Source organism: Novosphingobium sp. SG720 (assembly GCF_012275365.1).
GTDB classification, from domain to species: Bacteria; Pseudomonadota; Alphaproteobacteria; order Sphingomonadales; family Sphingomonadaceae; genus Novosphingobium; species Novosphingobium rhizosphaerae.
This window is the reverse complement of the sequence record NZ_JAAZQN010000002.1, coordinates 456284-513954: the sequence shown is the minus strand read 5'-3', so window position 1 is coordinate 513954 and position 57671 is coordinate 456284. Positions and strand designations below refer to the sequence as shown.

Annotated in this window: 48 protein-coding genes (2 of these 48 running past the window's edge); 30 read left to right on the top strand and 18 right to left on the bottom strand. The window is 66.9% G+C overall.

Annotation, left to right across the window (positions count from 1 at the left end):
* The 3 genes in view from FHW94_RS11710 to thiD are tightly spaced (at most 10 nt apart) and all read left to right on the top strand, a layout consistent with a single transcriptional unit that may run on beyond the window.
* Positions 1–509: the 3' portion of a lysophospholipid acyltransferase family protein gene (locus tag FHW94_RS11710; RefSeq protein ID WP_349237506.1), read on the top strand. 196 nt of this gene lie to the left of the window's left edge; 509 of the gene's 705 nt are visible here — the last part of the coding sequence; the start codon falls outside the window, past its left edge; the stop codon is at positions 507–509.
* Complete coding sequence (locus FHW94_RS11705) at positions 506–1777, top strand: divalent metal cation transporter (protein ID WP_168555979.1); 1272 nt, start codon at positions 506–508, stop codon at positions 1775–1777. The genes FHW94_RS11710 and FHW94_RS11705 overlap by 4 nt, the downstream gene beginning before the upstream one ends.
* A 10-nt stretch (positions 1778–1787) precedes the next feature.
* Complete coding sequence (thiD, locus tag FHW94_RS11700; protein WP_168555978.1) at positions 1788–2540, top strand: bifunctional hydroxymethylpyrimidine kinase/phosphomethylpyrimidine kinase; 753 nt, start codon at positions 1788–1790, stop codon at positions 2538–2540.
* Between the two features lie 124 nt (positions 2541–2664).
* Here thiD and FHW94_RS11695 read toward each other — a convergent pair whose 3' ends face one another.
* The 8 genes from FHW94_RS11695 to FHW94_RS11660 all read right to left on the bottom strand — a co-directional run bounded on the left by FHW94_RS11695 (position 2665) and on the right by FHW94_RS11660 (position 16013).
* Positions 2665–3552, bottom strand: a complete 888-nt coding sequence (locus tag FHW94_RS11695; RefSeq protein ID WP_168555977.1) for an LOG family protein — start codon at positions 3550–3552, stop codon at positions 2665–2667.
* A gap of 108 nt (positions 3553–3660) precedes the next feature.
* Entirely contained in the window at positions 3661–4584 is a 924-nt protein-coding gene (locus FHW94_RS11690) for a glycosyl hydrolase family 8 (protein ID WP_246866077.1), read from the bottom strand.
* 121 nt (positions 4585–4705) lie between these two features.
* On the bottom strand, positions 4706–5173 hold the full coding sequence (locus FHW94_RS11685; protein ID WP_168555975.1) for a hypothetical protein: 468 nt from the start codon (positions 5171–5173) through the stop codon (positions 4706–4708).
* A complete protein-coding gene (locus tag FHW94_RS11680; RefSeq protein WP_246866076.1) occupies positions 5170–8796 on the bottom strand; it encodes a cellulose biosynthesis protein BcsC in 3627 nt (1208 codons plus the stop codon). Before FHW94_RS11680 ends, FHW94_RS11685 begins: the two co-directional genes overlap by 4 nt.
* Position 8797: 1 nt before the next feature.
* Positions 8798–13261: a UDP-forming cellulose synthase catalytic subunit gene (gene bcsA, locus FHW94_RS11675; RefSeq protein WP_168555973.1), complete on the bottom strand. Its 4464-nt coding sequence runs from the start codon at positions 13259–13261 to the stop codon at positions 8798–8800.
* Complete coding sequence (locus FHW94_RS11670) at positions 13258–14028, bottom strand: cellulose synthase operon protein YhjQ/BcsQ (protein ID WP_168555972.1); 771 nt, start codon at positions 14026–14028, stop codon at positions 13258–13260. Before FHW94_RS11670 ends, bcsA begins: the two co-directional genes overlap by 4 nt.
* A complete protein-coding gene (locus tag FHW94_RS11665; protein WP_168555971.1) occupies positions 14028–14396 on the bottom strand; it encodes a hypothetical protein in 369 nt (122 codons plus the stop codon). Before FHW94_RS11665 ends, FHW94_RS11670 begins: the two co-directional genes overlap by 1 nt.
* A gap of 207 nt (positions 14397–14603) precedes the next feature.
* Positions 14604–16013: an XRE family transcriptional regulator gene (locus FHW94_RS11660; protein WP_210425611.1), complete on the bottom strand. Its 1410-nt coding sequence runs from the start codon at positions 16011–16013 to the stop codon at positions 14604–14606.
* Positions 16014–16149: 136 nt separating this feature from the next.
* Here FHW94_RS11660 and FHW94_RS11655 point away from each other — a divergent pair, with 136 nt between their 5' ends.
* From FHW94_RS11655 to FHW94_RS11630, 6 genes are all read left to right on the top strand, one after another.
* The gene (locus tag FHW94_RS11655; RefSeq protein WP_168555970.1) at positions 16150–17676 is read left to right on the top strand and encodes an acyl-CoA carboxylase subunit beta; all 1527 of its coding nucleotides are present in this window, start codon (positions 16150–16152) and stop codon (positions 17674–17676) included.
* 17 nt (positions 17677–17693) lie between these two features.
* The gene (gene mce / locus FHW94_RS11650) at positions 17694–18131 is read left to right on the top strand and encodes a methylmalonyl-CoA epimerase (protein ID WP_168555969.1); all 438 of its coding nucleotides are present in this window, start codon (positions 17694–17696) and stop codon (positions 18129–18131) included.
* The gene (gene scpA, locus FHW94_RS11645; protein ID WP_168555968.1) at positions 18118–20256 is read left to right on the top strand and encodes a methylmalonyl-CoA mutase; all 2139 of its coding nucleotides are present in this window, start codon (positions 18118–18120) and stop codon (positions 20254–20256) included. Before mce ends, scpA begins: the two co-directional genes overlap by 14 nt.
* A gap of 17 nt (positions 20257–20273) precedes the next feature.
* A complete protein-coding gene (locus FHW94_RS11640) occupies positions 20274–22295 on the top strand; it encodes an acetyl/propionyl/methylcrotonyl-CoA carboxylase subunit alpha (protein ID WP_168555967.1) in 2022 nt (673 codons plus the stop codon).
* 84 nt (positions 22296–22379) lie between these two features.
* A complete protein-coding gene (locus FHW94_RS11635) occupies positions 22380–23126 on the top strand; it encodes an electron transfer flavoprotein subunit beta/FixA family protein (RefSeq protein WP_168556115.1) in 747 nt (248 codons plus the stop codon).
* Positions 23126–24058: an FAD-binding protein gene (locus FHW94_RS11630; protein ID WP_168555966.1), complete on the top strand. Its 933-nt coding sequence runs from the start codon at positions 23126–23128 to the stop codon at positions 24056–24058. The genes FHW94_RS11635 and FHW94_RS11630 overlap by 1 nt, the downstream gene beginning before the upstream one ends.
* Before the next feature lie 128 nt (positions 24059–24186).
* On the opposite strand, the gene FHW94_RS11625 is transcribed toward FHW94_RS11630, so the two are convergent.
* A complete protein-coding gene (locus FHW94_RS11625) occupies positions 24187–24651 on the bottom strand; it encodes a GNAT family N-acetyltransferase (RefSeq protein ID WP_210425610.1) in 465 nt (154 codons plus the stop codon).
* 48 nt (positions 24652–24699) lie between these two features.
* On the opposite strand from FHW94_RS11625, the gene FHW94_RS11620 reads away from it, so the two are divergent.
* Positions 24700–25641 carry an isoaspartyl peptidase/L-asparaginase gene (locus tag FHW94_RS11620; protein WP_168555964.1) on the top strand — a complete coding sequence of 314 codons (942 nt, stop codon included), beginning with the start codon at positions 24700–24702 and terminating at the stop codon, positions 25639–25641.
* Here the strand turns inward: FHW94_RS11620 and FHW94_RS11615 are convergent.
* Both FHW94_RS11615 and FHW94_RS23575 read right to left on the bottom strand, forming a co-directional pair.
* A complete protein-coding gene (locus tag FHW94_RS11615; protein ID WP_168555963.1) occupies positions 25638–26963 on the bottom strand; it encodes an Nramp family divalent metal transporter in 1326 nt (441 codons plus the stop codon). The genes FHW94_RS11620 and FHW94_RS11615 overlap by 4 nt on opposite strands.
* Before the next feature lie 68 nt (positions 26964–27031).
* Positions 27032–27991 (bottom strand): cytochrome c family protein, encoded by a 960-nt coding sequence (locus FHW94_RS23575; protein WP_168555962.1) that lies wholly within the window; start codon positions 27989–27991, stop codon positions 27032–27034.
* A 214-nt stretch (positions 27992–28205) separates the two neighbouring features.
* On the opposite strand from FHW94_RS23575, the gene FHW94_RS11605 reads away from it, so the two are divergent.
* The 7 genes from FHW94_RS11605 (at position 28206) to FHW94_RS11575 (ending at position 35566) form a co-directional block, all read left to right on the top strand.
* On the top strand, positions 28206–29099 hold the full coding sequence (locus FHW94_RS11605) for a prephenate dehydratase (protein WP_168555961.1): 894 nt from the start codon (positions 28206–28208) through the stop codon (positions 29097–29099).
* A gap of 70 nt (positions 29100–29169) precedes the next feature.
* On the top strand, positions 29170–29901 hold the full coding sequence (locus FHW94_RS11600; protein WP_349237504.1) for a hypothetical protein: 732 nt from the start codon (positions 29170–29172) through the stop codon (positions 29899–29901).
* Positions 29898–31247 (top strand): DUF4350 domain-containing protein, encoded by a 1350-nt coding sequence (locus tag FHW94_RS11595; protein ID WP_168555960.1) that lies wholly within the window; start codon positions 29898–29900, stop codon positions 31245–31247. The genes FHW94_RS11600 and FHW94_RS11595 overlap by 4 nt, the downstream gene beginning before the upstream one ends.
* Positions 31244–32230: a MoxR family ATPase gene (locus tag FHW94_RS11590; RefSeq protein ID WP_168555959.1), complete on the top strand. Its 987-nt coding sequence runs from the start codon at positions 31244–31246 to the stop codon at positions 32228–32230. The genes FHW94_RS11595 and FHW94_RS11590 overlap by 4 nt, the downstream gene beginning before the upstream one ends.
* 20 nt (positions 32231–32250) lie before the next feature.
* Positions 32251–33606, top strand: coding sequence for a DUF58 domain-containing protein (locus FHW94_RS11585; protein ID WP_210425609.1), 1356 nt, complete (start codon positions 32251–32253; stop codon positions 33604–33606).
* The gene (locus FHW94_RS11580) at positions 33603–34646 is read left to right on the top strand and encodes a stage II sporulation protein M (protein WP_168555958.1); all 1044 of its coding nucleotides are present in this window, start codon (positions 33603–33605) and stop codon (positions 34644–34646) included. The genes FHW94_RS11585 and FHW94_RS11580 overlap by 4 nt, the downstream gene beginning before the upstream one ends.
* Positions 34646–35566 carry an RDD family protein gene (locus FHW94_RS11575; protein WP_168555957.1) on the top strand — a complete coding sequence of 307 codons (921 nt, stop codon included), beginning with the start codon at positions 34646–34648 and terminating at the stop codon, positions 35564–35566. Before FHW94_RS11580 ends, FHW94_RS11575 begins: the two co-directional genes overlap by 1 nt.
* Positions 35567–35731: 165 nt before the next feature.
* Here the strand turns inward: FHW94_RS11575 and FHW94_RS11570 are convergent, their stop codons facing one another.
* Positions 35732–36931, bottom strand: coding sequence for an LL-diaminopimelate aminotransferase (locus FHW94_RS11570; RefSeq protein ID WP_168556112.1), 1200 nt, complete (start codon positions 36929–36931; stop codon positions 35732–35734).
* 211 nt (positions 36932–37142) lie between these two features.
* On the opposite strand from FHW94_RS11570, the gene phaC reads away from it, so the two are divergent.
* The 3 genes from phaC to clpS all read left to right on the top strand — a co-directional run bounded on the left by phaC (position 37143) and on the right by clpS (position 40990).
* Entirely contained in the window at positions 37143–39041 is a 1899-nt protein-coding gene (gene phaC / locus FHW94_RS11565) for a class I poly(R)-hydroxyalkanoic acid synthase (RefSeq protein WP_246866075.1), read from the top strand.
* 217 nt (positions 39042–39258) lie between these two features.
* Positions 39259–40263 (top strand): phasin family protein, encoded by a 1005-nt coding sequence (gene phaP, locus FHW94_RS11560; RefSeq protein WP_168555955.1) that lies wholly within the window; start codon positions 39259–39261, stop codon positions 40261–40263.
* Between the two features lie 400 nt (positions 40264–40663).
* Positions 40664–40990, top strand: coding sequence for an ATP-dependent Clp protease adapter ClpS (clpS, locus tag FHW94_RS11555; RefSeq protein ID WP_168555954.1), 327 nt, complete (start codon positions 40664–40666; stop codon positions 40988–40990).
* A 76-nt stretch (positions 40991–41066) separates the two neighbouring features.
* Here the strand turns inward: clpS and FHW94_RS11550 are convergent, their stop codons facing one another.
* The gene (locus tag FHW94_RS11550) at positions 41067–41507 is read right to left on the bottom strand and encodes a hypothetical protein (protein WP_168555953.1); all 441 of its coding nucleotides are present in this window, start codon (positions 41505–41507) and stop codon (positions 41067–41069) included.
* A gap of 455 nt (positions 41508–41962) precedes the next feature.
* Here FHW94_RS11550 and lptF point away from each other — a divergent pair, with 455 nt between their 5' ends.
* Together lptF and lptG are read left to right on the top strand one after the other, a co-directional pair.
* The gene (gene lptF, locus FHW94_RS11545) at positions 41963–43204 is read left to right on the top strand and encodes an LPS export ABC transporter permease LptF (protein WP_168555952.1); all 1242 of its coding nucleotides are present in this window, start codon (positions 41963–41965) and stop codon (positions 43202–43204) included.
* Complete coding sequence (gene lptG, locus FHW94_RS11540) at positions 43194–44294, top strand: LPS export ABC transporter permease LptG (RefSeq protein WP_168555951.1); 1101 nt, start codon at positions 43194–43196, stop codon at positions 44292–44294. Before lptF ends, lptG begins: the two co-directional genes overlap by 11 nt.
* Positions 44295–44347: 53 nt before the next feature.
* Here lptG and FHW94_RS11535 read toward each other — a convergent pair whose 3' ends face one another.
* On the bottom strand, positions 44348–45472 hold the full coding sequence (locus FHW94_RS11535; RefSeq protein ID WP_168555950.1) for a fatty acid desaturase: 1125 nt from the start codon (positions 45470–45472) through the stop codon (positions 44348–44350).
* A 158-nt stretch (positions 45473–45630) separates the two neighbouring features.
* Here FHW94_RS11535 and FHW94_RS11530 point away from each other — a divergent pair, with 158 nt between their 5' ends.
* Both FHW94_RS11530 and FHW94_RS11525 read left to right on the top strand, forming a co-directional pair.
* Positions 45631–46788, top strand: a complete 1158-nt coding sequence (locus FHW94_RS11530) for a GNAT family N-acetyltransferase (RefSeq protein WP_168556111.1) — start codon at positions 45631–45633, stop codon at positions 46786–46788.
* A gap of 179 nt (positions 46789–46967) precedes the next feature.
* A complete protein-coding gene (locus tag FHW94_RS11525; RefSeq protein WP_168555949.1) occupies positions 46968–47414 on the top strand; it encodes a response regulator in 447 nt (148 codons plus the stop codon).
* A 247-nt stretch (positions 47415–47661) separates the two neighbouring features.
* On the opposite strand, the gene FHW94_RS11520 is transcribed toward FHW94_RS11525, so the two are convergent.
* Positions 47662–48462 carry a Crp/Fnr family transcriptional regulator gene (locus FHW94_RS11520; RefSeq protein WP_168555948.1) on the bottom strand — a complete coding sequence of 267 codons (801 nt, stop codon included), beginning with the start codon at positions 48460–48462 and terminating at the stop codon, positions 47662–47664.
* 166 nt (positions 48463–48628) lie between these two features.
* Between FHW94_RS11520 and FHW94_RS11515 the strand changes: the two genes are divergently transcribed.
* Both FHW94_RS11515 and FHW94_RS11510 read left to right on the top strand, forming a co-directional pair.
* Positions 48629–48982 carry a response regulator gene (locus FHW94_RS11515; protein ID WP_168555947.1) on the top strand — a complete coding sequence of 118 codons (354 nt, stop codon included), beginning with the start codon at positions 48629–48631 and terminating at the stop codon, positions 48980–48982.
* A 90-nt stretch (positions 48983–49072) separates the two neighbouring features.
* On the top strand, positions 49073–49873 hold the full coding sequence (locus FHW94_RS11510) for a response regulator (RefSeq protein WP_168555946.1): 801 nt from the start codon (positions 49073–49075) through the stop codon (positions 49871–49873).
* 113 nt (positions 49874–49986) lie between these two features.
* Here the strand turns inward: FHW94_RS11510 and FHW94_RS11505 are convergent, their stop codons facing one another.
* On the bottom strand, positions 49987–51618 hold the full coding sequence (locus tag FHW94_RS11505) for a CHASE domain-containing protein (protein WP_349237503.1): 1632 nt from the start codon (positions 51616–51618) through the stop codon (positions 49987–49989).
* Between the two features lie 468 nt (positions 51619–52086).
* On the opposite strand from FHW94_RS11505, the gene FHW94_RS11500 reads away from it, so the two are divergent.
* The 3 genes from FHW94_RS11500 to FHW94_RS11490 all read left to right on the top strand — a co-directional run bounded on the left by FHW94_RS11500 (position 52087) and on the right by FHW94_RS11490 (position 54291).
* Complete coding sequence (locus FHW94_RS11500; RefSeq protein WP_246866074.1) at positions 52087–52245, top strand: NepR family anti-sigma factor; 159 nt, start codon at positions 52087–52089, stop codon at positions 52243–52245.
* Positions 52238–52879 carry a sigma-70 family RNA polymerase sigma factor gene (locus tag FHW94_RS11495; RefSeq protein WP_246866073.1) on the top strand — a complete coding sequence of 214 codons (642 nt, stop codon included), beginning with the start codon at positions 52238–52240 and terminating at the stop codon, positions 52877–52879. The genes FHW94_RS11500 and FHW94_RS11495 overlap by 8 nt, the downstream gene beginning before the upstream one ends.
* Before the next feature lie 164 nt (positions 52880–53043).
* Positions 53044–54291 carry an AI-2E family transporter gene (locus FHW94_RS11490; RefSeq protein ID WP_348981796.1) on the top strand — a complete coding sequence of 416 codons (1248 nt, stop codon included), beginning with the start codon at positions 53044–53046 and terminating at the stop codon, positions 54289–54291.
* A gap of 63 nt (positions 54292–54354) precedes the next feature.
* Here FHW94_RS11490 and FHW94_RS11485 read toward each other — a convergent pair whose 3' ends face one another.
* Both FHW94_RS11485 and FHW94_RS11480 read right to left on the bottom strand, forming a co-directional pair.
* Entirely contained in the window at positions 54355–54969 is a 615-nt protein-coding gene (locus FHW94_RS11485; protein WP_168555944.1) for a superoxide dismutase, read from the bottom strand.
* Positions 54970–55104: 135 nt separating this feature from the next.
* Positions 55105–56394 (bottom strand): cation:dicarboxylase symporter family transporter, encoded by a 1290-nt coding sequence (locus tag FHW94_RS11480; RefSeq protein WP_168555943.1) that lies wholly within the window; start codon positions 56392–56394, stop codon positions 55105–55107.
* Positions 56395–56473: 79 nt separating this feature from the next.
* On the opposite strand from FHW94_RS11480, the gene glmM reads away from it, so the two are divergent.
* On the top strand, positions 56474–57671 hold the 5' portion of the coding sequence (gene glmM / locus FHW94_RS11475; RefSeq protein ID WP_168555942.1) for a phosphoglucosamine mutase. 143 nt of this gene lie beyond the right edge of the window; the window shows 1198 of its 1341 coding nt (coding positions 1–1198); the start codon lies at positions 56474–56476; the stop codon falls past the right edge of the window.

Below are 57671 nucleotides of genomic sequence, written 5' to 3'. Positions count from 1 at the left end.
TGGAAGTGGTGGGCACGCCGCCCCAGGAAGGGGTGTTCTATGCCCTGCGCCATGAAAGCTTTTTCGAGGCGATCGATTTGCCCCAGGTGCTGCACCGCCCCTGCATCTTTGCCAAGATCGAGTTGATGCGCATTCCCGTGTGGGGCCGCGCCGGCTGGGCCTATGGCCTGATCGGGGTGGAGCGCGAGGCTGGCGCCAAGACGCTGCGCACCATGCTCAGCCACGCTCGCGCGCGCCTGGCCGAAGGACGCCCGCTGGTGATCTTTCCCGAAGGCACCCGCGTGCCGGTGGGCCAGCGCGTGCCGCTGCAATCGGGCTTTGCCGGGCTGTACAAGCTCCTGTCATTGCCGGTGGTGCCCGTCGCGGTCCACAGCGGGGCGCTCTACCACCGGGTGTGGAAGCGGCGCGGCACGATCCGCTATGTCATTGGCGAGACGATCCCTGCCGGCCTGCCGCGTGACGAGATCGAGGCCCGCGTGCTCGACGCGATCACCGCACCCACGCCATGACCGAACCGCCCGCCCAGGAAACGCGGAAAGGCGGCTCGATCTTTTCCGCGCTGGGACCGGGCCTTGTCACCGGTGCGGCCGACGACGATCCCAGCGGCATCGGCACTTACAGCCAGGTCGGCGCGCAGTTCGGCTTTTCGCTGTCGTGGGCGATGGTCTTTGCCTTTCCGCTGCTCGCCGCGATCCAGGCGATCTGTGCCCGCATCGGCGCCACCACCGGGCGGGGCATCGCCACCAACCTGCGCCGCCACTATTCGCCGTGGCTGCTGCGCGGCATGGTCGCCTTGCTGCTGGTGGCCAACGTGATCAACCTGGGGGCAGACCTGGGCGCGATGGCGGCGGCCGTGCACCTGCTGCTGCCCGGCCCGCTCTTGCTCTATACCCTGGGCTTTGCCGTGGTCAGCGTCGCGCTCGAAGTGCTGGTGCCCTATGCGCGCTATGCCGGCGTGCTCAAGTGGACCACGCTTTCGCTGTTTGCCTATATCGCCGTGCTCTGCGCCACGCCGGTGGATTGGCCTGCCGTGTTGCGCGGCATGGCCGTGCCCGCCTTTGCGCTGGACCACGATCACGCCATGGGCCTGGTGGCGCTGCTGGGCACCACGATCAGCCCCTACCTGTTCTTCTGGCAGGCCGGGCAGGAAGTGGAAGAGCAGCGCCGCCGCCACGTCCGCCCGCTTTATCTCGCGCCGCGCCAGGCCGGGCCGGAACTGCGCCGCATCCGCACCGATACGCTGGTGGGCATGGGCTTTTCCAACCTGACCGCGCAGGCCATCGTCATCGCCACCGCCGTGACGCTGCACGCGCATGGCATTCTCGATATCACGTCGGCCGATCAAGCGGCCATGGCGCTGCGCCCCTTTGCCGGCGATCTGGCCTTTGCCCTGTTTGCGCTGGGCATCGTGGGCACGGGGCTGCTGGCGGTGCCGGTGCTGGCCGGCTCGGCTGCCTATGCGCTGAGCGAGGCGCTGCGCTGGAACGAAGGGCTGGACCGGGCGCCGCGCGATGCGCGCGCATTCTATGTGGCCATCGCGCTGGCGACGTTTGCCGGCCTGGGCATGAATTTCCTTGGCATCAACCCGATGCGCGCGCTCTATTGGACCGCGGTGATCAACGGGTTGCTGGCCCCGCCGCTGATGGTCGTCACCATGCTGATCGCGCGCAATCCGCGCGCCATGGGCCACCTGGTCATCTCCCCTGCCCTGGCCGCGCTGGGCTGGGTGGCCACGGCGGCGATGACGGCGGTGGCCCTGCTGTTCCTGTGGGCCTGAAAGACATACGATGACCATGCCACCACGCATCCTCTCCATCGCCGGTTCGGATTCGGGTGGCGGTGCCGGCATCCAGGCCGATATCAAGACCATCACGATGCTGGGCGGCTTTGCCATGACGGCGATCTGCGCGCTGACCGCGCAGAACACCCTGGGGGTCAGCGCGGTGGTGGCGGTGGCGCCCGAAATGGTCGCGGCGCAGATCGATGCCTGCGTGGCCGATATCGGCGTCGATGCCGTCAAGATCGGCATGCTCGGCTCGCCCGCCATTGCCGCCGTGGTGGCCGATCGCCTGGAAGCCTTGCGCGTGCCGATCGTGTTCGATCCAGTGATGATCGCCACCAGCGGCGCAGCGCTCGCCGACGCGCCCACCATCGCCGGGTTCGAACGGCTGATGGCGCTGGCCACGCTGACCACGCCCAACGTGCCCGAGCTTGCCGCCCTGGGCGGAGACGCCGCGATGGCCGCGCGCGGCATTGCCTATCTGGCCAAGGGCGGCGATGCCACCGGGCCGGTGGTGGAAGACCGGCTGGTGGTGCCGGGCGGCCAGCCGCGCCTGTGGCACGCCCCGCGTATCGCCACGCGCCACAGCCATGGCACCGGCTGCACGCTATCGAGCGCGATTGCCACCGAACTGGGGCGCGGCGCATCGCTGGAACAGGCGGTGGAGCGCGCCCGCGCCTTCGTGCGCGCCGCCCTCCTGGCCGCGCCTGGCCTGGGCGGCGGGCATGGGCCGATGGGGCATTACGCGGTGCGTCTGTAAAGGCGGCCCCTCCACCAGCCTGCCGGCGGCCGCCTCCCCGCCAAGCGAGGAAGACCTTCCCGATCCTCCCCATGCAATGGGGAGGGAGGCCGCCGGCGCACCGGGTGGTGGAGGGGCTCAGGCCTTACTCCCCGCCGCAATCCAGTTCATAGAACTTGACGATCTCGGCCCAGGCTTCCTCGGCGGTTTCCACCGGCTTGAACAGGTCGAGATCCTCGAAATTGATCACCCCTTCCTCGGCAATGGCGCGGAAGTTGATCACCTTGTTCCAATAGTCCGCCCCGAACAGCAGCACCGGAATGGGCTTCATCTTGCCGGTCTGGATCAGGGTAAGCAGTTCGAAGAATTCGTCGAAGGTGCCGAACCCGCCGGGGAACACCGCCACGGCCCGCGCGCGCATCAGGAAGTGCATCTTGCGCAGCGCGAAATAGTGGAACTGGAACGAGAGGTGCGGGGTCACATAGGGGTTGGGCGCCTGTTCGTGCGGCAGCACGATGTTGAGGCCGATCGAATCCGCCCCCACGTCCACCGCGCCGCGATTGGCCGCTTCCATGATCGAGGGGCCACCGCCCGAGCAGACCACGAACTGGCGCTTGCCTTCCTCCACCACACCGCAGGTGGAGGCATAGCGCGCGAGCTTGCGCGCCTCTTCGTAATACTTCGACTTGGCCACCAGCCGCTCGATCACGGCCTTGCGTTCGGGCGTGGTGGCCGTGGCGAGCGCGGCTTCGGCCGCTTCGGGCGCCGGGATGCGGGCCGAACCGTACATCACCAGGGTCGAGCCGATGTCGGCCTCTTCCAGCAGCATTTCGGCCTTGAGCAGTTCCAGCTGGAACCGCACCGGGCGCAGCTCCTCGCGCAGGAGGAAATCGGTATCGCCAAAGGCCAGGCGATAGGCCGGATCTTGCTGCTGTGGGGTGATCTTGGGGTGGCTTTGCGCGAACCCGGCTTCCTGCTCGGCCTTGTAAAACTTACGATTGACGAGCTGGCGATTGATTTCTTCTTCGGTCATTTGCCGCAAGGTGGGCTTGCCCGCGCCGCTTGGCAAGCCCATCCGCAATAGTTTCAGATGTTGTTATCTTTGCTGAAACCGGGGCCACGTTTGCCCACCAGGCCACGATCAGACCAAGGCGCCGACCAGCATCTGCAGGGCAGCGCCGTAATACTCCTGCGCCAGGCCCAGCGGCGGCTGGGTGCCGATCAGCTTGGCGGCAATCGCCGCACCGCCGTTAGAAATGGCATAGGGCGCGCGCTCTCCGGTGTTGAGATCGATCCAGGCGGGAATGGGCTGACCCTGGGCCAGGCATTGCCGCCAGAAATCGGCCACCGGCTTGGCCAGGCTGGCGCGGTTGCCGGCCAGGGCATAGAGCGGCACGCGAATGGCATCGAAGCCGAAGCGCGGATCGTGGCCGGGTGCCAGCGCGAACTGGCCGGGACCGGCCACTTCCACCCAATCGGCGGGCAGGCCATATTGGCCAAAGCGCGCGCCTGCCACGATCGTGGTGGCATCGTCTGACAATTGCTGCCACACGCCGGGCCCATCCCACTGCGCAAAGCTGCGGAACGCGGGCCAGATGAAATACGACGGGTTGACGATCACCCGGCCGTTTTCCTGAAAGCCTTCCAGCCCCGGCAGCAACAGCTTCATGCCAAAGCGATCGACCACCAGGCGCTGGCGGATCGCCGCGCGGATCGCGGTCGAGCGCGTGCGCCATTCGGCCACGCCCCAATGCTGCGCGGCGCGCTGCAGGGCCCAGGCGATCAGGATGTCGCCATCGGCGGCATTGTTGCGATCGGGCACGCGATCCGGGCTGTTGGGATCGTATTTCCACGCATGCAGCGCCACGTCGCTGCGCAGCAAATTGTCGTTCGTCCAATCCGCGATCAGCTCGAATGCGGCGCGATCGCCTGCCTCCAGCGCGAGCACCAAGCCATAGCTCTGCCCCTCGCTGTGGCTGATGCCGCCGTTCTGCGGATCGACGATCCGGCCCGAGGGATCGAGAAAGCGGGCCTTGAACGTATCCCAGTCGCTGTTGCTGCCCATGGCCTTGCTTTGCCGTCCCGGCGCACAAGCTGCCGTCAGCGCCACCAACAATCCGAAACCGAACCCGCGCCGATTGATCTCACCACCAGTCTTGGCATCACTGGCGCCCGCACCAACAGACTTAACGACCATGCCGGATTTCAAGCGTCTGCCCTTTCCATTCCGCCGTGGTCGCCAGCGCATGGCTGCTGCCCATCATGCGGAACCACGTGTCATAGGTGCCTTCCATCAAGGGCGGCAGCAGCGCCTTCCATGGGTCGGCGATCTCGGCTTCGGTTTCGGGATAGAGACCTTCCTGGCGCACCACGAGCGCGCTGTCCTCGACCGTCACCACCGCGCTGCCCCAGCCAAGCGTTGCCCACAGCGCGTTGATGCGCGTGGTCATCGTGCCCAGGTCTTCCACGTCATCAAGCGGTACGACCGCCGCGATGCGCTTGCCCACGGCCACGTAAAAGCCGTGGCTCTGCTCTTCGGTGGCAGCGCTGGAAAGTTCGCGGGCGATCATGGCCACCAGGAAACTGGCGCCGGCGGGCGGTGTGGCGCGAAACGCGCTCGACACGCGCGGTGTCTTTGGGTCCTCAAACATCATTTGGTTGCTCCCAAACTCTGGCGGATGCCAATGGTCGAGCGAAGCTCGTCATAGCTGCCAAAGGTGTTGTAACTGGCCTCTCCCCCGATCCGAGTGGAGGGGCTGATCTGGTAATAGAGCGAGCCCTCGGCCGAGAGGGCAAAGCCGGTCTTGCTCAGGCTGTCATAGCGGGCACGCACGTCGCTATCCTGCGACTTGAGCACGTTGAGCTGGCCCTGGCGGGTATCGTCGGTGGGATAGAGCGCAGCGTCCTTCTGGCTGTAGCTCTGATAGCCCGGGGTCACCGCCGCCCGCAGGCTCAACTGGTCCTTGTCCAGGCTGTAGCGCACCGGGAAGCTGACAGAGAGGAAGCTCTGCGGGCTGAAATAGCCGCCATGGCCATAGGTGAAGTAGTTCTGCGGGTTGTCATAGGACTGGTAGTTGACGTTGATCCCGCTGGTCAGCGCCGAATGTTCGGTGCGATAGACCCGCAGATAGCCGCCGACATTGGCTTCGACGCCATGGTTCTTGCGCACGTTGGTGCCGCGGTAGCGGTTGTAGGCCACGGTGCCATATGCTCCGCTGCCATTGCGATCGACCGAAAGCCCGGCGCCGCCACCCAGCCGCATGACCTGGCCCCAGGTCTCCCCGGAAACCGGATCGCGGGTGCCGGCATAGGAAATCACGCTGTCCGTCACCGGGCGGCGTTCCACCCAGGCCTGCGCCTGCGTGCCGTTGCCCAGGCTGGGCGTGACCCCGGCGTGGAACGACACTTGCGTCTTGCCCATCCCGATCGGCGTGGTGCCGACATCGGCATGCACCACGCTGCTGTCATAGCCGGCGCTCAAGGCCAGGCCCGACTGGTGCTGGGTCTCGGCCTGGACCAGGGCCGAAGCCTTCTGGTCGACGATCGCCTGCGCCTCGATCGTGGCATTGGTGCCAAAGCGCGCCAGGCCCGATCCGGTCGGCCGGCCAGAATCGATCACCACCGCTTCGGCGCGGGCGCGCACGCGGCCACCGGCCAGGCCGGTGGAAATCTCGGCCGATCCGCGCAGGTCGCTCAATTGCGATAGCCCGGTCTCGCCCTTGCGCTCGCGGTACGACGTGCCCAGGTCGATGCGCGGGCCGCTTTCGCGGGTGAGTTGGGCAATGTCGCCCGAAATCTTGGCCATGACCGGATCGACCGGGCCACCGCCAGCGAGCGGCGCTGCCGCATCACCGAACGGCGAAGCGGCCGGCGCCGGGGCCGTGCCGAACGCCGGGGCGCCAAAGGCCGGCGCCGGCAGTGCACTTTGACCAGCATAAGCAGACGGCGCGGCATAGCCGCCAGACGCCGCATAGCCGCCGCCGCTGTTGCCGCCATCCATCACCGATCGCGCGTTGCCGCCCTGCCCTGCGCCGCCAGCATAGCCCGGCGCCGCATAGGCGGTTGCCGTGCCCAGGCCCGGTGCGGCGCCATAGGCGGGCGCGCCAAAGCTGGCCGGTGCGGCATAGGCCGGAGCGCCGCCAAAGCCGCCCGTCATCGGCACGACTTGCGCCGTGGGCAGGCGGGTGCCGCCCCCCAGGGCAAAGGGATTGATCTGCGGCTGGGGCTGCGCGGCCGGCTGGTCGCGGAACGGGTTCCCGCTCGCCACGCCCATGGGATCGGCGGCAAAGGGGTTGCCGCCAAAGGCATCGATGCCGTTGCTGCCGGTTTGCCGGGCATAGAGCGCGCGGGCCTCTTTCAACAGGCGCACCGCCGTGCTGCGATCGCCGCGCGCCTGGGCCACCTGGGCCAGTGTCAGCCGCACCTGGTAGTCCTGGGGAAAGGCCTGGAGCGCGCGGGTTGCCGCGCTTTGCGAAAGATCCTTGTCGCCGGCGGCCTGCGCGGTCTGCGCCAGCCCAAGCAGCGCGTCGCGGTTGCGCCCGTCGCGCGTCAGCACGATCTGGAACGTCTGCGCGGCGCGCGCGGACATGCCGCCCGATTGATAGAGCCGCGCCAGGGCCGAGAGGATTTCCAGGCTATCGGGCGCAGAGCCCCAGGCCCCGCGCAGCACGTCGAAAGCCTGGGCATATTGGCCGTTGAGGCGCAGGCGATCGGCCTGCCCAACCGCCAGGCCCGCCGACATGCGCGCCAGCGTGCGTTGTCCTTCGGGCGAGGTATTGCCCAGCGTCGCGGCCTTTTGCAGCGCGGCGCGGGCAAGGTCGTCGCGCCCGGTCTTGGCCAGCACGCGCACCACCGCGTCATAACCATCCAGGTCGCCGATATCGCCGCTCATCGCCTGCTGGGCAAACTGCCCGGCGCCCACACCATCGCCCAGGTCGAACAGCGCGCTGGCAATCGCGGCGCGGCGCGCGGCGGGCAGAGTCTTGATCGCGCCAAGCTGGCGCAACGCGGCAATCGCCTGGTCGCGCTGGCCGTTCGCGGCCATCGCCTTGGCCCGTTCGATCGCGCTATCGGTCTTGATGCCCAGGGCAAAGTTGCGCATCGCCGGGGTGCGCTGGGTTTCGGGCACGCGATCGATCAGGGCTTCGGCCGCGGCATTGCGGCCCAGATCGGCATCTATCAGCGCGGCGGCGTAAAGCGCATCGGGATCGCTCGCCTGGGTCAGCGTGCCGATCAGCGATTCCGCCTCGATGCTGCGGCCATGGCGGATCAGGAAGCGCGCGAATTCATAGCGGATCCACGGATCGGTTTGATCCAGCATCAGCCCGCCCTGGAATTCCTGCTCGGCGGTCAGATCATCGCCCCGCGCCACGGCGGCCAGCGCGCGGCCACGCGCGGCGCGGCTTTGCAGGCGCTGGTCGGTCTGCGCGCCGGCGGTTTCGGCGGCCTGGCGATAGAAATCGGCCGCGTCGGCAAACCGGCCCTGGCGTTCATAGATATCGGCCAGCAGTTCCAGCGCCGGCCCGGTCTGGGCAAAGCCCGAGCGCACCAGCGCTTCGGCGGTGGCCTGGGCCTGGTCGGTCTGCCCGCGCGCCAGCAGGGTGCGCGCTTCGTCCATCCCGGCATAGAACCGCGCGGCCGCCAGCGCTTCGGCCCAGCGGCCCGGATTGGGCTGGCGCGAAGCCTGTTCGAGCAGATCGCGCGCTTCGGCAAAACGGCTTTGCCGCAGGCGCACGATGCCAAGACCGCCCAGCGCATCGCCGTCGTTGCGGTTGACGCCCAGCGCCTTTTGGAAACGGCTGGCGGCGGCATCCAGGTTGTTGTCGTCCAGCGCGTCGAACCCGGCCATGCGCTGCTTGCCCGCAGCGTCGGCGGCGCGCTGGCGCGGGGCAGGCGCGGCCTGGGCCACGGGCGCCGGGCGGGGGGCAGGCTGTGGCGCGGCGCGGGCCACGGCCGGGCGAGGCGCCGGGCGCGGGGCCGGCTTGGCCGGCGCGGCCTTGGGCGCTGCGGCCACTTTCGCCGGCGCGGCTGCCGGTGCCGGCGCGCCGCCTGCCAGCGCGCGGCGTGCCTCGGCATTGCCGGGATCGAGCGCCAGCGCCCGGCGCAAGGCCTGCTCGGCCAGATCCTGCCGCCCCTTGGCTTTCCAATAGAGCCCCTGCGCGATCAGGGCCTTGACCCCGGGCACTTCGGCAAAGGCCACCTGGGGCACCGCGAGCGGAGCGACAGAGGCCAGCATGACGGCAACAGCGGCACGGGGGAAAGCGTTGGCGGCGGACATCTCATTCATCCTTTGCACCCAGGCGCAAGCGGGCCTGGCGGCGGAAGTAGGCATAGGCAGGGCCGGTCAGCCCCAGCGCCAGAATGAGCGTGCCGAACGCCATGAGCAAGGGGCGTTGGCTGAACCAGAACGCCACTTTCATCCAGATCGGCAGGCTGCCCACCCAATAAGTGGACCCGATGGCAAAGCTCGCCATGCCATCGCCGGTGGTCACCGACAGGTCTCCCTGGATCTGCGCGTTGATCTTGGCGTCGGCCATGCCATCGACCAGCGGCGGCAGATCGGCGGCGTCATCGGCCACCAGCGCCACCACCGTGCGGTCGGAAGCATAGGGCGATTGGAAGCTGACGATGCCGGCAAAGCCGCGCGCGGCGTGGATCATCGGCTCGACATCGGCCTCGTTGGTCAGGCCGCGATCGGAAAACAGCGAGCTGACATATTGCAGCGGGCTCTTTTCCGACACTTTCAGCCCGCGCCCGTCCCAATGCAGCGGTGCATTGGCAAAGACCTGGCCGGCGCCGGCAATGGCCGAACTGCCGATCACCAGGATGTCCTGCCCGGCCAGGCGATCGGGGTCGATGCCTTCGGCCACGGTCACCCCGGTGGGGGCGACGCCGGTGCTGTCGCCAAAGCGGCCCATGAGATTGAGGAACGCCTGCACCGATGCCGGGGTGGGATTGCGGCTCATCAGCACGGTCGTCTCGCCCAGGTCGGGGCGGATGGTGAAGGGATAGCCGGCCCCGGCAAAAGTGGCGAGGTCGGGCATTTCCAGCGCGTGATAGGCGTGGCTCAGGTCGATGGTGGACGTGGGATCGATCGCCACGCGCACGTTGTCGGGCAGCGTGCCGGTGCACTTCTGCTTGTCGGCCAGGATCAGGTTGTAATCGAAGACCAGGTCGTTCTGCCCGAACAGGTTATAGCGCGGCAGGGTCAGGCTGGCCGATCCGTCAAAGCTCTTGGCGCCCTTCGCTCCGAACCAGTCGCTCCACCAGCTGCCGGCCAGCGGCAGGGTCTTGAGGAACTGGCTGTTGATCGAGATGTCGAGGCGCGAGGCCTTGCGGTCCATCCACTTGGCCAGCGGATAGCGATAGGTCAGGTTGAGCGTGCCCCCCTGGCGCGGCCAGAAGAACAAGTCGGGCGCCACGCGGAAGCGCGCGGTCAGCGGGCCAGGCGGCAGGCCCATGCCCTGCAGGGCATAAGGCTCCATGATCTCGCCCAGCTTGACCGCGTGATCGGTGGTGATCCAGCGCGGCGCGCCATAGCGCGGATAGGTGGGCACGCGCGCGCCGTCGAAATTCATCTTGGCGCCGCCGAACACGCCGCGTCCCGAGGAAACGGCCGCCGCCGCCACGCGCAGTTCGCCATCGTCGCGGCCCATGATCACCAGCACGGTGCCAAAGGCGTCGCGCGGGTTGCGCACCACCACCGCCGAAGCGCCGGTGACCGGAATGTTCAAGCCCGGCAGGCTCTGCCCGGCCTTGAGGAAGGCAATGACATTGCCGGTCGGCATCTGGCCATAGAGCGGCTGGAACGAAAAGCCGCGATAGCTGGCCATGGAGCCCAGCCAGCCGGCCATGGCCGCAGCCGCTTCCAGTTCGCCCTTGTGCGGCTGGCCGGCGAACACGAACGGCATTTTCAGCGTGGTGTTGGTGGCGCGATCGAAAAACGGCCCAGGCAGGCGCGACAAGTCGGGCACGTTGGGCAGCGCCTGGGTGGTGATGTCCAGCCACGAGCGCGTGTTGCTGACATTGGCCCACAGCACCGAATTGAACGGGTCTTCGCAATCGCGGGCATAGTGGCCGATCAGGCGCAGGTTGAGCTGGTTGTCGCCAGGCAGGAACAGTGCCGGGTTGATCGGCAGGGTCAGCACCTGGCCGCCCGAATCCTGCGGGCGCAGCGGCACGGTCTGCACCACTTCGCCGTTCACCAGCACGACCAGCTGCGACAGATCGCCCAGCATCGCCGGGGACCAGGCCAGTTGCAGGGTGATCGACGCATCGGTCACCACCTGGTTCTTGCGCACGCCAAAGGGGATGGAGATTTCGCCGCGCGTGCCCTGGAGGCGCACGGCGTTCTTGATGCGCAGGTCCTTGAACGTGAGCCTTTCACGCGCCACGCCGCCGCCACCGTTCGCAGCCGGCGCTGCCGCCGCCGGCGCGGCAACCGGGGCCGCCTGCGCCTGCTGCGGCGCCAGCAGCCCGCTGCCCAGCGGCAGGGCCAGCAGCATCGCGGCAGCAGCCGCCAGGGCGGAACGCTTCTTGCGCTTTTCCTTGCCGGCCGCGGCCGCAGCGTCGGCCTGCGCCTGCTCCTGCGCCAGCCGCGCGGCGGCCTTGGCCGCTTCTGCCGCCCTGCGCTGGTCTTCCTTGGCAGCCTTGCGTTCGGCACGGTTGAGCATGAGCATGCGCTTGATCGTCAAGACATCGACCAACAGAATATCCCTCAGCGAACGCAGGCCGGGTACGATTTCCGGCGGCGCGGCGCGCTGCCAGGCGTCCGCCCGTCCCATAACGGCACGAACAAGCCTGCGCTGCCCCAGCGTGTCAAGCGGCTGATAGCGAACATAGGCCCGTCCGCGCGTGCGGCGCACGGTTTCCACCGGCACGGCCAGGCGATCGTCACCCATGGCCAGCACGATATCCGTGACCGTGGCATCGCCCACCGGCAGTTCGGCCGGGAGTTCGATGGCCGCACCACCCATCGAGATGTCGATCGTGGTGCCATCAACCACGTGGCCCGAGGAAAAGTGAACCGCCACGGGCAGTTCGGCACTCACGCGAATGGTCTGGCGGGCCTGGCGGGTTTCGCGCGCCACCGAGACAGCAGCGGTCAGGATGATCAGGCTGAACAGCGCCCAGGCCACGTTGAGCGCCAGGGTATCGAGCTGCACGTTGAACAGGTGCTGGAAGAACACCCGCTTGATGACCGCCAGCGCGATGCCGAACACGATCGTGCCCATGCAGATCAGGTGCGGCTTGACGATCGCCCAGTCAAAGAACGTGCGATCGAGCAGGTCGCCCTTGTCGGTCACGTTGAACTTGCCCTTGCGCGGGTTGAACCAGGTCATCACCGTGGGCGCCACCAGGTGGAACGCCAGGATCGTTTCATAGACCTCGCCCCAGAACGGGCGGCGTTCGCCGGCCTGCGAGCGTTCGCTGGTCACCTGCGAACAGAACAGGTGCGGCGCGGCATAGGCAAAGATCAGCGAGGCGGACGCCGCGATGATGTTCTGGCCAAAGATCAGATAGGCCAGCGGGCTGGTGAGGAAGCAGATGCGCGGCAGCGGAAACTGGAAGTGCAGCATGGCATTGAGATAGCAAAGCCGCTGCTGCCACTTCAGGCCGGGGCCCATCAGCGGGTTCTCGATGCGCAGGATCTGCGTCATCCCGCGCGCCCAGCGGATGCGCTGGCCGATGTGCAGCACCAGGCGTTCGGTGGCCAGGCCCGCCGAAAGGCGTGCGCCGATATAGGCGGTGGACCAGCCGGTACGCTGCAGCTTCAGGGCCGTGTGCGCGTCTTCGGTCACCGTCTCGCCGGCAAAGCCGTTGGTTTCCATCAGCGCTTCGCGGCGGATGACCGCGCAGCTGCCGCAGAAGAACGTGGCGTTCCACAGGTCGTTGCCGCCCTGCACCGGGCCATAGAACAGGTCGCCTTCGCCCGGCATGTTCTTGGCCGTGGCCAGGTTGCGCTGCACCGGATCGGGCGAATAGAAGAAGTGCGGCGTCTGCATCAGCGCCAGCTTCCGCTCCTTCTGGAAATAGGCGACGGTCAGCTGCAGGAAGGCGCGCGTGGGCACGTGGTCGCAATCGAAGATCGCGATCAGTTCGCCGTCGGTCTTCTTCATCGCGGCGTTGAGATTGCCGGCCTTGGCGTGCAGGTTGTTGTCGCGCGTGATGTAGCCGCAGCCTGCCTCGCGGGCGAAAGCGCGGAATTCCGGGCGGCGGCCATCGTCCAGGATGTAGACGTTGAAGCGGTCGTGCGGATAATCCATGTCCATCGCGGCGAACACGGTGTTGCGCACGATTTCCAGGCTCTCGTTATACGTGGGGACATAGACGTCCACCGTGGGCCAGGTGTCGGGCTCGCCTTCGATTTCCACCACCGGGCGGTTGAGCGGCCAGGTGGTCTGCAGGAAGCCCAGGATCAGCAGCACCCAGGCATAGAGTTCGGCCAGGTACAGCCCGGTGCCGAACAGGAATTCCAGCGGTGTGCCGAACGACAGCGTCTGCGTGGTGCGCCAGAAGATATAGCGGGTGGAGGTGATGATCGCGAGGATGCCGATCGCCAGCGAGCCCTTGCGCGATTTCCAGCGCGACAGGGCCATCATGCCCACGATCGTGCCACCGGCCAGCATCCACTGCTGCTTGAGATCGAGCGGCACGCCGATCACCACCAGTGCGGTCAGCGCCAGCAGGATGAACGTGCCCAGGCGCACGAGATGTGCGGGGTTGCGAAGCAAGGCGATCATGCGGCGCGGTTCTTTCCAGGCTGGCCTGCCGGGGCAGCGCCGGCGGTGTCATCGGGCAGCGGTGCGCCGCCATCGGCATCGAGAATGTCGACCAGCAGGTCGGCCACGCTTTCGCCCAACGCAATGGTGTCGGCCAAGGCGGCGCTGTGCGGGGCATAGCGGCCGAGCGGCTGGAGCATGGCGCACGCCTCGATCACCGATTCGTCACGCCGCACCTGGCCCAGCAGGCGGTCGCCCAGCAGTTCGCGCAGGAAGCCCACCGAATGGCGCGCAAAGCGGCGGGTGTCTTCGACCATGCTCATCACGAAGCGGGTCTTGGCCAGGCCCGCATCGTTGACCGCCGGCAGCATCATCAGGCATTCGGCCGTGGCCGTCAGCGGGCAGATTTCCAGATCGGCATAGGGCAGCAGCAGATCGCGCAAGTGCTGGTCACCGCTGGAGATATCGGCCACGAACAGCTGCTCGCCATCAAAACCGATTTCGCCCGCAGCCAGGCCTTGCGCAAAATCGTCCTGCCGGGCCAGTGCCGCCGCGCTGCGCAGAGCCACGCCCTGGACCGAAGCGCTGGCCGCTTCCTCGGCCGGGGCATCGAGCGCGGGCAGCGCCTCGCCGGGGCCAATGCCGAAATGCAATTGCAGCGTGCCACTCTGCGCGAAATCGAGCGCGGTCACGTCGTGCCCGGCGCGCGAGAGAGCAATCGCCGTGGTCGCCGCCAGGAACGAATTGCCGGTGCCGCCACGCGGACTGTGGAACAGGATCAGGGCCATCAGGCGTCTCCCCCCTCGACCGCATCGGACAGGCGTTGCAGCAGCGAGCGGATGTTCTGGGCGCGTTCGGGGCGGCCATAGCGGCCAAACAGGCTGGCAGCGGCTTCGGCTTCACGCGGCTTGGCCGCGGCCGGCGACGGGGCCACCACCGCACGGGCCTGGGCCCGTGGAGCGGGCATCCGCGCGCTGTCGCCTGGCTCGGCCGCTTCGATGGCCGAAACCTCTTCCTGCGGCATGATGCGCGGATCTTTCAGCAGGGCTTCGAAAATCGGCCAGCTTTCCAGGTCGGCAAAGCGATCGACGAATTCGCGATAGCGAAAGTCGCTCTTGCCCAGCCGCTCCAACAAGACCTTTGCATCTGCCCGCATAGCCCAAACCCCTGAGTAATCTACGCAGAGGTGTTGCAGACAATGGTTAACAAATGCCTTCTCGGCGGCCATCAAGCCCAGCAAAGCCCCCGGTTTTGCAGGGTTTTGCCGAACAATGCGAATTTAACCGAAGCCAAAATCCCAACACAGGATGCCTAGCGCCACGTTAACCCATCGCGCCCAAGCCACCGATTCGGTCTTATCGCGCTACCCGGTGACGATGCGATAGGGCACGTGATCCCGCTGCGCCGGATCGACCGCGATGGCCCGGTCGCTGGGCGGAAAGGCGCGCTGGTCGCAGGTGTCGCGCGGGCAGGTGCGGCACGAGGCGCCGATGCGCGTCACCGCTTCCTCGCTGGCCAGATTCAGGCCATCGGCATAGACGAACTCGCTGGCCAGCGCCGCCTCGCACCCGAGCGCCACGGCATAGCGGCGCGACGGGCGGTAGTACGATCCCGATGGCTTAACCAGGCCCTTGGCGATCGAGACATAACGCACGCCATCGGGCATTTCGGCGAGCTGCACATGGATACGGTCGGGAATGGCCACCGCCTCGTGCACGATCCACAAGGGGCAGGCCCCGCCATAGCGGCCAAATTGCAGGCGCGTGGCCGAATGGCGCTTGGTCACGTTGCCGGCCATGTCCACTCGGCAGAAGAACACAGGAATGCCGCGCGCCTGCGGGCGTTGCAGCGTGGAAAGGCGGTGGCAGGCCTGCTCGAAACTGGTGTGGAACGGCTGGCGCAGCCGGTCCACATCGTGGCGCAGCGCGCGCGCCGCCTGGGCAAAGGCAGTATAGGGCATGGTCAGCGCGCCGGCGGCATAGTTGCCCAGGCCCACCGCCAGCAAGTGCCGCGCCGCTTCGCTGCGCAAGGGGGCCTCGGCCACGATCTGGGCAATGGCATCGGCCAGCGCCATCGCGCAGACCTGATAGGCCAGCTGGAACCGGCTGGATTCGAGCGGCTGGGTGGAATCGAGCGTCAGGACCCGCGCGCGCCTGTCATAACGCCGCACCGGCCCACCGCCGCGCCACACCACGGCCACGCCCTCGCCCCCCAGCCAGGCCTGCATCTGGGCGATGTCGGGCGAAGGTTCCCCTTGCCCGATCCGCGCTGCCAGCTCCTCTGCCGCGCGATCGAGCACGTCGACATAGTTGTTGGCGTGGTGGAACCAGTCGCGCACCTCCTCCCATGGCAGGCGGCCGCCGGCGGCCAGGCTGGCGCCGATGGTCTCGTCCATCATGTCCAGCCGCTGGCGGGTCTGGGTATACAGCCCGTGCAGTTGCACCACCTGACGCGCCAGATCGGGAAACTGGCGCGCCAGCCGCTCCACCTGCTCGCCCGGCGGGCTGGCCGAAAGATGCGGATCGGCCAGCGCACCGCGCAGCGCCTCGCCCAGGTCGTCGGCCGCTGGCGGGGCCAGGTCGGCCCAGTCCACCGGGAACGTGGCCATCAGCGTGTCGGTCAGTGCCGGGGTCAGCGGCCGCTCGTCGTTTTCCAGTTGCGAGAGATAGCTCGCGCTGATGCCCAGCAGCGTGGCCATGTCGGCCTGGCGCAAGGCACGGCGCTGGCGCAGCGCGCGCAAGGGAGTGCCGGCAAAGAGGGGGCGGCGTGCCATGATGGCCATCGGCTATCACGCGGCCCCGTGTTTGCAAAGTAGGGCTTTGCAACTTTGCAGATTAACATTGGACAGCGCCCCCGCCCTGCGGCATCGCGGGATCAATTCTGCAAACTTGCAAAGCGAGAGGTGCCCCTTGTCAGCCAACATTGCCGAGATGGAACGCCGCCGCGCCGCCGCGCGCCTGGGTGGGGGCCAGCGCCGGATCGACGCGCAGCATGCCAAGGGCAAGCTGACCGCGCGCGAGCGGCTCGACGTGCTGCTGGACGAGGACAGCTTCGAAGAGATCGACGCCTATGTCGAACACAACTGCGTCGATTTCGGCATGGCCGAAAACCGCATTCCCGGCGATGGCGTGATCACCGGATCGGGCACGATCAATGGCCGCCTGGTCTTCGTGTTTTCCCAGGATTTCACCGTGTTCGGCGGCGCTGTGTCCGAACGCCACGCGATGAAGATCTGCAAGATCATGGATATGGCGCTCAAAGTGGGGGCCCCGGTGATCGGCCTGAATGATTCAGGCGGCGCGCGCATCCAGGAGGGCGTCGCTTCGCTGGGCGGCTATGCCGAGATTTTCCAGCGCAACGTGCTGGCCTCGGGCGTGGTGCCGCAACTGTCGCTGATCATGGGGCCTTGCGCGGGCGGCGCGGTCTATTCCCCGGCCATGACCGACTTCATCTTCATGGTGAAAGATTCCAGCTACATGTTCGTCACCGGCCCCGATGTGGTCAAGACGGTGACCAACGAGATCGTCACCCAGGAAGAGCTGGGCGGCGCGGTGACGCACTCGACCAAGACCTCGGTGGCCGATCTCGCGCTGGAAAACGATATCGAGGCGCTGCTGACGGCGCGCGAATTCTTCGACTACCTGCCGCTCACCAACCGCAGCGGCGTGCCCGAGCGGCCCACGTCCGACCCGTGGGACCGCCTCGACGAAAGCCTCGACACGCTGATCCCGGCGTCGGCCGCGCAGCCCTATGACATGCACGAAGTGATCGCCAAAGTGTTGGACGAAGGCGAGTTCTTCGAAATCCAGCCTGGCCACGCCGCCAACATCCTCTGCGGCTTCGGCCGGATCGAAGGCCGCACCGTGGGCGTGGTGGCCAACCAGCCGCTGGTGCTGGCCGGCGTGCTCGACATCAACTCGTCCAAGAAGGCCGCGCGCTTCGTGCGGTTCTGCGACGCGTTCGACATTCCGATCATCACCTTCGTCGATGTGCCCGGCTTCCTGCCCGGCACCGCGCAAGAGCATAACGGCATCATCAAGCACGGCGCCAAGCTGCTGTTCGCCTATGGCGAGGCGACCGTGCCCAAGATCACCGTGATCACGCGCAAGGCCTATGGCGGCGCGTATGACGTGATGGCCTCCAAGCATTTGCGCGGTGACTTCAACTATGCCTGGCCCACCGCCGAAATCGCGGTGATGGGCGCCAAGGGCGCGGTGGAGATCATCTTCCGGGGCCTGGGCACGGAGGAAATCGCCGCCAAGACCAAGGAATACGAAGACCGCTTTGCCAACCCCTTCGTGGCGGCGGCCAAGGGCTTTGTCGACGAGGTGATCCACCCCCACTCCACGCGGCGGCGCATCGCGCTGGGCCTGCGCAAGCTGCGCGGCAAGGCCCTCGAGAACCCGTGGAAGAAGCACGACAACATCCCGCTCTAACGAAGGCAGGCAAACCCATGAAACTGGGTCGTTTGAACCATGTCGGCGTGGCCGTGCCCTCGATGCAGGACGCCATCGCTTATTACCGCGACGTGATGGGCGCGAGCCTGATCACCGCGCCGTTCGACATGCCCGAACAGGGCGTGAAAGTGGCGTTCGTCAACACGCCGGGCGAAGCCGGCACGGCAGGCACGCAGATCGAACTGATCGAGCCCTTGGGCGAGACCAGCCCGATCGCCGGCTTTATCGCCAAGAACCCGGCCGGCGGTCAGCATCACCTCTGCTATGAAGTGGCAGACATCGAGGCCGCGCGCGATTGGTTCACCGCCCAGGGCAAGCGCATCCTTGGCCCCACCCGCATCGGCGCGCACGGCACGCCGATCTTCTTCCTGCACCCGAAGGACATGCTGGGCCAGCTCACCGAAATCATGGAGACACCCCGTGGGGACCATTAAGGACTGGGAAGCCCTCGCCGCCAAGGAAGTGAAGGGCAAGGACCTCACCTGGCACACGCCCGAAGGCATCGCGGTCAAACCGCTCTACACCGCCGGCGACGTGACGACCGATCCGGGCCTGCCCGGCTTTGCGCCGTTTACGCGCGGCGTGCGCGCCAGCATGTATGCCGGCCGACCCTGGACGATCCGGCAATATGCCGGCTTCTCCACCGCCGAGGAATCCAACGCCTTCTATCGCCGCAACCTGGCCGCCGGGCAAAAAGGCCTGTCCGTCGCTTTCGACCTCGCCACCCATCGCGGCTATGACAGCGATCACCCGCGCGTGGTGGGCGACGTGGGCAAGGCCGGCGTCGCCATCGACAGCGTCGAGGACATGAAGATCCTGTTCGACGGCATCCCGCTCGACCAGATGTCGGTCTCGATGACGATGAACGGCGCGGTAATCCCGATCCTGGCGTTCTTCATCGTCGCGGGCGAGGAACAGGGCGTTGCCACCCATCTGCTGGACGGAACCATTCAGAACGACATTCTGAAGGAGTTCATGGTCCGCAACACCTATATCTATCCGCCCGAGCCCTCGATGCGGATCATCTCCGACATCTTCGCCTTCACCAGCGCGAAGATGCCCAAGTTCAATTCGATCTCGATTTCCGGCTATCACATGCAGGAAGCCGGGGCCACGCAAGTGCAGGAACTGGCCTTCACCATCGCCGATGGCATGGAATATGTGAAGTACGGCGTCGCCTCGGGCCTGGATATCGACAAGTTCGCCGGGCGCCTGTCGTTCTTTTTCGCCATCGGCATGAACTTCTTCATGGAAGTGGCCAAGCTGCGCGCCGCGCGCGTGCTGTGGCACCGCGCCATGACGCAACTGGGCGCCAAGGACGAACGCAGCAAGATGCTGCGCACCCACTGCCAGACTTCGGGCGTCTCGCTGCAGGAGCAAGACCCCTACAACAACGTCATTCGCACCACGATCGAGGCAATGGCCGCGATGCTGGGCGGCACCCAGTCGCTCCACACCAATGCCCTGGATGAAGCGATTGCCCTGCCGACCGACTTTTCCGCGCGCATCGCCCGCAACACCCAGATCGTGATCCAGGAAGAAACCGGCATGTGCAACGTGGTCGATCCGCTCGGCGGGTCGTACTACATCGAGGCACTCACCCAGCAGCTGGTCGACCAGGCCTGGGCCATCATCGAACGCGTCGAGGCCGAAGGCGGCATGGCCAAGGCCGTCGCCGCCGGCTGGCCCAAGGCGATGATCGAGGAAGCCGCCGCCGCGCGCCAGGCCCGCGTCGACAAGGGCGAAGACGTCATCGTGGGCGTCAACAAGTATCGCTTGGCGAGCGAAGACCGCATCGAAACGCTGGAGGTGGACAACCACGCCGTGCGCGCGGGCCAGATCGCCCGCCTCGCCAAAGTTCGCGCAACGCGCGACGAAGCCGCCTGCCAGGCCGCGCTCAAGACGCTGACCGAAGCGGCAAGCGCGGGCAGCAAGCCCGATCTGTCCACCAACCTCCTCGCCCTGGCGGTCGAAGCCGCACGCCACCGCGCCACGCTGGGCGAGATTTCCGACGCGATGGAGGCCGTGTTCGGCCGCCACGGCACCACGCCCACCCCGGTCAAGGGCATCTATGGCGCGGCCTATACGGCCGACGCGCGCTATGCCCAGGTGATCGAGGGCGTCGAGGCCGTCACCCGGCGCCTCGGCCGCAAGCCGCGCCTGCTGGTCGCCAAGATGGGCCAGGATGGCCACGATCGCGGCGCCAATGTCATCGCCTCTGCCTTCAGCGACATGGGTTTCGACGTGACCAGCGGCCCCTTGTTCCAGACGCCGCAAGAAACCTGCGTGCTGGCGCTGGCCAGCGATGTCGACGCGATCGGCGCATCTTCGCTCGCCGCCGGGCACAAGACGCTGATCCCCGAACTGATCCAGCGCCTGCGCGAGGCCGGACGGGGCGATATCAAGGTGGTGGCCGGCGGGGTGATCCCGCCGCAAGACTATGACTTCCTGCGCGAGGCCGGAGTCCAGGGCATCTATGGGCCCGGCTCCAACGTGGTGGAATGCGCGGCCGACATGCTGCGCCTGCTGGGCCACAACATGCCGCCGCTGGGCGAATGACGGGACGGGAGAGCACGATGTTCAAGAAAATCCTCATCGCCAACCGTGGCGAGATTGCCTGCCGTGTCATCAAGACGGCGCGCCGCATGGGCATTGCCACCGTGGCGGTCTATTCCGATGCCGATGCCCGCGCGCCCTTCGTGCAGATGGCCGACGAAGCCGTGCACATCGGCCCGGCCCCGGCCGCGCAATCCTACCTGATCCCGGAAAAGATCATTGCCGCGTGCAAGGCCACCGGCGCCGATGCCGTCCATCCCGGCTATGGCTTCCTCTCGGAACGCACCAGCTTTGCCGAGGCGCTGGCTGCCGAAAACATCGCGTTCATCGGGCCGCCCGTGGGCGCGATTGCCGCCATGGGCGACAAGATCGAATCCAAGAAGCTGGCCAAGGCCGCCGGGGTCAACGTGGTGCCCGGCTATGTCGGTGAGATCGACGATACCGACCATGCGGTGCGCATCGCGGCCGAAATCGGCTATCCGGTGATGATGAAGGCCTCGGCCGGCGGCGGCGGCAAGGGCATGCGCCTCGCCTTCTCCGAACAGGACGTGCGCGAAGGCTTTGAAAGCGTGAAGCGCGAGGGGCTGAATTCCTTCGGCGACGATCGCGTGTTCATCGAAAAGTTCATCGAGAATCCGCGCCACATCGAAATCCAGATCCTGGGCGATCAGCACGGCAACATCCTCTACCTGAACGAGCGCGAATGCTCGATCCAGCGCCGCCATCAAAAGGTAGTGGAAGAAGCGCCCTCCCCTTTCGTCACGCCCGAAATGCGCAAGGCCATGGGCGAACAGTGCGTCGCCCTGGCCCGCGCGGTGGGCTATTACTCGGCGGGCACGGTGGAACTGATCGTCTCGGGCGCGGACAAGAGCGGCCAGTCGTTCTACTTCCTGGAAATGAACACCCGCCTTCAGGTGGAACATCCCGTCACCGAAGCGATCACCGGCATCGACCTGGTCGAGCAGATGATCCGCGTGGCCGCCGGCGAGAAGCTGGCGATGACCCAGGACGATATCGGCATCCACGGCTGGGCGATTGAAAACCGCGTCTATGCCGAAGATCCCTATCGCGGCTTCCTGCCCTCCACCGGGCGCCTGGTGCGCTATCGCCCGCCGCTGGCCGGCTGGACCGACGATGGCCAGGGCAATGCCCGGCGCGGCGTGGACGGCGTGCGCGTGGACGACGGCGTCTATGAAGGCGGCGAAGTCTCGATGTTCTACGATCCGATGATCGCCAAGCTGGTGACCTGGGGCGAAACGCGCGACGAAGCCGCCGACCGCCAGGTCGCCGCGCTCGATGCGTTCGAGATCGAGGGCCTGGGCCACAACATCGATTTCCTCAGCGCGATCATGCAGCACCCGCGCTTCCGCTCGGGCGAGCTGACCACCGGCTTCATTGCCGAAGAATATCCCGAGGGCTTTCACGGCGCCCCCGCCGATGCCGATCTGCAACGCGCGCTGGCCGGCATTGCCGCGTTCCTCGCCACCGCGCGGGCGGACCGTGCGCGCCGGGTGGATGGCCAGTTGGGCAAGCGCCTGCGCCCGCCCTCGCAATGGTCGGTCACCCTGGCAGGGCAGACGTTCGCCGTGGCGCTTTCCGGCGACGAAGTGACCGTCGACGGCACCCCACTCGACTTGGCGATGGAATATACCCCCGGCGATGTGCTGGTGGAGGCCGAAGTCGACGGCGACGTAGTGGGCGTGAAGGTCAAGCCCACGCGCAGTGGCTTCCAACTGACCACGCGCGGTGCGATCCACAAGGTGCAAGTGCTGCCAGCGCGCCTGGCGCCCTATACCACGCACATGATCGAAAAAGTGCCGCCCGATCTCTCGCGCTTCCTGATCTGCCCGATGCCCGGCCTGCTGGTGGCGCTGCACGTGGCAGAGGGTGACAAGGTGGAAGCCGGCCAGCCGCTCGCCGTGGTCGAAGCGATGAAGATGGAGAACATCCTCCGCGCGGAAAAGAGTGGCACGGTCAAGGCAGTGCGCGCCAAGGCGGGTGAAAGCCTTGCGGTGGATGCCATCATTCTCGAGATGGCGTGAAGCGGCCTCGCAGGAACGCTAGTTGACGTTTACGTAAGCGTGAATTAACACGGCCGCCAAATCGATGGGAAAGGCATGAGTGCGATGAAAGCCCTGGTCTGCGTGAAGCGGGTGATCGACTACAACGTGAAGCCGCGGGTGAAGGCGGATGGCACGGGTGTCGAGCTGGCGAACGTGAAGATGAGCATGAACCCGTTTGACGAGATCGCGGTGGAAGAAGCGATTCGCCTGAAGGAAAAGGGCGTTGTTTCGGAAGTGGTTGCGGTGTCGGTGGGCCCGGCGAAGGCGGCCGACACGCTGCGCACGGCGCTGGCGATGGGCGCGGACCGGGCGATCCTGGTGCAGTCGGACGAAGACGTGGAGCCGCTGGGCGTGGCCAAGATCGTGGCAGCGATCGCCGGCGAGGAACAGCCCGGCCTGATCATCACCGGCAAGCAGGCGATCGACGACGATTCGAACCAGGTGGGCCAGATGGTGGCCGCGCTGCTCGGCCGGCCGCAAGGCACCTTTGCCAATGAAGTCAGCGTCGAAGGCGATCAACTGATCGTCAAGCGCGAGATCGACGGCGGGCTGGAAACGGTCAAGCTGGCGCTGCCTGCGGTGGTGACCACCGACTTGCGCCTGAACGAGCCGCGCTATGCCTCGCTGCCCAACATCATGAAGGCCAAGTCCAAGCCGCTCGCCACCAAGACCGCCGCCGACCTGGGCGTGGACGTGGCGCCGCGCCTCAAGACGCTGAAAGTGGCCGAGCCGCCGGTGCGCGCGGCGGGGGTGAAAGTGGCCGATGTCGATGCGCTGGTGGCCAAGCTCAAGGAACTGGGAGTCGCGTGATGGGTAAGGTTCTTCTCTGGGTCGAGCACGATGGCGCCGCGATCAAGGACGCGACGCTGAGCGCGGTGACGGCGGCGGGCCAGCTTGGCGACGTGGTCGCGCTGGTGGCGGGCGAAGGCGTCGATGGCGTGGCCGCTGCGGCGGCGCAGATTGCCGGTGTTTCCGCCGTGCTCAAGGCTGATGACGCGGCCTATGCCCATGCGCTGGCCGAGAACGTCGCGCCGCTCGTGGCCGGCCTGATGGCCGATTACGATGCGTTCGTGGCGCCGGCCACCACCACCGGCAAGAACGTGGCGCCGCGCGTCGCCGCGCTGCTCGACGTGGCGCAGGTCTCCGACATTCTCTCGGTGGAAGGCCCCAAGACCTTCACCCGGCCGATCTATGCCGGCAATGCCATCGCCACGGTCGAATCGGGCGATGCCAAGCTGGTGGTGACGGTGCGCGCCACCGCCTTTGCCAAGGCGGACGCGACCGGCGGCAGCGCCGCTGTCGAAGCGGTGAGCGGCGCGGGCGACGCGGGCCTCTCCAGCTTCGTCGGTTCGGAAATCGCCAAGAGCGAGCGCCCGGAACTGACCAGCGCCAAGGTCATCGTCTCGGGCGGCCGCGCGCTCAAGGACGCGGAAACCTTTGCCGCGACGATCACGCCGCTCGCCGACAAGCTGGGCGCCGCGATCGGCGCGAGCCGCGCGGCGGTGGACGCAGGATACGTGCCCAACGATTACCAGGTGGGCCAGACCGGCAAGATCGTGGCGCCGCAAGTCTATGTCGCGGTGGGCATTTCCGGCGCGATCCAGCACCTGGCGGGGATGAAGGACTCCAAGACCATCATCGCCATCAACAAGGACGAAGACGCCCCGATCTTCCAGGTGGCCGACGTGGGTCTGGTCGCCGACTTGTTTACCGCCGTGCCGGAATTGGTGGGGAAGTTGTGAGGGCTGCCTGGCGCTAGGCTTCGCACCACCCCCAACCCCCTCCTCTGAAGAGGAGGGGGCTTTTGCTTGATACTCCCCATCCTCTTTAGAGGAGGGGGTCGGGGGGTGGTGGAAGCCTAAAGCAACCCTCACAAAACCAGCGTGAAACACTGGCTGAAATCATCCACCACGTAATCGGCAAACGCCGCGCATCGCTCGAAACCATGCGCGCGATAAAGCGCCAGGGCCGGTTCGAACGCCGGCCCGCGCCCGGTTTCCAGGCTCACCCGTGCCATGCCGCGCGCCCGCGCCTCGGCCAGCAGGTGCCGCAGCATCGCCTTGCCCACGCCCCGGCCCAGCCATTCAGGCGCCACCCGCATCGATTTCAACTCGCCATGATCGGGCGCCAGCACTTTGAGCGCGCCCATCCCCGCCAGATCGCCACCCACCCAGGCCGAATGGAACGTCACGCCCGGCGCGCGCAGCTTGTCGAGCGGCAGCGCGTGGACCTTGTCGGCCGGCGAATGGGCATGCATCCCGCCCAGATGCAGCGCCACCAGCGCCTGGATCGCCGCGCCGCTCAAGTCATCCTCGCGTATCGTCACATCAAGCATAGCGCACTCCATCTGGCCAAACCGGTTGCATCTGCTATCGCCGCCAGCATGACCCAGTCCACCCCTTCTTCGCCCCGCTGGAGCCTGGCCATTCATGGTGGCGCCGGCGCCATGTCTCCCGAATTCATGGATGCCGCCATGGCCGCCGAATACGAAGCCGCCCTGGCCCAGGCGCTGGAAGCGGGCGCCGCGGTGCTGCGCGAAGGTGGCAGCGCGCTCGATGCGGTGAGCGCGGCGGTCTGCGCGCTGGAAGACGATCCCCATTTCAACGCCGGGCGCGGCGCGGTGTTCACCTATCACGAAACCAACGAACTGGACGCGGCGATCATGGATGGGCGCACCCGTGCCGCCGGTTCGGTCTGCGCCGTCACCCGCACGCGCAACCCGGTGCGCCTGGCGCGCACGGTGATGGAGCAAGGCCCGCACGTGTTCCTGGCCGGCAGCGGGGCCGAGGAATTCGCCCGCGACCACGGCATGGAGGAAGTGGACCCAAGCTGGTTCGCCACCGAGGAACGCCGGAGCCAGTTGCACGAATTCAAGGCCCGCAAGGACGGCTGGTTCGACGCCGACCTCAAGTTCGGCACGGTGGGCGCGGTGGCATGCGATGCGCAGGGTAATCTTGCCGCAGCCACCTCCACCGGCGGCCTCACCGGCAAGCGCTGGAACCGCATCGGCGATTCGCCGGTCATCGGCGCAGGCACTTATGCCGACAACCGCGCCTGCGCGGTTTCGTGCACCGGTACGGGCGAGGTGTTCATCCGCGTGGGCGTGGCCCACGAAATCGCCGCGCGCGTGCGCCTGGCCGGCGAAAGCGTGGCAGCGGCCACCCGCGCCGTGCTGGGCGAAGTGGGCGAACTGGGTGGCGTGGGCGGCATCATCGCCGTCGATGCCCAGGGCAACCTGACCCACGCGTTCAACACCAACGGGCTCTATCGCGGCTTTGCCGACCACACCGGCCGCGCCGACGTGGCCATTTTCAAGGACGCCTAAACCCCTGCGATCAAGGCAAGATTCGCCACCAGGATCAGCACGAACAGCAGCCAGCCCACCGCCAGCATGGGCAGCGGCGCCACGAACGGCCCCATCACCGTGCGGTTGCCGGCAAAGCGCAGCAGCGGCCAGATGGCAAAGGGCAATTGCAGCGACAGCACCACTTGCGTCGCCACCAGCAATTGCCCCACCGCCCCCTGGCCCAGCCACAGCACCCCGGCCAGCGCCGGCACGATGGCCAGCGCGCGGGTCAGCACGCGGCGCTGCCAGCACGGAATCTTGAGGTTCAGGAACCCTTCCAGCACCACCTGGCCCGCCACGGTGCCGGTGAACGTGGCGCTTTGCCCCGCTGCCAGGAGCGCCAGGCCGAACAGCAGCGGCGCCAGGCCCGCCCCGGTGATCGGCGCCAGCAGCCGCCAGGCGTCCTCGATACTGGCCACGTCGCGATGCCCGTGGCCGTGAAAGGCCTCTGCCGCCAGGACCAGGATCGCCACGTTGACCAACGTGGCCAGTAGCAGCGACACCACCGTGTCTGCGCTGCCCAGGCGCAGCGCGCGGCGCGTGCCGGCAGGGCTGCGGTCGTCCAGGCGCGTGAGCACCACGCTGGAATGCAGGTAGAGATTGTGCGGCATCACCGTGGCGCCCAGGATGCCGATCGCCAGCACCAGCGCGCCGGGCTGCGCCAGCCGGGCCAGATCGGGCACCGCACCGGCCGCCACGGCTGCGCCATCCACTCCAACGATCATCAGTTGCACGCCAAAGCACAGCGTGATCGTGGCGATCAGGCCCAGCACGATCGCTTCCAACTGGCGGAAACCATGCCCTTTGAGACCCAGGACGATCAGCGTGTCGAGCCCGGTGAGCAGCACCCCGGCCCACAGCGGCACATGCAGCAGCAAGTGCAGCGCCAGCGCCGCGCCCAGCACTTCGGCAATGTCGGTGGCGACGATCGCCAGTTCGGCCAGGAGCCACAGCACGCGGCACGCAGCGGGCGAATAGTGCGCCCGTGCCAGCTGGGCCAGATCCTGCCCACTGGCCAGCCCGACCCGCATGGCCAGGCTCTGCAACACGATCGCCGCCAGGCCGCAGGCCAGCACCACGAACAACAGGCCGTGCCCGAATTGCGAACCGGCGGCAATGTCGGTGGCCCAGTTGCCCGGGTCCATATAGCCCACGGCCACCAGCAGGCCCGGCCCGGCGGCCTGCCACGCCACCTTCCACCACGGCCCGTTGGCAGCAACGGCAACGGTGCCACGCACTTCGGACGGGCAAAACGGTGCGGTGGCAGTGGTGGGCAGCGAAAAACGGGCAGCAAGCGACATGGCCACAAGGCTTACTCGCTATGGCCAAAGAATAAACCCCGCCCGATGGGGGCGGGGTTATCCGGTTGTTACTTCGCCGCGGCCGGGGCCGCAGCGGGTGCCGCGCCCAGGCTCAGCTTGCCGCCCTGGCTGTTGAGATAGGCGATCACGTCGGCGCGGTCCTGCGCGCTGGACAGCCCGGCAAAGGTCATCTTGGTGCCTTGGGCAAACTTGGCCGGGGCCGTCAGCCACTGGTCCAGCGTGGCCTGGTCCCACGTGCCCTTGTGCGCTTTCAGCGCATCGGAGAAGGCAAAGCCGCCGCGCCCTTCGGCAATGGCATCGCCGGCCACGCCATAGAGGTTGGGGCCGATGCCGTTGGGGCCGCCCTGCGCCACGGTGTGGCAGGCCTGGCACTTGGCAAAGACCTTTTCGCCCTTGGCGGCATCGCCCACCAGGGCCACGGGCGTTGCTGCGCCATCGGCCGGGGCCGCGCCGGCCGCCGGCACCGCTTCGGGCGCGGGCAGCGGCAGGTTGGAACCCTTGGAATTGAGATAGAGAATCACGTTGGCGCGATCCATCGGATCGGCGAGGCCGGCAAACGACATCTTGGTGCCGTCGGCAAACTTCTTGGGATTGGTGAGCCATTCATCAAGGCTCGCGAAATCCCACTTGCCCGCCTTGGACTTGAGCGAATCGGAAAAGGCAAAGCCACCGCGCCCTTCGGCCCGGGCATCGCCCACCACGCCCCACAAATTGGGGCCGATGCCATTGGCCGCGCCCTGGTCGATGGTGTGGCAGGCCTTGCACTTGGCAAAGATCGCCTCGCCCTTGGCGGCATCGGCCTTGGCCAGGCGATTGGCGATCGGCTCTACCGCAGCGGCACCGCCAGCGCCGCCTTCAGGTTCCACCCCGGCGATAGCATATCCCATCTTTTCAGGACGTTCATGCTTGTCGGCAAGGAAGTAATGGGCGGACAACGTTGAAAGGCCCAGAGCCACGATACCGCCAAACAAGGTCCATCCCGCGATCGTATTGAAACGGTCGTCCATTCCCAGCCCCATTTATCGCACGCATTTTCCGGCCCGCTGCCGGTACGCACCTTTTGCAGGGGGGATAATCAGCCCCCCGGCCCGGCGCAAGTGCGATTAGAGCCGCACGTGAAACCCCGTCTCTGATCCAGAACAAATTTTGCCCATGGGAAAGCGGCATTCTGCCCTGATTCGCCTTGCCCAGCAGGCAAATTTGCGCCTAACGGCAGCCCCCATGCAGAGTTTTCCCGAACCCGCCCGCCTGCTTGTCGATCGCATGAGTGCCGCCGCTGCGGCCGATCCGGCCCGCGCGGTGGCGTTTCAGGGCGCGCCGGGGGCCAATTCGCACCGCGCCGCGATCGAAGCGATGCCCGATGGCCTGCCGCTGCCGTGCTTTTCGTTCGAAGACGCACTGGATGCGGTGAAGGATGGTCGCGCCGGCCAGGCGATCATCCCGATCGAGAATTCGCAGCATGGCCGCGTGGCCGACATTCATTTCCTGCTGCCCGAAAGCGGCTTGTCCATCGTGGGCGAGCATTTCCTCGACATCCACCACTGCCTGATGGCGCGCGCCGATGCCGGCCCGATCCGCGCCGCCTACAGCCACCCGCAGGCCCTGGGCCAATCGCGCTTCTACTTGCGCGAGCGCGGCATCGTGCCGATGGCCTATGCCGATACCGCCGGCGCCGCCGCGCTGGTGGCGGAAAGCCAAGAGGCCGGGATTGCCGCCATCGCCCCGCGCATCGCGGCCGAGCTTTACGGGCTGGATCTTCTGGCCGAGAACATCGAGGACGCGCACGACAACACCACGCGCTTCGTGCTGCTGTCGAAAACCGCGCGCGATCCCGCCACGCTCACCGGTGCTGCGATGACCACCTTCGTGTTCGAAGTGCGCAACATCCCGGCCGCGCTGTACAAGGCGCTGGGCGGCTTTGCCACCAACGGCGTCAACATGACCAAGCTGGAAAGCTACCAGAAAGGCGCCAGCTTTGCCGCAACGATGTTCTTTGCCGATATCGTCGGGGCGCCTGGCGATCCGGCGGTGGATCGTGCGCTGGAAGAACTGGCCTATTTTGCCAAGGACTTGCGCATTCTGGGCTCCTATCCGCTGGAACGCGCCCGGGGGTAAGGCCCGCCCGATACCGTAACGGCGCAATCAGCGCTTGCGGCGCACAGGCGGGCGTGCAACCAACCGTTGCGTGAGCAATGTTGCAGCGGCCGCCCGGGCCGTGTCCGCCACCGCCCAAGCCCCCGCCGCATCGGCGCAGGCTGATGCTGCCCGTGCCGAGCACGCCTGGCAGACAGTGCGCGGCATGGGCGATATCCAGTTCACCCCGGTGCCACCACCCCCGCCGGAAGTGCCCTATGTGCCGCCCCACTGGCTGCAGGTGGCTATCGATGCCTTGGCCAAGGTGCTCCTCTGGATCAACGAGCACGTTTTCATGCCGCTGGGGCTGGTCCTGGCCAAAAGCGGGCAAGTGATCCTGGTGCTGATCCTGATCGTGGGCGCCGTGGCGCTGGCCTGGCTGGCCTGGGGTGTGCTGGCCCCATGGCGGCAGGCACGTGGCACGCGCGCAGGCACCGTGACACCGGAATGGGCACCCGCGCCGCAGGCCGCGCTCGCCCTGCTCGAAGATGCCGATGCCCTGGCCGCGCAGGGGCGCTTTGCCGAAGCCGTGCACCTGCTCCTGCAGCGCAGCGTGGCCGATATTGCCGCCGCCCGGCCCGATTGGCTGGCGCCATCGAGCACGGCGCGCGAAATTGCGGCGATCGATGCCCTGCCCTCTGCCGCGGCCCACGCCTTTGCCACCATGGCCGACGAAGTGGAGCGCGCGCGCTATGCCCTGCGCATGCCGGGCGAGGGCGAATGGCTGCGTGCGCGCGGCGCCTATGCCGCCTTTGCGCTCCAGCCGCTTGGGGCCGCGGCATGAGCGCCGCCACCTCGCCCTCTTCTCTCGCCAGCGAACAACCCTTTGCGCGCGGCGCGGTGCTGGCGCTGCTGGTCGTGGGCGCCGGGCTGTTCATCGGCCTGCTGTGGTTTCTCGGCCATGTCGGCCCGCCGGCGAACAACGGTGGCGGCCATGGCGCCGGGCGCGGGCTCAACGGCTATGCCGCGCTGGCGGCCATGGCGGAAGCCGATGGTTTCACCGTGGCGCGTACCCGCACCCAGGCCGCGATGGAGCAGCCTGGCGTGCTGGTGCTCACCCCGCTGCCCGACACCGATGGCAAGACCATCGCCAGCATCGTGGACAAGCGGCGCCACATTGGCCCCACCGTGGTCATCGCACCCAAGTGGCAGGCCGGCCCCTTGGAGAAGAAGCTGGACAAGCCGCGCGGATGGACGCGGCTGACCGGCTTTGCGCTGCCGAATTGGCCCGGTTTCGCCGACGATGTGCGAGTCACGCTCAACCAGGGCAAAGGCTATCGCGCCCATGGCTGGCGCACGGCCGACGGGCGACACGGCCCGCTGCCCGACGATGAAAAGGTGGTTTCGGGCACCGGCCAGGCGCTGGTGCCACTGGTCACCACCGGCGATGGGCAAGTGCTTGCCGCCTATCGTGACGACAACGGCCGTTACCCCGCGCTCGATGCCTTGGCCGACGTGGAAACACCGACCGTCCTGGCTGCGGGCGATGACGACGATAGCGAGGCGCTGGCCGATGGACCGGACATGGAGCGCCAGCCGCTGGTCCTGGTGTTCGAGCCCGACCTGTTCGACAATTACGGCCTCGCCAACCGCCAGACTGCAATGCTCGCGCTCGACGTGCTGCGCGCCGCATCGGCCAATGCAGGCAGCAAGCAGATCACGTTCGACCTGTCGCTTGCCGGGCTGGGCGGCCGGCCCAACCTGCTCACCCTGGCGTTCGAGCCGCCGTTCCTGGCTGCCACGGTGGGCCTGATCCTGGCGCTGCTGGCGGTGGGCTGGCGCGCGTTCTGCCGGTTCGGCCCGCCGCGCGTGGGCCTGGCGGCGATTCCGCCGGGCAAGACCACGCTGGTGGTCAACAGTGCCGGCCTGATTCGCCGCGCCGGGCGGCTGCACCTGGTCAGCGGACCCTATGCCGATGCCCTGCGCGAGCGGCTGGCGACGCGGCTGGGCCTGCGGCGCGGCGCCCCGGCCGAGCAGACCGACGCGCTGATCGATGCCCATCTGGCGCGCGTGAACCCCGATTCGATGCCGTTTTCCCATGCCATTGCGCAACTGGCCGCCGCACGCCGCCCGCACGATGCCGTGCGTGCGGCTGCTGCCCTGCATGCCCTAGAAAAGGATCTTGCGTGACCGACACCGCCTCCCCATCCGGTGCTCTCAGTCTTGATGAAGTGCGCGCGCTGGCCGATGCGATTCGCGCCCAGGTGGCCAAGGCCGTGGTCGGCCAGGACAGCGTGGTCGATCACCTGCTGGTGGCGCTGCTGGCCGGCGGGCATGTCCTGCTCGAAGGGCCGCCGGGCACCGCCAAGACGCTGGTGGCGCAAAGTTTCGCCACGGCTGTCGGCCTCGATTTCGGGCGCATCCAGTTCACTCCCGATCTGATGCCGGGCGATATCCTGGGATCGAACTTGTTCAATTTCCAGACGAGCCAGTTCACCCTCACGCGCGGGCCGATCTTTCACGACATCATCCTGGCCGACGAGATCAACCGCACCCCGCCCAAGACGCAGGCCGCCCTGCTCGAAGCGATGCAGGAGCGCCGCGTGACGCTCGACGGCGCGGTTCACGCGCTGCCACCCCATTTCATGGTGGTGGCCACGCAGAACCCGATCGAAAGCCAGGGCGTCTATCCCCTGCCCGAGGCGCAGCTCGATCGCTTCCTGTTCAAGCTGCTGGTGGATTACCCCTCGCCAGAGGAGGAAGCGCGAATCGTGCGGCGCTATGGCGAAGGCAAGGCCGGGCAACACCCCACGCAGATGGGCGTGGCCGCCGTGGCCGACGCGCGCGAAGTGGCCGCCGCCCAGGCCGGCCTGCGGGCCGTGACGCTGGCAGAGCCGCTGGTGGATTATATCGTCGCGCTGGTGCGCGCCACGCGCGACAATGGCGACCTGATCGCCGGCGCCAGCCCCCGCGCGGCGGTGCTGCTGGCCGGCGCGGCGCGGGCGCAGGCTGCCCTAGCCGGGCGCGACTATGTCATTCCCGACGATATCAAGGGGCTGGCCACGGCGGTGCTGCGCCACCGCATGGTCCTCAGCCCCGCGGCCGAGATCGAGGGCCGCCAGGCCGAAGCCATCGTCGCCGATCTGGTGCAGCGCACCCCCGCGCCGCGCTGATCGGCCGCGACCCCGCCCTGATGCCCCGCCCGCGCGTTCCCTGGCCTGTCTCCTGGCCCACGCTCGCCGTCTATCCAACGGCGCGCGCAGTGCTGCTGTTGGCGCTGACCGCGCCGGCCGGGCTGTTGCTGGCCAGCCTGGCACCGCAAGCCTGGATCGTCGCCCCGGCCGCAGGCGCCGCGCTGCTCGCGCTGGTCCTGCTCGACGCGCTGATAGCCGGCCCCTTGCGCGATCTGCATCTGGCCATGGCCGAAGATGCCGAAGTGGGCCAACCGGTGCGCCTTACGCTCACGGCGGCGCTGTCGGGCGCCCGCGCCACGCCGATGGCGGCGCTGGCCTGCGATCCGCGCCTGGCCGATGGCGGGCGCGCCACGCTCCCGCTGGCGCTTGACGATCAGGGCCGCTGGCACGGCGATAAGGCCTTGCTGCCCACGCGGCGGGGCACGGTGCGGCTCGAAACCCTCTGGCTGCGCTGGGCCGGGCCGCTTGGCCTGGGCCATCGCCAGGTGCGCCGCCCGCTTGCCCATACCTTGCGCGTCTGGCCCGATATCACCCCGGTGCGCAGCCCGGCGTTGCAGATCTTCCTGCGCGATGCGGCGTTCGGCCTGGTCGCGCGGCGCATTCGCGGCGAAGGGACCGAGTTCGAGGCGCTGGCCGATTACGAACCGGGCATGGACCGCCGTCGCATCGACTGGAAAAGCTCGGCCCGCCACGGCCGCCTCTATGCTAAGGAATACGAGACCGAGCGCAACAACCAGATCGTCTTCGCGTTCGATTGCGGGCAGGCCATGGCCGAGCCGTTGGCCGGCTTGCCCCGGCTGGACCGCGCGATCACCGCTGCGCTCACCACTGCCTGGGTGGCGCTGAAAGCGCAGGATCGCGTTGCGGTCTACGGCTTTGCCGCAAGGCCCCTGGGCCTTTCGCCCTTCGTGACCGCCCCGCGCGATTTTGCCCGCCTACAACGCAGCGCCGCCGGGTTCGACTATCATGGCGAGGAACCCAATTTCACGTTCGCCATGGCCACGCTGGCCACGCGGCTGCAGCGTCGCTCGCTGGTGGTGGTCTTTTCCGATTTCACCGATCCCACCAGCGCCGAACTAATGATCGAAAGCCTGGGCCGCCTGATGGAACGGCACCGCGTGCTGTTCGTGGTCATGGCCGATGCGGAATTGACCGCGCTGGCCACGGGAGCCCCGGACGATCTCGATGCCATGGCCCGCGCCGTCACGGCCACGGCCCTGCAACGCCAGCGCATGCTGGTGCTGCAACGCCTGCGCCAGATGGGCGTGCGCGTGGTGGAGGCAGCCTATGACCAGATCGGCACGCGGCTGATCGATGCCTATCTGGGCGTGAAACGCGAAGGGAGCCTGGGATGATCGCGCGCTGGTTTGGCAAGAACGCCAGTCAGGACGCGGCGGTAGAGGCCGCCGCGCTGCGCTCCGACCGGTTTCGCCAGGCGCGCGAGGGCGATTGGCAGCGGCTGGAAACCATCGTGACGCGGATCGAGGGTGGGCGGCTGCGCAAGCTTTCGGATGAAGACTTGCTGGCCTTGCCCGCGCTTTATCGTACGGCCATATCCAGCCTGGCGATCGCGCGCGAAACCTCGCTCGACGCCGCGCTGATCGCCTATCTCGAAGGGCTGGCACGGCGCGCGTGGTTTGCCGTCTATGGCCCGCGCGAAGGCCTGGGTGCCTGGCTGAAACGCTTTTTCCTGGGCGGGTGGAGCGCGGCGGTGCGTGGTCTGGGGGTGGACCTGCTCATCGCGCTGGCCATGATGGTCCTGGGCACGGTGGTCGGCTGGCTGCTGGTTTCAGGCAATCCCGACTGGTATTACAGCCTGATGGGCAGCGACGACGTGCGCGTGCCCGGTGCCAGCCGCGAAGCGCTGCTGCACACCCTGTTCGGCCAGCAAGACCAGACCGGCCTGTCGATGTTTGCCGCGTTCCTGTTCAGCAACAATGCCCAGGTCTCGCTGTTCGCCTTTGCCCTGGGCTTTGCCTTCGGCCTGCCTTCGATCCTGCTGCTGATCCACAATACGGCGGGGCTTGGTGCGCTGCTGTGGCTCTATCACGGCCAGGGGCTGACGCTGGAGCTGGTCGGCTGGCTGTCGATCCACGGCACGACCGAACTGTTCGCGATCCTGCTGGCGGGCGGGGCCGGCATCCACATCGGCCGCGCTATGGCCTTTCCCGGCGATGCCCCGGTGCTGGTTGCCGCGGCCGCTGCCGGCCGGCGCGCGGCGCAAGTGATGGTGGGCGTTGTGCTGATGCTGATCTGCGCCGCCGTGCTCGAAGGGTTTGGCCGGCAGCTGGTGGATTCCACCACCGTGCGCCTGGCCATCGGCGGCACCATGCTGGCGCTGTGGCTGGCCTATTTCTTTGCCTGGCGCCCGGCGCGCGGGCAGGCGGCGGCCTGATGGCGCTGCTTCGCCGCCGCCGCGTGCGGCTCCGCCCCGCGCCAGACCGGCGCCAGCGCCAGGTGATCACGCCCGAAGGTGTGCCGTTGCCTTTCACCATCGGTGCGCGCGGTGCCCGTGCCGCGGCGCTGATTATCGATTACGTGCTGATCGTGGCGGCGATGGCGGGGCTGACCTATCTGGTCGCGTCCCTGGCCAATGCCGTCCATATCAAGGCCGATGAAAGAAACCCGGTTGGCCAGGCGCTGGTGGTCTTCTGGATCGTCATCATGTTCCTGTTCCGCCACATCTGGTTCCTCTATTTCGAGCTGGGCCCGCGCGGCGCCACGCCAGGCAAGCGCGTCGTGGGCTTGCGCGTGGCCGCGCGCGATGGTGGCCGGTTGACGACCGAAGCGGTGGTGGCGCGCAATTTCCTGCGCGACATCGAATTGACCCTGCCGATGATCTTCATCAGCACGACTCTGGCCATGGGCGAAGACGCCAGCTTTGCCGGCTGGGCGGGAACGGCTTGGTTCCTGATTTTCGTGCTGTTCCCGTTCTGCAACCGCGACGCCTTGCGCGCGGGCGATGTGGTGGCCGGCACCTGGGTGGTGGAAGCCGGGCGTGACCGCCTTAAGGCCGCGCTCTCCACCGGCGCGGGCGCGCAAGGGCACAGCACCCTGACGCAGACCCGCTATGAATTCGGCGAGGCGGAACTGTCGGTCTATGGCGAATACGAGTTGCAAGTGCTCGAACGCGTGCTGCGCGACGACAATGCCGAGGCCATGGCCGATGTGGCCCAGGCGATCTGCACCAAGATCGGCTGGACGAACGGCCGGGGCGACGAGCGCGCGTTTCTGGAAGCCTATTACACCCAGCTGCGCGCCCGGCTGGAACGCGGCATGCGCTTTGGCCGGCGCAAGGCCGACAAGCATTCTTAAAAGATGGCATTCGCGAGGGGGCTGCACAGCGCCCCTCTCCATGGCCACGTCACCCCGGACTTGATCCGGGGTCCCGCTTGTTCTGGACGTCACGCGCTACTTTCAAAAGAACAGCGGGACCCCGGGTCAAGCCCGGGGTGACGCCATTCTCTAGCATTGTGTGATTCACGCCGCCGAAGCGTTGACGCCCATGCTGGTAAGGTAGCGCTTGATGTTGCGCGCGGCCTGGCGCAGGCGCTGCTCGTTTTCCACCATGGCGATGCGGACAAAGCCTTCGCCGTCCTCGCCATAGCCCACGCCCGGTGCCACGGCGACTTCGGCCTGGGTCAGCAATTGCTTGGAAAATTCCAGGCTGCCCATGTGCTTGAGCGCGGGCGGCAGCGGCGCCCAGGCAAACATCGAGGCCTTGGGGCTGGGAATGTCCCACCCCGCGCGGCCAAAGGCTTCGACCATCACGTCGCGGCGCTTCTGGTAGAGCTTGCGGTTCTGTTCGACAATGTCCTGCGGGCCGTTGAGCGCAGCGCAGGCCGCCGCCTGGATTGGCGTGAACGCGCCATAGTCGAGGTAGGATTTCACGCGGGTGAGCGCGGCGATCAGGCGCTTGTTGCCCACGGCAAAGCCCACGCGCCAGCCGGCCATGGAAAAGGTCTTGGACATCGAGGTGAATTCCACCGCCACGTCCTTGGCACCGGGCACTTCCAGGATGGAGCGGGTGGGCTGGCCGTCGAAGTACAGCTCGGAATAGGCGAGGTCCGACAGGATCCAGACCTTGTTTTCCTTGGCCCAGGCCACCAGCCGCTCGTAGAACGCCAGGTCCACGGTTTCGGCGGTGGGGTTCGACGGATAGTTGACGATCAGGATCGACGGGCGCGGCACGGTAAAGGCCATCGCGCGGTCGAGCGATTCCCAATAGCGTTCATCGGGCGTGGTCGGCACCGAGCGGATCGTGGCCCCGGCGATGATGAAGCCGAAGGTGTGGATCGGATATGACGGATTGGGCGCCAGCACCACGTCACCAGGCGCGGTGATCGCGGTGGCCAGGCTCGCCAGGCCCTCCTTCGAACCCATGGTCATGACCACTTCGGTTTCCGGGTCCAGCTCCACGTTGAAGCGGGTGGCATAGTAATTGGCCTGGGCCTTGCGGATGCCGGGAATGCCCTTCGACGCGGAATAGCCATGGGCCGAAGGCTTCTGCGCCACTTCGCACAGCTTTTCGATCACGTGGGCGGGCGGGGGCAGATCGGGATTGCCCATGCCCAGGTCGATGATGTCCCGGCCGCTGGCGCGGGCTGCGGCCCGCATCGCATTCACTTCGGCGATGACGTAGGGCGGCAGGCGCTTGATGCGGTAGAACTCTTCTTCCACGGTCGTGACTCGAATGCTTGCCGGCTGGATTGCCGGGATCGCCCCCTTACGCCAATCGATCCGCTTCGCCAATCGTGGGCTGCATCTGCCCCGCACCCGGCGCGCATCACGCGCATTCGGACGCGAAGCGGCTTGCCCCTGGCACGGCCGCGCGCGATAGACGATGTGGGTTGGCTCGGGCGTGCCGGGCATTGTGGGGATTATGTCGTCGATGCGCGAACCGGATAATGCCAAGACGCCTGCTGCCACCGACAGCGCGGTGTTCGAAGACCTTTTCCGCCTGCAAACCGAAGCGATGCAGGCCATGGCCGCACCGTTCCTGCCCACCGCCCATGCCAAGGCCCCCGATCCCGGCGATCTTCAGCACTGGGCCATGTCGGGCGCCAAGTTGCAGAAGATGTGGCTGGATTTCATGGCCGAACAGACTGCCGTGGCCGAGCCGGCATGGACGCGAATCTATGATGGCGGCCGCTGGCAACAGCTGTTCGACGATTGGTGCGCGGCCATGCCCATCGCCCAGGCCGAAACCCAGGCGCGGCTGTGGGACGAAAGCCTGCAGCTGTGGAACCGGGTGATCGAGCTTTACGCTCCCGCCAGCCCCCCGACGCCGGGCAAGCTCCCGGCCGACGTGGCGCCCGAGGCGCTGCCGCGCCGCGACCGCCGCTTTGCCGATCCGCGCTGGCGCGAGCAGCCCTGGTTCGCCCTGCTGCACCAGACCTATCTCTTGCTGGCCGAGCGACTGGAAGACATGGCGCAGGAGATTTCCGGGCTGGAGCCAGAGCGCCACGGGCAGTTGCGCTTCATGACGCGCCTGATCACCGAAGCGCTCTCGCCCGCCAATTTCCCGATGACCAACCCGCTGGTGATCGAACGCACGCTCGCCACGCGCGGTGAGAACCTGGTCAAGGGCGTGGAGCACTTGCTGGCCGATCTCAAGCGCGGGCAGTTGAGCCACACCGATGGCGAAGCGTTCGAAGTGGGCCGCAACATCGCCACCACGCCGGGCAAGGTGGTGCACGAAACCCCACTGTTCCAGCTGATCCACTATGCCCCGACCACGGATGAGGTGGCGGCGGCGCCCCTGGTGATCTTCCCGCCGTGGATCAACCGCTTCTACATCCTTGATCTCAACCCGAAGAAAAGCTTCGTGCGCTGGGCGGTGGACCAGGGATTGAGCGTCTTCATGGTCTCGTGGAAATCAGCCGATGCCAGCCTGGCCGACGTGACCATGGACGATTACGTGCGCGCCCAGATCGAGGCGATCGACGTGGTGCGCAAGCGCCTCTCGGTGCCTGCGGTCCACACCATCGGCTATTGCGTGGCCGGCACCACGCTGGCTGCCACGCTCGCCGTGCTGGCCAGGCGCGGCGAAGCGGACAAGGTGGCTTCGGCCACGTTCTTCACCGCCCAGGTCGATTTCAGCGAGGCGGGCGAATTGTGCCACTTCGTGGACGATGCCCAGCTTCGCTGGCTCGAAAGCCTCGAAACCGAGGGCTATCTCGACGGGCGCTATCTGGCTGCCACGTTCAACCTCTTGCGCGGGCCGGACCTGATCTGGAACTACGTGATCAACAACTACCTCTTGGGCGAGGAATATCCGGCCTTCGACCTGCTCTATTGGAACGGCGACACGACCAACCTGCCCGCGCGCTGGCATCGTGCCTATCTCAGCGATCTCTATCGCGACAACCAGTTGGTCGTGCCCGACGCGCTCAGCGCCGACGGCACCCCGATCGACCTGCACCGCATCACCACGCCCTGCTATATCCAGGCCGGGCGCGAGGATCACATTGCGCCGGCCGGCAGCGTATGGAAGCTCACGCGGCACCTGGCCGGCCCGTGGAAGTTCGTGCTGGCCGGATCGGGCCATATCGCCGGCGTGGTCAATCCGCCCGCTGCGGGCAAGTACCAGTACTGGACCAACCCCAGCGACGTTGCCAGCCTCGAAGCCTTCTTTGCCGGCGCGCAGGAAACCAAGGGCAGCTGGTGGCCCGATTGGCGGGCCTGGCTGGCCGATGTGGATGCCAAGACGGTCCCGGCCAAAGGCGCCCGCGTGCCCGGCCGCAATGCGATAGAAGACGCCCCTGGCCGTTATGTGCGCATGCGATGACGGCACGGCCGCGATCTGCGGTTACGACCCAGCAACTTAGTGCAATTAGCTCCAAGATGGATATTGTGCACTGCACAAAATCCTTGACTTTGGCCCGCGCATTCCTATTTTTTGCATTGCAGCACGGGCCAGGTCCGGCCGTGGCTGAGTCGCCGCCATTGCGCGGCACTTGGTTTTCCGGATCCTTGCCTGGCCGCAATGCAGGAGCCGTATTGCCATGGCCGAAGATACCACGGACGAAGGGACGCTTTCCAGCACGCCATCCAGCCCCGCCCCCCAGGCGGAAGGCCCGGTGCCCGCTGTTGCCGCTGACCTCACCCCGGCGGTAGAGCCGGTCGGAAGCGCGGCACAGGCGACGGAGCAGGCGCAAGCCAAGAAGGCCGCCCGTCGTTCACGCAAGCTCGTGACCCCTGCAGAGGCCGAAGCGACGCCGTCTGTCGCCCCGGAACCCGCCCCTCTGGCCGAGCCCCTCGTGGCCGCGCCCGTGGTGGAGGAGCCCGTGGCCGCAGCACCGGTGGTACCGCCCGTAGCCAAGCCTGCCCCCGCCAAGGCGAGCAAGCCGCTCGCCCGCAACGTGGGCAAGCCCGGCGCCGCGCGGCCCGCCGTGGCCAAGCCTCTGCCGACCGGGAAGGCCCCCGCCAAGGCGGTTCCGGCCAAGCCCCCGGTTGCCAAACCTCTGGTCACGACAAGACCCGGAACCGGTATCCCCCACGCGAAGGTGCCGGCCCCGCTCACGACCCGCGTGACTCATGCCGCCGCCGCGGCTTCCAGGAAGGAACACTCCATCATGACCACCGCCACCGATTTTTCCGAAAAGTTCCAGTCCGCTTTCAAGGACGCCTCTGAAAAGGCCAAGGCCGCTTTCGAAAAGAGCCAGGCCGCGTTCGGCGATGCCGGCGAATTCGCCAAGGGCAATGTCGAAGCCGTCGTGGAATCGAGCAAGATCCTCGCTTCGGGCCTGCAGGAACTGACCAAGGACTATGCCGCCGAAGGCAAGTCGGCGATCGAAACCCTGACCGCCGAAATCAAGGAACTGGCCAGCGCCAAGTCGCCCACCGAGTTCTTCGAAAAGCACACCGCCCTCGTGCGCAAGCAGTTCGATGCGGCCGTCGCTGCCAGCAGCAAGCACAGCGAAGCCGTGCTGAAGCTGGCCAACGAAGCGTTCCAGCCGATTTCCAACCGCGTCAGCCTCGCGGTTGAAAAGATCAAGGTCGCCGCCTGATCGGCACCTGATTCGCGCTTCCTCCGCCCGCTCGCCATAGCGCGCGGGCCGGGGCAAGCGGCGATCCTGGACACGCAACCCGTGGCAAGAGGCAGCCAGCGCCCCCAAGGCGCGGCTGCCTTTTTGCCGTTCCCGGCTCTCGCAGCCGATGCAATGCCCATCAACTACATGATATTCGGGCGGTGATCGCCCGCTGCGTATCGCAAACGGGGCGCAATTTGCCGTTTCGGTAACGATTTTCGGGCAGGGCTGCCCCAACGCCCCCTTGTCGTGAGGCGGCTGCGATGCGATATTCAGGCCTCCGATGCACAGACCAGCACTTCTTTCGGCGCCAGACGCCCCCCTGCCGCGCGCAATCCACGTGGCCGATCCCGCTTGCGTCGTTGCGTCGGGTGCAACCATGGCGGGCGACAACCGCGATGCCGACGACGGCGACATGATCGGCCTGGCCACGCGCACCCGCGCCCGGCCCAAGAAGCCCAGCATGTTCAAGGTGCTGATGCTCAACGACGATTACACGCCGATGGAATTCGTGGTGATGGTGCTCAAGCGCTTTTTCCACATGGACCTGGAGCAGGCCACGCGCGTCATGCTCCACGTCCACCAGCGCGGCGTGGGCGTCTGCGGCATTTTCCCTTACGAGATCGCCGAAACCAAAGTGAACCAGGTGATGGACTTTGCCCGGCAGAACCAGCATCCGCTGCAATGCACGCTGGAAAAGGCCTGATCCGGCCTTGATCCGCTGACCGGCTTGCCATCGCGTTCGGGCTGAGCCTGTCGAAGCCCCCGCCGTTTACCGCCCTTCAATGCAGCGGCCGTTCCTCGATCATTTCCCGTGCCAGGGCCCGCAGCAGGGCGGCGAGCCATGCCATGGCCAGCGACTTGGCCTCGCGCGAGTGGGCGCCAGCGCCGCTCGGCAGCACGACCTGCGCCACGAACCGGCCATCGACGAGGCGCCCGCCGCTATAGACCGCCGTCGGGGGGATCAGCGCCAGGGCGGCGCTTTCATAGGCGCCCGAATCGGCCAGCAGGCTCACCCACAGGCTGTCGCCATCGGCGGGCATGCCCTCGGGCGCGAGGGTCACTTCGCCCAGGGTGCGCAGGATGCGCTCGAAGCCCAGGCGTTGTTCGTCGGCAGACAATGTTTCGCAGCGATCGGCCAGCGCGGTCAATTCCTCGGGACGCGCACTGCACCGCGCCAGCCGGCCTTGCCACCAACTCGATCCAGACGTCACGAAATTCACTGCCTGTTCCCTTGTCCGTGGCGCCAGCCCGGCAGGCAGCAAGCAGCATGATGGTGCTGCTCATCACGCCTTCCTGTTCGCCCGGTCCAGCGCGGAAGCGTTCATTCCAAGTCATTCATGCGTACCCGGCCACGCGCCCCATGCCGCGCACCGATGTCTTGCGCGGAACCCATGGTCGCCACGAACGTTCCCGTTGGCCAGCGGCCAGTCCTGCCTTCGGGATGCACGTGCTTTGGCCAGGATCCTATTTTGCCAGCACTATTACCAAACAAGGGGACAGGCAATAACTTTAGTTATTAACTCTATCCTCGCAAAACGGCAGGTCTGCGTGCGCGGCCCTGCGGCATTTTCACCTTTCGCATCGCCGCGAAGCGGGCTAACCGACACGGACGCTTGCACGGCGCCGACGGGCGACGTGGCGTGCCCCCTGCCACCAACACGGTGATCGTCCGAACGTGAGATCCTTGAGCGCCATCGACAGGTACATCGCCCGCCTGGTGATCGTGCCCATGCTGGCCGTGTTCGTCCTGGCCGCGTCCCTGTTGGTGCTGGACAAGATGCTCCGGCTGTTCGACTTCGTCGCCACCGAGGGCGGACCGGTGACGGTCGTCTTCAAGATGCTGCTCAACCTGTTCCCGGAATATGCAAGCCTTGCCATTCCGCTGGGGCTGATGCTGGGCATCCTCTTTGCCTTCCGCAAGCTGGCGACCAGTTCCGAACTCGACGTGATGCGGGCAGTGGGCCTGTCCTACACCCGCCTCCTGCGCGTGCCTTATCTGTTCACCCTGGCGCTCGCCGCGCTCAACCTGCTGATCGTGGGCTATATCCAGCCGCTGAGCCGCTATTACTACGAAGAGCTGCAGTACGAGCTTGGCTCTGGCGCGCTGGGTGCGTCGATCAAGGTGGGCGAGTTCAACGCGCTGCAGGACCGTACCGCCCTGCGCGTGGATTCCAGCCGTGATGAAGGGCGCGACCTGCAAGGCATCTTTGCCCGCCTGGTAACGCCCAAGGGCGAAACCATGACGATCTCCGCGCGCGAGGGGCAGTTCTTTGCCAACCGCGAAAACCGCGACACGGTGATCCTCCGGCTGACCGATGGACAGATCGTGCAGGATGGGCCGAGCCTGGCCTCCCCCCGCGTGCTGACGTTTGCCACGCACGACCTGCCCATCGATCTGCCCAAGATCGCCCAGTTCCGCCAGCGCGGGGACAAGGACCGGGAATACATCCTGCCCGAACTGCTCAAGATCGGCTGGAACAAGGCCTATTCCCAGGACATGCGCAACAAGAGCAAGGCCAGCCTCAACTACCGCCTGGTGGAAGTGGTCATGATGTTCCTGCTGCCGCTCCTGGCGGTGGCGCTGGCCGTTCCGCCCAAGCGATCGACCTCGGCGCTCGGCGTGTTCCTGTCGATCGTGATGGTCGTCGCCTATCACAAGGTTAATGAATACGGCCAGGACGTGGCCAGCCTGGGCCGGCTCGACCCTGCAATCGCGCTGTGGGGACCGTTCGCGTTGTTCTCCGCGTTGATCATCTGGATGTACTGGCGCCTGGCCTACGTGCCCGGCGGGCAGCCGATCGGCGCCTTGGAAACCGTGTTCGCCAAGATCGCGTCGCGCGTGCGCAAGCTGTTCGCGCGGCGCGGCCGTGCCAACCCAGCCGAACCGGCAGCACAGGACGATACCCTTGCAGCTTGAATTCTTCCCGTCGCGCACGATGACGCTGTACATCGCCAAGATGTTTGCCGTGCGCGTGGTGGCCGTGCTGCTGATGCTGGTCATGGTGCTGCAGATGCTCGACCTGCTGGGCGAAAGCGGCGAGATTCTTGCCCACGCCGGCAATGGCCAGGCGCAGTTGCTCACGTACGTGGGCCTGCGCGCGCCGCAGCTGGTGGCGCGGTTCCTGCCCTATTCGGTGCTGCTGGCCACGATCATCACCCTGATCACGCTCAACCAGAACAGCGAAGTGGTCGCGATGAAGGCCGCCGGCCTGTCCGCGCACCAGATCCTGGCCCCGCTGTTCCTGGTGGCCGGGGTGATCGCGGTGGCCAACTTCGGCTTCAACGAACGCATCGTCACCCGTTCCACCGCCACGCTCAAGGCCTGGCAGGCCGCGCATTACGGCCCTCTGCCCACCGACACGCAGGTGCGCAGCAACGTCTGGCTGCAGGATGGGCCCAATATCCTCTATGCCCGCACGGTGACCGGCGAAGGCAATGCCATGCGCATGACCGACGTGACCTGGCACCGCCGCGATCCCACCGGCATGGTCACCGAGATCGTGCGTGCGCCCAACGCCAGCTTCGCCAATCCCGGCTGGCGCTTCGACCAGCCGACCGCGTTCGACGTGCAGAGCGCGCGCCGCACCGCGGCCACGGGCAGCGCGGTGTTTGCCACCGGCGTCACCCCCACGCAGATCCTGATTCGCAAGGCCGACGCCGACGCTGAATCGTTGCCGCACCTGTCGGGCTCGATCGATGCCATCCGCGCCGCAGGGCACAGCACCAGCGAGCTGGAAAGCCGGTGGTGGCACAAGATTTCCGGCCCGCTTTCGGCCATGCTCATGCCGCTGCTGGGCGCAGTGGCGGCGTTCGGCCTGGCGCGTTCGGGCCAGTTGTTCATGCGCGCGGTGATCGGCATGGCGCTGGGCTTTGCCTATTTCGTGGTGGACAATGCCGCGCTCGCCATGGGCAGCTTTGGCGGATACCCGCCGCTGATTGCTGCCTGGGCCCCCTTCGTGCTGTTCCTGCTAATCGGCGAGGCCGTGCTGATCCGCACCGAGGAATGAAAAAAGCCCCGCGCCGGATCACCGGGCGGGGCTTTTTCACGAATGCGAAGAATTCAGGCTTCGGGCCGCGCGCCCATCGTCGAGCGCACCAGCCGCGCCAGCAGCGGGAACAGGCCGGGATAATTGGCCCGTTCATAAGTCGATTGCAGGCCCAGATGCGCGCGCAGGCGGCGGTGGCATTCGCCCAGGGAATGATAGGGCATCGAGGGCAGCAGGTGGTGCAGCGCGTGATAGCGCAGGCCCACCGGGGCCCACAGCGCGCCCCACACGCCCGGCGGCGGCACGTTGACCGAATCGAGATACTGCCCGGTCACGCTCATCTGCTCGCCTTCGTTCTCCCACAAGTGGGCCACCAGCGTGCGCACCTGGTTGAGCAGCGCGGCCAGCGAAATCACGCACAGCGCGATTGCCAGGGGCAGCCAGCCATGCGTGGCCGACCAGGCCAGCACCGTCCAGGCCCAGACACTGGCGCCCAGTTCCTGCCAGAACACCATGCGCGCAAAGGCGCCCTCGGGCTTGCGCCGCACGAAGGCCGGGTTGATCGACAGCGACGAGGCGCGTTCCCACACCAGCTTGCGCAAGGGCGGCACGATCACGCCCAGCGGCACCAGCACCGCCGACCGCACCAGCAGGCCGATCGGCAGCAGCAGCGCCGTGAGCGTGAAGACCGGCAGCGACCACGGCTTCATCAGCGCCAGCGGCAGGTATTCCGGGTCTTCGGCCGTGCCATAGCGGATGCGCGAGTGGTGCAGCGCATGCACGCCTTCGTACATGAACGATGGCATCAGCACGGGAATGCCCACCACCAGGTTCCACACGAAGCGGAAGCCGGGCAGCGCATCGCGGTGCATATGGGTCAATTCGTGGATGAACAGCAGCGCGCGATAGAGCGCGAGCGCCGAGAACACGCCCAGGGCAACGACCACGCCCCAGTTGCCGCCGCGCAGGGCAGTGGCAATCGCCAGGCCCAGCGCGGCATAGCCGAGACCGGCCGACACGAGCATGTCGGGCCAGTAGATTTCCGGCCGGGCGCGCGCGATGTCGCGGGTAAGATCGGCGGCGGCGCGCAGCATGGCCTTGTCTTCGGGCGTACCGGCTAGCCCGGCGGCGCGCGGCGCCACGGTGGCGCCGGCAGGCGCGGGGGCATCGCTCTGTTCGAAATAGTCGGTGGCAAGCATGGCAAAAACGGTTCCCAAGAGACCCTTGTAGGATCAGGCATGAATGGTGCCTGACGGGGCGATCGCCGGTGCGCCTGGGTTCGTCCGGCTTGACAAGTCACCGGATAGAGCCGCAGGCATCCGGGACAGCGCGCGTGTTAACTCAAAACAAAGGCGATATCGTGGCAGGCGAAGTAGTCATCACCCCCGTTGCAAACAAGGCCGAACGTGCTGCCTTTGTAGACCTGGCCTATCGCATCAACGCAGCCGATCCCAACTGGGTGCCGCCGCTGCGCATGGAAGCGATGGAACTGGTCACGCCCGGCAAGAACCCGTTCTTCGAACATGCCGACGTGCAGCTGTTCCTGGCGCGCCGCGACGGGCGTGTTGTGGGGCGCATTTCCGCCCATATCGATCATCTTGCCGTGGCGATGGACCCGATCCAGGGCATGGGGCCGGGCACGGGCAACTGGGGCCTGCTCGAAGCCGAAGATGAAACGATCGCCCACGCCCTGATCGCGCGGGCCGAGGAATGGCTGCGCGCCAAGGGCATGACCCGCGTGCTCGCGCCGCTGTCGATGTCGATCTGGGAAGAACCGGGCCAGCTGACTCTGGGCTTTGACCATCCGCCCACGGTGATGATGGGCCACCAGAGCGAGCGCTATCAGCACTATATCGAAGCGCTGCCCTATCAGCCTGCCAAGCAGCTGCTGACTTATGAGCTGGACATCACCAGGGAATTCCCGCCGCTGATCCAGCGCATCGTGCAATCGGGCGAGAAGAACGCCAAGATCCGCATCCGCAACGTGGACAAGAGCAAGTTCGACAGCGAAGCGGCGATCATCCTCGACATCCTCAACGACGCCTGGTCCGACAACTGGGGCTTCGTGCCCTTTACCCAGACCGAAATCGCCTACGCCGGCAAGAAGTTCAAGCCGATCGTGCGCGAAGACCTGATCATGGTGGCCGAGTACGAGGGCGAGCCGGTGGCGTTCATGATGACGTTGCCCGACCTCAACGAAGTGATGAAGCCGATGGGCGGCAAGCTGTTCCCGTTCAACTGGATCAAGTTGCTGCGCTGGCTGGGCAAGCCGCGCTGCCGCACCATGCGCGTGCCGCTGATGGGCGTGCGCAAGAAGCTGCAATCCTCGCGCATGGCCAGCCAGCTGGCTTTCATGATGATCGAATACATCCGCCGCAATTCGGTGGAGCGCTATGGTGCCTCGCGCGGTGAGATCGGTTGGATCCTTGACGACAACCAGGGCATGATCGCGATTGCCGACGCCATCGATAGCCACGTCAACAAGCGCTATACCATCTACGAACGCGCGCTGTGATCGCCCGGGGGCTTGCCCCCGGCCGGCACAAGGCGCGTGTCGCAGGAACGTGGCGTCCGATGGGGCGTTATGCCGATCGGGGCACCCTTGTTCGCAAGGCCCTGCCCCACGCTGGCGCTGGCCGGCAAGCCCGGCAGACATGGCCGGGTGAACGGGCCGGCGGGAAGGGAATGCAGGCCATGAAACACGTCGCGCCGCCCAGCGCCCCGTCTGTGCCAACAGGCGGGCTGGGCAATGCCCTGGTGGTGGAAGACGAGGCCATCGTGGCCATGGCGATGGCCGATACCCTGGCGCAGGCCGGCGCCGATGAAGTGGCGATCTGCCACACCACCGCCCATGCCCTGATCGAAATGCAACGCCTGCGCCCGGCCATCCTGGTGCTGGACGTGCACCTGGCCGATCGCGACGATGGCTGGGCGCTGGCCGAACTCGCCGTGGCGATCAGCCCGGCGCGGCCGCTGATCGTGTTTTCCACCGGCACGCCCGAAAGCATCCCGCCGCACATTGCCGAAATGGGCCATGTGCTGGCCAAGCCGTTTCCGTGGGAAGCCCTGGCCAACCTGGTGCAGCGCCATGCGCGGCACCCCGGCCTGCTCGGCCGCCTGCGCAACGCCCTCTCGCTGTAGAACGCGCGCCGTCGCCTCGGCCACGAGGGCAACGCATCGCCCTTTCCCGGCACAACGAAAAAGGCCTCCGCCGGGGATTGGCGGAGGCCTTCGGGATCGTATCACCAGCCGCTTGGACGGGAGGGGGGTCTCGGCGGTGACATGCCTTTAACGGGCCACCCGGAAATCAGTTCCCAACCGTTCCGAAAAATTTTGCATCTTTTTACAGTTCGGCCGGAACCCGCCGTGCCCCCTTTACCTAAGCAATTTAGATGTAAGGTCTTTTCGGCAAACCGTGAGGATCGAAACCAACCAGCGCGCGCACGCTGGCAAGATCGGGCACGCGAATACCCGCACCGCTCCAATCGACCTGGCCCGCCTTGCGCAGGGCCTGCATCGTGCGGTTGGTGTGCACCAGTGACAGGCCGAGCATGTCGGCCACCTGGCCTTGGGTGATCGTCACGGGCAACATCGCGGCCCCATCCACTTCGGGCACCAAGCCGGTTTGCAGGCCGCGTTCCACCAGCCACAGTGCCAGGTAGGCCACCCGCTCGCGCGCAGGGCGTTGGCCCAGCGCCACCAGATGCTGCTCCAGCGCATCTTCCTCGCGCGCGCACAGCCAGATCACGTCATAGGCAAAACGCGGATGCGCCGTGACCAGGTCCATGAACCGATCCCGCGGAAACACGCATAGCCGCACGTCGGTCAAGGCCGTGACGCCGTGGCTGATCTCGCCATCGAATGCGGCCTGCAGCCCGACCAGATCGCCGGGAAACATCACGTTGACGACCTGGCGGCGGCCGTCTTCGAGCAGGCGATACCGCATCAGCACGCCGTCGAGCACGGTGAACATGCGATCGCCCGGCGCGCCCTGGCGCAACACCTCTTCGCCGCGCGCAATCGCGCGCTCGCCGGCGCGCTGCCGCTCGATCCATTCGCGCTGCGTGGCATCGGGCGCAACCAGGCCCGGTCGATCGCGCAGCGGGCAAGTGCGGCAAGGTTGGTTGGATGGACGCTGATCGGCCCCGCTCTGGCCCCCGCTGCCGGCGCTGCTGCCACTTCTGAACACGCTGTCTTGCTCCTGCGCTGGCCACGATCCCCCGGCCGCTGCGCCTGATCATCGGGCAGTGGCGGAGGTTCGGCTATGTCAAATGACACAAACGGGTTCCCGGTTCCCGGCTAGGCGGCGCGGCTGCTTGGCCGATCGTGCCAAGGTGCGATGGAGCACGATCCCGATGACTGCCGATTATGTGCTGGTACTCGAAGACAACGTATTGGTCGCCATGGAAATAGAAGACGAGTTGGCCGCCCGGGGCCATAGCGTGGCAAGCGCGGTGGATCTGGCCGAAGCCGAAGCATTGGTTGCACAAGGGCTGCCACGGATCGCGCTGCTTGACCTGCGCCTGCCCGATGGCGATTCCACCACGCTCGCTTTGCGCCTGGCCGAGCAGGGCTGCGCCGTCGCGCTGATCTCGGGCGCGGATTCGGGGATCATCCCGGCCAGCCTGGCCAAGATGCCGCGTTTCCCCAAACCGACCGGCGTGTGGCAGTTGGCCGACTGGGCCGACGGCATCGCCGCGGCGGGATGAGGCAGGCCACGAAAAAGCCGCGACTGGCCCGGGAACCGAAACTGCGCTAGGGCATTTAGGGGTGCATCGCGTATCCAGGAAGGGGTTTAAATGTCGCTGGGCGCCAAAGTAGCTACCAATCTTCCCTATCTGCGCCGCTATGCCCGGGCACTGACCGGCAGCCAGCAGACCGGCGACGCTTTTGTGCGGGCCACGCTGGAAGCGGCCCTTGCGGACGCCAGCCTGCGCAACGCCATCGGCGAAGGCCGCGTGGCGCTCTATCGTGCATTCAACAAGGTCTGGTCGAGCGCTTTCGTCGACACTGTCGATCATTCGGGCAGTGGCGGGCTGGGCCTTCACGAAACCGCCGCGCAAGAGCGGCTGGCGCATATCACGCCGGCCAATCGCCAGGCGCTGCTGCTGATCACGCTGGAAGATTTCTCCGTGCCCGAAGTGGCCGAGATTCTCGACCGCACCCCGTCCGACGTGGAAGCGCTGGTCCAGGAAGCGATCGAGGAAATCGACCGCGAATCGGCCACCAGCGTGCTCATCATCGAAGACGAGCCGCTGATCTCGATGCAGTTGGAAGATCTCGTCCGCTCGCTTGGCCACGACGTGTGCGGCATGGCCGCCACCCGCACCCAGGCGCGCGAGATCGCCACGCGCGAAACGCCGGGCTTGGTGCTGGCCGATATCCAGCTCGCCGATGGCTCCTCCGGCCTTGATGCGGTGGATGACATTCTCAAGCTGGTCGACGTGCCGGTGATCTTCATCACCGCCTATCCCGAGCGCCTGCTGACGGGTGACCGGCCCGAGCCGACCTATCTCATCACCAAGCCGTTTCAGGAAGCGACCGTGCGTGCCGCGATCAGCCAGGCGCTGTTCTTCGGATCGAGCCGCCCGCTGGCCTGAAGCCAACCAACCATTCCCTCGTGAAAGGCCGGGCCCCGCTGGGTCCGGCCTTTTTCGTTGCCTGGCGTTCTCGCTGGATCGCACCGGCGTAACGCGGCACGGTTGGCAGCCCGTCAGCCCTGCCGCCCCTCGCGGATGGCAAAAGAACCACGCTGGCGCACCGGGATCACCAGGGTGCAGCGCACGCCATCGGCTTCAAAGCGCAAGTCCACCGGGTTGCGCAGCTCATGGGCCACGATCTTCTCGATCAGGTCGGTGCCGAAGCCGCGCTTGCGCGGCGTCTTAGGCTCGATCGGCGGCCCGCCATGCTCGGCCCAGAAGATGCGCGCGGTGCTTTCGCTGGCCAGTTCCCAGCGCACGTCCACGCGCCCGCCAGCCACGCTGAGCGCGCCATACTTGGCAGCGTTGGTGGCCAGTTCGTGCACGGCAAGGCCCAGTGAAAGCGCGTCATTGGGTGCGAGCTGCACATCGGGCCCGGCAATATCGACATGGCGATCGGCCCCTTGCGCATAAGGGGCCAGTTCGGTGCGGATCACCAGATCGACCGGCGTGGCGCCCCAGTCCGACTGGGTCAGCAGGTCGTGCGTGGCCGACAGCGCGCGGATGCGGCCTTCCAGGCTTTCCACGAAACTGTCGAGATCGCGGGCGCGGCGGCGGGTCAGCGCGATGATCGACAGCACATTGGCCAGCGTGTTCTTGACCCGGTGGTTAAGCTCGCGCGTCAAGGAATCGCGGATCGAGGATTGCTGTTCGAACCAGGCGAGCGACAGGCGATCTTCTGCCACCTGCTGGCTGACCAGCCGCGCCAGGACCAGAAGCAACGTGGCCACGAGCAGGCCGAACAGCAAGGTCATCACCGACAGCATGCTGAGCATCATCGCCGGGGGCGCTTCCACCACCAGCAGCCAGCGCCGCCCGGCAACATCCACCCAGCGCCGCACCATGCGGCCGGAATGAATCTCGGGCTGCTGCTCGGCCAGGAGCCGCGCCGGATTCTCCGCGCCATCGTAAAGACGCACGCCCAGCGGGGCGTCGGGATCGGCCGGCATCGAGGCATGCAGGAAATCGCTGGCCGCAAACGGCGTGAACACGAACCCGCGCAAGGTGCGGCTGCCATCGTCGCGGCTGGCGCCGAACACCGGCATGTACATGACGAACCCGGCCGGGCCGCCGGCGTGGCCAGCCAGCACCAATTGCAGCTTGCCCGAAACGATCGGCCGCTCCACCAGTTCGGCGCGGTCCATCGCTGCACGGCGCACCGGGTCGCTGGCCATGTCGAACCCGATCGAATGGCGGTTGCGCGGCGTTTCGGGGACCAGGTACATCACCGGCACGGCATAGCCCCGCGCGGCATATCCGGCCGGCTGCACCATGAAGGGCAAGGCCTTTTCGCCCGTACCGTCACGATGGGCGCTGCCATCGCGCATCACCCGCTCAACCATCGGCACATCCTCGCGCGCCACCCGCATGCCCCAGCCGATGCCGTTGACGCCGCTATCCGCGCCTTCCATCTGCAGCCGCCCGACGAACGAGCGAAACAACGATGCATCCACCGAGCGGCGCGTGGTAAACAGCGCGGCGGCCGAGCGAAGATAAGCAGCATTGCCGTTGGCGCGCCGCTCCAGGCCGGAGGACACTTCCTGGGCGATCTTGTCGAGCTGGGCGATCTCGCGCTGGCGGTCGGCGCGTTCGATGGCGAACACGCTCAGCACGGTGACAGCCATCGTCAAGGTGAAGATGCCCACGGGCAAAGCCCGCGGGAACCGCTCATACCATCTTGGCGCCAGGTTCTTTTGGGAGAACAGTTTCTCCACGTGCGCTTGCGATCCCTTTATCTTGCCATTCCAACGCAACCCGGCCCTACCGATGCCGCGCGATCATGCCTGATGCAACGCACGGCGCAAGCACCTGTGCCCGCGTCGCCGGGGCATTCCGTCGCTTTGCGCACGGTTTGTATCCCATCATCACGCCGCCATGGCAGTGGCGGCCAGGCGATGTGGCCAAATGAGACACGGGAACGGCGATTTCGCGGGAACCGATTGTGCACGGTTTCGTTCCACTTGCGCAATTACCCAAGACACCGGGCACCTGTGATTCTGGCGGCCCCATGGTGTATGCATGGCTGTGCCACCGGCAATGGTGTCAGTGGTTCAATTCTTGCGACGACCCATGGGGGGAGGCGAAGCCGAAAGCGAATGTCGAAAGATAAACCTATGAAAACCCTGGGGACCCGGCGGCGCAACAGCGCGCGGGCCAAATCGCCCGAATGGGCCGACGGTTTGCGCCGCCTCTACGATTCCGTCGTGGAGGAACCTTTGCCCGACAGCTTCGCGCAGTTGCTCGACAAGCTGGACGGCGACGCAAATGGCTGAGGCCCCGCGCCCCCCGGCAGATTCCAAGGGCGATACCGCTGCCGCCACCCCAAACACCGCCGCGCACAACGCCGTGGCGTTCAAGCGCGAACTGACCGGGGTGATCCCGCATCTGCGCGCGTTTGCCCGCGGCCTTTGCGGCCGCCCCGATCTGGCCGACGATCTCGTACAGGAAACCCTGCTCAAGGCATGGGCCGCGCAGGAACGGTTCGAACCGGGCACTTCGATGCGCGCCTGGACGTTCGTCATTCTGCGCAACGCCTATCTGACTGACATGCGCCGCAACCGATTTCGCGCGGAATACGATGAAACCGTGGCGGAACGCGTGCTGGTTGCGCCGGCCGGCCAGGAAAGCCCGCTGCACTTGTCCGACATGCATCGCGCCCTGCTCACCCTTCCGCCAGAGCGGCGCGAAGCGCTGTTGCTGGTCGGGGCGGGCGGCTTTTCCTACGAGGAAGCGGCCCAGATCTGCCAATGCGCCGTGGGCACGATCAAAAGCCGCGTCGGCCGCGCCCGCGCCGCACTGGCTCAGATGATCGACACGGGGCAACTGCCGCGCCGCAGCACGGATGACGCGGTCGCGCATGATGCGATCATGCACGAGCTGGATACGACCGTGCAATCGGGCGGGTAAGCCCCGACTTGGCCCGCTGACCCTGCCGCCTGGATCGCGCCCGTGCACGGGTGCACCAGTCGTGCCGCAAAGCGTGCCCGCACGGCCGCCTGCCCCTTGATTGCGCCAGGGGGCAAGCCCAAGACCGGACCAGGCGAATCACCGCCATCCCCCAGGCCGTGCCCGTGTCGCGAAACGATTCCGAACTGACCTCTCCCCCGCGAACCGATGCCGAACGCATCGAAACGCAGGAGGCTGCCTCTGGCGTGCAAACGCAGCAGGCGCGCCTGCAATCGGCCATCCTGCTGCTCTTGGGCCTTGGCCTGTTCTTTGCCCTGCCGTTCGTGCTGTCGATCGGATCGGTGGTGTTCCTGCCGCCGGTCACGGCGGTGGTGCTCACCATCGTGTTGGCGCCGGCGGCAGACCGGCTGGTGCGGCTTGGCCTGCCCAACATGCTCGCCTCGTTCCTCGCCCTGATCCTGCTCATTGCGGTGGTGGTGGCGGCGCTCTCGCTCATCCTGCAGCCGGCCTATGACATGGTGGACCAGGTGCCGGCGATGGCGCGCCGGGTCAGCCTGCGCTTTGCCGAATTGCGCAGCAACCTGGCGTGGCTCAACGATATCAACCGCCAGATCGGCCGCCTGACCGGCAACGCCACCACGCGCGAAGTGGTGGTGGCTTCGCCTTCGGTGATCGAGCAGGTGGCGTTCGCCACGCCCAGCGTGCTGATCGAGGTGCTGCTGACCTTCCTGCTGACGTTCTTCATGATCGAATCGCGCATCCGCACCAAGCGGCGCCTGCTGTTCGACCGCCACAGCTTTGGCGCGTCGGTGCGGATCGCCCGGGTGATCCGCGCGGTGCAGGATCGCGTCGCTTCGTACATTCTCACCGTTGCCCAGATCAATCTGGGCGTGGGCGCGATCGTGGCCGGTGGCGCCTGGGCCTTTGGCTTTGCCGCCCCGATCATGTGGGGTGGCCTCGCCTTCGTGCTCAATTTCCTGCCTTATGTCGGGCCGCTGGCGATGACCGCGCTGCTGGTCCTGGTGGGCGTGGGCACGGCCAGCACGGTGGCCCTTGGGCTCCTGCCGGCGCTGGCTTTCCTCGGCCTCCATGCGGTTGAGGCCAATTTCGTGACGCCCTCGATCCTGGGTGCGCGGCTTACGCTCAACCCCGTGTCGATCCTGGTGTCGATCAGCTATTTCTCGTGGATCTGGGGGGCCCTCGGCGCACTGCTTTCAGTGCCGATCTTGCTAACGCTCACGGCCCTGGTCGATCACCTGGGTCGGCCCAACCTGGTCGGCTTCCTGTTTGGCGAGCCGCTGTTCCAGCCTGGGCTGATCGCGCAGGACGAATTGCACGATCCCGAGGAACCCGGCCTGTTGCCCGATGAAGACGGCATGCCGGCCCGTCCGCGCACCGCGCACGCGGTGTGAAACAAAAAAGGGCAGGCCCTGGGGGCCTGCCCTTTTCCGTTAGGCTGCGCTCGCGCGCGGCGATCAGGCTGGGTAGGCCCAGACCGTGCCACGGCCGAGGTTTTCGGCAGCAAAGCCCCAGTTGAGGTGCTTTTCGATCACGCCCTTGAGATAGTCGGGACGCAGGTTCTTGTAATCGACGTAGTAGGCGTGTTCCCACAGGTCGATCACCAGCAGCGGATTGCCCGACAGGTCGGAATACGTTGCCGCGTCGTGGGTCTGTTCCACCGCCAGCTTGCCGTCCTTGGCCACCAGCCACACCCAGCCCGAGGCAAAGTGCGCGGCGCCTTGCGCAGCCAGTTCGGCCTTGAGCGCGTCGAGCGAGCCGAACGAAGCTTCGATCGCGGCGGCCAGGTCACCGGTCGGCTCGCTGGTTTCGGGCGTCAGGCTGTGCCAGTAGAAGCCGTGGTTCCAGGTCTGGGCCGAGTTGTTGAACAGGCCCTTGTCGCCCTTGGCTTGCGCCGCGGCAACGATGTCTTCCAGGCTCTTGTCGGCCAGGTCGGTGCCGTCGATCGCGGCATTGGTCTTGTCGACATAGGCCTTGTGGTGCTTGCCGTGGTGCGTCTGCAGGGTCACCGCCGAGATCGTGGGATCCAGCGCGCTGTCAGCATAGGGCAGCGGAAGAAGGGAAATCGCCATGGTCGCTCCGTTTCGTCAGGGAATTGGGCAATGCCAAACCAACGCCTCAGGTCGGCATCGGTTGCCATCGCGGCCTATGCCATTTGACAGCGATTTCCAGTGAATTTTTCTGATCGTGGTCCAAGCGCAAACTGATCAATCGTCATGGGCTGCCACCGCCGCCGTCACGGCCACGTCCATCGTCACGTTGCCCAGCGTGCGCATCAGGTCGGGCAGCATTTCCACCGCCACCAGCAAGGCCAGCGGCTCTACCGGAACGCCCATGGCCAGCGCGATCGGCCCGATCGAGGTAACGAAGCTGATCGTGCCGGGCAGGCTGACCGCGCCAAAGCTCATCACGCTGGCCACGGCAAAGCCGGCCAGCATGTGCCAGCTATCGACCGGCACCCCGAACCAGTGCGCCACATAGATCGCCACGGCGAAGTTCATCGCCGGGCCGGTGCCGCGAAACAGCGCCACGGCCAGCGGCAGCACCAGTTCGCTGGTGGCATCGCGCAGGCCCAGGCTGCGGCAGGCGTTGAGCATGGCGGGCAGCGAGGCGAGCGAGGACTGGGTGGACAGCGCCAGCGCCTGCGACGGCAGCATGGCGCGGGCAAAGGCGCCCAGCGGCTGGCGCCCGGCCAGCACTGCCAGCGGATAGGCCACCAGGAACACCACGGTGCCGGTCAGCCCCACGATCATCACGTAATGCGCCAGGGCGCCGATGGCCGCCGTGCCGCTCTTGGCCGCTACCACCAGGCTCAAGGCGAACACCCCCACCGGCCCGCACCACAGCACCCAGCCGATTACCACCAGCATGGCGCCGGCGATGGCCTCGAAAAAGACCAGCAGGCTTTGCCGCTGCGCCGCCACCAGCCGGGTGGCCGCCATGGCGAACACGCCGGTGAACAGGATCACCGGCAAGACCGCATCGCCGGCGGCCGAGGTGAACACATTGACCGGCACCATCGATGTCACGAAATCGGCAAGCGAAGGCATCGTCGTGGCCGTGTCGGCCGCCGCCGCCCCCACATTGGCGCGCAGCGCCGCGCCCGCCCCTTGCGGGATCGGGACCAGCGCCAGCAGCAGCGGGGTAAACAGCCCGGCCATGGCCGAACCACCCACCAGCACCACCATGAACCAGGCCAGCGCCCGCCGCGCCATCGCCCCGGCGCGGGCGGCCGCCACGGTCTGCACCACGCCGGTGAACAGCAGCGCCACCACCAGCGGCATGATCGTGGCGCGCAAGGCCCGCAGCCACAGATCGCCCACCGGCCCTGCCACGGCCAGGACTGGCGGCAGGGCGCCCGGCGCGGCAAAGGCCAGGGCCAGCCCCAGCGCCAGTCCACCGACCAGGCCCAGGAAAATCCACAGCGCCGGTACGCGCGTGATCGGGGGAAGGCCGCCTTCGGGGGCGGATGACGGATCGGTAATCGCTTGGTTCATGCCATGGTGAGAATAATGGTGTAGGGAGCCAGTGCAATGGGGCCTTGGGGGCGCCAAGCAAAGGGACAAGATCTTCGCGATGGGACGCAAATTCTTCGGCACCGATGGCATCCGGGGCCGGACCAATGCCGGGGTGATGACCGCGGCAACCGCCATGAAAGTGGGCCAGGCGGCCGGCACCTATTTCCAGCGCGGCGATCACCGCCACCGCGTGGTGATCGGCAAGGACACGCGCCTTTCGGGCTATATGCTGGAAAACGCTATGACCGCCGGGTTCACTAGCGTGGGCATGGACGTGGTTCTGCTCGGCCCCCTGCCCACCCCCGCCGTCGCCATGCTCACGCGCGAGATGCGCGCCGACGTGGGCGTGATGATCTCGGCCAGCCACAACCCGTTCGAAGACAACGGCATCAAGCTGTTCGGCCCCGATGGCTTCAAGCTGTCGGATGAAGACGAACTGGCGATCGAGGCGCTGCTGGAGGAAGACCTGGGCCTGGCCCCGGCCACCGACGTGGGCCGCGCCCGCCGCATCGAGGATGCGCGCGGCCGCTATATCCACGCGGTCAAGGCCTCGCTGCCGCACAACCTGCGCCTCGATGGGCTGCGCATCGTGGTCGATTGCGCCAATGGCGCGGCCTATACCGTGGCCCCTTCGGCGCTGTGGGAACTGGGCGCGGAAGTGATCGCCATCGGCGTCGAACCCAATGGCAAGAACATCAACCTCAATGTCGGCTCCACCCATCTCGACGCGATCAAGGCCAAGGTCCGCGAAGTGCGCGCCGACATCGGCATTGCGCTCGATGGCGATGCCGACCGCCTGATCGTGGTGGATGAAAAGGGCCAGACCGTGGATGGCGACCAGATCATGGCGCTGATCGGCAGCCAGATGGCCAAGCGCGGCGCGCTGACCGGCGGCGGCGTGGTCGCCACGGTCATGTCGAACCTCGGCCTCGAACGCTTTCTCAAGGCCCAGGGGCTGGACCTGGTGCGCACCGCCGTGGGCGATCGCCACGTGCTGGAAAAGATGCGCGAGGGCGGCTTCAACGTGGGCGGCGAGCAATCGGGCCACATGATCCTGACCGACCACGCCACCACCGGCGACGGCACGATCGCCGCGCTGCAGGTGCTGGCCGCGCTGGTTTCCAGCGGCAAGCCCGCCAGCCAGACGCTGCATCTGTTCGATCCCGTGCCCCAGTTGCTCAAGAACGTGCGCTTTGCCGGGGGCAAGCCGCTGGAGGCCGATAGCGTCAAGGACGCCATCGGCCAGGCCGAAGCGC

Excerpts from the sequence above, each read along its gene's own strand:
- FHW94_RS11685 (WP_168555975.1), bottom strand. The coding sequence starts at position 5,173 with ATGATGTTTGAGGACCCAAAGACACCGCGCGTGTCGAGCGCGTTTCGC.
- FHW94_RS11500 (WP_246866074.1), top strand. The coding sequence starts at position 52,087 with ATGAAAACCCTGGGGACCCGGCGGCGCAACAGCGCGCGGGCCAAATCG.
- FHW94_RS11625 (WP_210425610.1), bottom strand. The coding sequence starts at position 24,651 with ATGCTTGATGTGACGATACGCGAGGATGACTTGAGCGGCGCGGCGATC.
- phaP (WP_168555955.1), top strand. The coding sequence starts at position 39,259 with ATGGCCGAAGATACCACGGACGAAGGGACGCTTTCCAGCACGCCATCC.
- FHW94_RS11690 (WP_246866077.1), bottom strand. The coding sequence starts at position 4,584 with ATGGGCAGCAACAGCGACTGGGATACGTTCAAGGCCCGCTTTCTCGAT.
- FHW94_RS11660 (WP_210425611.1), bottom strand. The coding sequence starts at position 16,013 with ATGGCACGCCGCCCCCTCTTTGCCGGCACTCCCTTGCGCGCGCTGCGC.
- phaC (WP_246866075.1), top strand. The coding sequence starts at position 37,143 with ATGCGCGAACCGGATAATGCCAAGACGCCTGCTGCCACCGACAGCGCG.
- FHW94_RS11620 (WP_168555964.1), top strand. The coding sequence starts at position 24,700 with ATGACCCAGTCCACCCCTTCTTCGCCCCGCTGGAGCCTGGCCATTCAT.
- FHW94_RS11630 (WP_168555966.1), top strand. The coding sequence starts at position 23,126 with ATGGGTAAGGTTCTTCTCTGGGTCGAGCACGATGGCGCCGCGATCAAG.
- FHW94_RS11615 (WP_168555963.1), bottom strand. The coding sequence starts at position 26,963 with ATGTCGCTTGCTGCCCGTTTTTCGCTGCCCACCACTGCCACCGCACCG.
- bcsA (WP_168555973.1), bottom strand. The coding sequence starts at position 13,261 with ATGATCGCCTTGCTTCGCAACCCCGCACATCTCGTGCGCCTGGGCACG.
- FHW94_RS11605 (WP_168555961.1), top strand. The coding sequence starts at position 28,206 with ATGCAGAGTTTTCCCGAACCCGCCCGCCTGCTTGTCGATCGCATGAGT.
- FHW94_RS11535 (WP_168555950.1), bottom strand. The coding sequence starts at position 45,472 with ATGCTTGCCACCGACTATTTCGAACAGAGCGATGCCCCCGCGCCTGCC.
- FHW94_RS11705 (WP_168555979.1), top strand. The coding sequence starts at position 506 with ATGACCGAACCGCCCGCCCAGGAAACGCGGAAAGGCGGCTCGATCTTT.
- FHW94_RS11585 (WP_210425609.1), top strand. The coding sequence starts at position 32,251 with ATGCCCCGCCCGCGCGTTCCCTGGCCTGTCTCCTGGCCCACGCTCGCC.
- clpS (WP_168555954.1), top strand. The coding sequence starts at position 40,664 with ATGGCGGGCGACAACCGCGATGCCGACGACGGCGACATGATCGGCCTG.
- FHW94_RS11525 (WP_168555949.1), top strand. The coding sequence starts at position 46,968 with ATGAAACACGTCGCGCCGCCCAGCGCCCCGTCTGTGCCAACAGGCGGG.
- FHW94_RS11495 (WP_246866073.1), top strand. The coding sequence starts at position 52,238 with ATGGCTGAGGCCCCGCGCCCCCCGGCAGATTCCAAGGGCGATACCGCT.
- FHW94_RS11515 (WP_168555947.1), top strand. The coding sequence starts at position 48,629 with ATGACTGCCGATTATGTGCTGGTACTCGAAGACAACGTATTGGTCGCC.
- FHW94_RS11580 (WP_168555958.1), top strand. The coding sequence starts at position 33,603 with ATGATCGCGCGCTGGTTTGGCAAGAACGCCAGTCAGGACGCGGCGGTA.
- mce (WP_168555969.1), top strand. The coding sequence starts at position 17,694 with ATGAAACTGGGTCGTTTGAACCATGTCGGCGTGGCCGTGCCCTCGATG.
- FHW94_RS11680 (WP_246866076.1), bottom strand. The coding sequence starts at position 8,796 with ATGTCCGCCGCCAACGCTTTCCCCCGTGCCGCTGTTGCCGTCATGCTG.
- FHW94_RS11665 (WP_168555971.1), bottom strand. The coding sequence starts at position 14,396 with ATGCGGGCAGATGCAAAGGTCTTGTTGGAGCGGCTGGGCAAGAGCGAC.
- FHW94_RS23575 (WP_168555962.1), bottom strand. The coding sequence starts at position 27,991 with ATGGACGACCGTTTCAATACGATCGCGGGATGGACCTTGTTTGGCGGT.
- FHW94_RS11640 (WP_168555967.1), top strand. The coding sequence starts at position 20,274 with ATGTTCAAGAAAATCCTCATCGCCAACCGTGGCGAGATTGCCTGCCGT.
- FHW94_RS11595 (WP_168555960.1), top strand. The coding sequence starts at position 29,898 with ATGAGCGCCGCCACCTCGCCCTCTTCTCTCGCCAGCGAACAACCCTTT.
- FHW94_RS11635 (WP_168556115.1), top strand. The coding sequence starts at position 22,380 with ATGAAAGCCCTGGTCTGCGTGAAGCGGGTGATCGACTACAACGTGAAG.
- FHW94_RS11670 (WP_168555972.1), bottom strand. The coding sequence starts at position 14,028 with ATGGCCCTGATCCTGTTCCACAGTCCGCGTGGCGGCACCGGCAATTCG.
- FHW94_RS11485 (WP_168555944.1), bottom strand. The coding sequence starts at position 54,969 with ATGGCGATTTCCCTTCTTCCGCTGCCCTATGCTGACAGCGCGCTGGAT.
- FHW94_RS11480 (WP_168555943.1), bottom strand. The coding sequence starts at position 56,394 with ATGAACCAAGCGATTACCGATCCGTCATCCGCCCCCGAAGGCGGCCTT.
- FHW94_RS11695 (WP_168555977.1), bottom strand. The coding sequence starts at position 3,552 with ATGACCGAAGAAGAAATCAATCGCCAGCTCGTCAATCGTAAGTTTTAC.
- FHW94_RS11510 (WP_168555946.1), top strand. The coding sequence starts at position 49,073 with ATGTCGCTGGGCGCCAAAGTAGCTACCAATCTTCCCTATCTGCGCCGC.
- thiD (WP_168555978.1), top strand. The coding sequence starts at position 1,788 with ATGACCATGCCACCACGCATCCTCTCCATCGCCGGTTCGGATTCGGGT.
- FHW94_RS11575 (WP_168555957.1), top strand. The coding sequence starts at position 34,646 with ATGGCGCTGCTTCGCCGCCGCCGCGTGCGGCTCCGCCCCGCGCCAGAC.